Source organism: Micromonospora costi, assembly GCF_003626655.1.
GTDB classification, from domain to species: Bacteria; Actinomycetota; Actinomycetes; order Mycobacteriales; family Micromonosporaceae; genus Micromonospora; species Micromonospora costi.
Window position 1 is genome coordinate 1 of record NZ_RBAN01000013.1, and the last position, 55,691, is coordinate 55,691.

General features: G+C 72.8%; 52 protein-coding genes, 2 tRNA genes and 1 riboswitch (1 of these 55 running past the window's edge). Of the genes, 27 read left to right on the top strand and 27 right to left on the bottom strand.

What is annotated here, in order from left to right; all coding sequences use genetic code 11:
• Window positions 1-191 precede the first annotated feature (191 nt).
• From D7193_RS33830 to D7193_RS32575, 7 genes are all read left to right on the top strand, one after another.
• Entirely contained in the window at window positions 192-743 is a 552-nt protein-coding gene (locus D7193_RS33830; protein ID WP_174242803.1) for a hypothetical protein, read from the top strand.
• Window positions 744-1,389: 646 nt separating this feature from the next.
• A complete protein-coding gene (pdhA, locus tag D7193_RS32555; protein WP_120783522.1) occupies window positions 1,390-2,565 on the top strand; it encodes a pyruvate dehydrogenase (acetyl-transferring) E1 component subunit alpha in 1,176 nt (391 codons plus the stop codon).
• On the top strand, window positions 2,565-3,554 hold the full coding sequence (locus D7193_RS32560; RefSeq protein WP_120783523.1) for an alpha-ketoacid dehydrogenase subunit beta: 990 nt from the start codon (window positions 2,565-2,567) through the stop codon (window positions 3,552-3,554). The genes pdhA and D7193_RS32560 overlap by 1 nt, the downstream gene beginning before the upstream one ends.
• A 5-nt stretch (window positions 3,555-3,559) precedes the next feature.
• Window positions 3,560-5,041 (top strand): dihydrolipoamide acetyltransferase family protein, encoded by a 1,482-nt coding sequence (locus D7193_RS32565; RefSeq protein ID WP_120783565.1) that lies wholly within the window; start codon window positions 3,560-3,562, stop codon window positions 5,039-5,041.
• A 221-nt stretch (window positions 5,042-5,262) separates the two neighbouring features.
• Window positions 5,263-5,400, top strand: coding sequence for a hypothetical protein (locus tag D7193_RS33835; protein WP_174242804.1), 138 nt, complete (start codon window positions 5,263-5,265; stop codon window positions 5,398-5,400).
• Window positions 5,401-5,748: 348 nt separating this feature from the next.
• The gene (locus tag D7193_RS32570) at window positions 5,749-8,232 is read left to right on the top strand and encodes an LppU/SCO3897 family protein (protein ID WP_120783524.1); all 2,484 of its coding nucleotides are present in this window, start codon (window positions 5,749-5,751) and stop codon (window positions 8,230-8,232) included.
• 130 nt (window positions 8,233-8,362) lie between these two features.
• Window positions 8,363-10,195 (top strand): NHL domain-containing thioredoxin family protein, encoded by a 1,833-nt coding sequence (locus D7193_RS32575; RefSeq protein ID WP_120783525.1) that lies wholly within the window; start codon window positions 8,363-8,365, stop codon window positions 10,193-10,195.
• A gap of 90 nt (window positions 10,196-10,285) precedes the next feature.
• Here the strand turns inward: D7193_RS32575 and D7193_RS32580 are convergent, their stop codons facing one another.
• From D7193_RS32580 to D7193_RS32590, 3 genes are read right to left on the bottom strand one after another with little or no spacing between them, the layout of a single operon-like run.
• Window positions 10,286-11,038, bottom strand: coding sequence for a LamB/YcsF family protein (locus tag D7193_RS32580; RefSeq protein WP_120783526.1), 753 nt, complete (start codon window positions 11,036-11,038; stop codon window positions 10,286-10,288).
• Window positions 11,022-11,981, bottom strand: coding sequence for a 5-oxoprolinase subunit C family protein (locus D7193_RS32585; RefSeq protein WP_377456388.1), 960 nt, complete (start codon window positions 11,979-11,981; stop codon window positions 11,022-11,024). Before D7193_RS32585 ends, D7193_RS32580 begins: the two co-directional genes overlap by 17 nt.
• Entirely contained in the window at window positions 11,879-12,505 is a 627-nt protein-coding gene (locus tag D7193_RS32590) for a 5-oxoprolinase subunit B family protein (protein WP_120783528.1), read from the bottom strand. Before D7193_RS32590 ends, D7193_RS32585 begins: the two co-directional genes overlap by 103 nt.
• A gap of 99 nt (window positions 12,506-12,604) precedes the next feature.
• Between D7193_RS32590 and trhA the strand changes: the two genes are divergently transcribed.
• On the top strand, window positions 12,605-13,282 hold the full coding sequence (trhA, locus tag D7193_RS32595) for a PAQR family membrane homeostasis protein TrhA (protein ID WP_120783529.1): 678 nt from the start codon (window positions 12,605-12,607) through the stop codon (window positions 13,280-13,282).
• 90 nt (window positions 13,283-13,372) lie between these two features.
• Here the strand turns inward: trhA and D7193_RS32600 are convergent, their stop codons facing one another.
• On the bottom strand, window positions 13,373-13,660 hold the full coding sequence (locus D7193_RS32600) for a DUF6458 family protein (protein WP_120783530.1): 288 nt from the start codon (window positions 13,658-13,660) through the stop codon (window positions 13,373-13,375).
• 113 nt (window positions 13,661-13,773) lie between these two features.
• Between D7193_RS32600 and D7193_RS32605 the strand changes: the two genes are divergently transcribed.
• Entirely contained in the window at window positions 13,774-14,310 is a 537-nt protein-coding gene (locus tag D7193_RS32605; RefSeq protein WP_120783531.1) for a SixA phosphatase family protein, read from the top strand.
• Between the two features lie 41 nt (window positions 14,311-14,351).
• On the opposite strand, the gene D7193_RS32610 is transcribed toward D7193_RS32605, so the two are convergent.
• The 4 genes from D7193_RS32610 to D7193_RS32625 all read right to left on the bottom strand — a co-directional run bounded on the left by D7193_RS32610 (window position 14,352) and on the right by D7193_RS32625 (window position 18,687).
• Window positions 14,352-14,621, bottom strand: coding sequence for a DUF6458 family protein (locus D7193_RS32610; protein WP_043961115.1), 270 nt, complete (start codon window positions 14,619-14,621; stop codon window positions 14,352-14,354).
• Window positions 14,622-14,822: 201 nt separating this feature from the next.
• Window positions 14,823-16,679 (bottom strand): acyl-CoA dehydrogenase, encoded by a 1,857-nt coding sequence (locus D7193_RS32615; protein WP_120783532.1) that lies wholly within the window; start codon window positions 16,677-16,679, stop codon window positions 14,823-14,825.
• A 141-nt stretch (window positions 16,680-16,820) separates the two neighbouring features.
• The gene (locus D7193_RS32620; RefSeq protein WP_120783533.1) at window positions 16,821-17,948 is read right to left on the bottom strand and encodes a PP2C family protein-serine/threonine phosphatase; all 1,128 of its coding nucleotides are present in this window, start codon (window positions 17,946-17,948) and stop codon (window positions 16,821-16,823) included.
• Window positions 17,949-18,048: 100 nt separating this feature from the next.
• Window positions 18,049-18,687, bottom strand: a complete 639-nt coding sequence (locus D7193_RS32625) for a septal ring lytic transglycosylase RlpA family protein (RefSeq protein ID WP_120783534.1) — start codon at window positions 18,685-18,687, stop codon at window positions 18,049-18,051.
• A gap of 184 nt (window positions 18,688-18,871) precedes the next feature.
• Between D7193_RS32625 and D7193_RS32630 the strand changes: the two genes are divergently transcribed.
• A complete protein-coding gene (locus tag D7193_RS32630; RefSeq protein ID WP_120783535.1) occupies window positions 18,872-19,423 on the top strand; it encodes a phosphoribosyltransferase family protein in 552 nt (183 codons plus the stop codon).
• Window positions 19,424-19,448: 25 nt separating this feature from the next.
• On the opposite strand, the gene D7193_RS32635 is transcribed toward D7193_RS32630, so the two are convergent.
• On the bottom strand, window positions 19,449-19,979 hold the full coding sequence (locus tag D7193_RS32635; protein ID WP_120783536.1) for an alpha/beta hydrolase: 531 nt from the start codon (window positions 19,977-19,979) through the stop codon (window positions 19,449-19,451).
• Window positions 19,980-20,111: 132 nt separating this feature from the next.
• On the opposite strand from D7193_RS32635, the gene D7193_RS32640 reads away from it, so the two are divergent.
• Window positions 20,112-20,528, top strand: coding sequence for an ASCH domain-containing protein (locus tag D7193_RS32640; protein WP_120783537.1), 417 nt, complete (start codon window positions 20,112-20,114; stop codon window positions 20,526-20,528).
• 82 nt (window positions 20,529-20,610) lie between these two features.
• Here the strand turns inward: D7193_RS32640 and D7193_RS32645 are convergent, their stop codons facing one another.
• Window positions 20,611-21,489 carry an LLM class flavin-dependent oxidoreductase gene (locus D7193_RS32645; RefSeq protein WP_120783538.1) on the bottom strand — a complete coding sequence of 293 codons (879 nt, stop codon included), beginning with the start codon at window positions 21,487-21,489 and terminating at the stop codon, window positions 20,611-20,613.
• Between the two features lie 69 nt (window positions 21,490-21,558).
• Here D7193_RS32645 and D7193_RS32650 point away from each other — a divergent pair, with 69 nt between their 5' ends.
• From D7193_RS32650 to D7193_RS32660, 3 genes are read left to right on the top strand one after another with little or no spacing between them, the layout of a single operon-like run.
• On the top strand, window positions 21,559-21,888 hold the full coding sequence (locus D7193_RS32650) for a PadR family transcriptional regulator (protein WP_241563729.1): 330 nt from the start codon (window positions 21,559-21,561) through the stop codon (window positions 21,886-21,888).
• 26 nt (window positions 21,889-21,914) lie between these two features.
• Window positions 21,915-23,018, top strand: coding sequence for a hypothetical protein (locus D7193_RS32655; protein ID WP_120783540.1), 1,104 nt, complete (start codon window positions 21,915-21,917; stop codon window positions 23,016-23,018).
• A 46-nt stretch (window positions 23,019-23,064) separates the two neighbouring features.
• A complete protein-coding gene (locus D7193_RS32660) occupies window positions 23,065-23,556 on the top strand; it encodes a GNAT family N-acetyltransferase (protein WP_120783541.1) in 492 nt (163 codons plus the stop codon).
• A gap of 42 nt (window positions 23,557-23,598) precedes the next feature.
• On the opposite strand, the gene D7193_RS32665 is transcribed toward D7193_RS32660, so the two are convergent.
• Window positions 23,599-24,183: a GNAT family N-acetyltransferase gene (locus D7193_RS32665; RefSeq protein WP_120783542.1), complete on the bottom strand. Its 585-nt coding sequence runs from the start codon at window positions 24,181-24,183 to the stop codon at window positions 23,599-23,601.
• Between the two features lie 38 nt (window positions 24,184-24,221).
• Here D7193_RS32665 and D7193_RS32670 point away from each other — a divergent pair, with 38 nt between their 5' ends.
• Both D7193_RS32670 and D7193_RS32675 read left to right on the top strand, forming a co-directional pair.
• Window positions 24,222-24,608: a VOC family protein gene (locus tag D7193_RS32670; protein ID WP_158674901.1), complete on the top strand. Its 387-nt coding sequence runs from the start codon at window positions 24,222-24,224 to the stop codon at window positions 24,606-24,608.
• 749 nt (window positions 24,609-25,357) lie between these two features.
• Entirely contained in the window at window positions 25,358-25,834 is a 477-nt protein-coding gene (locus D7193_RS32675) for a hypothetical protein (protein ID WP_120783544.1), read from the top strand.
• 232 nt (window positions 25,835-26,066) lie between these two features.
• On the opposite strand, the gene D7193_RS32680 is transcribed toward D7193_RS32675, so the two are convergent.
• Window positions 26,067-26,140: transfer RNA gene (locus tag D7193_RS32680), tRNA-Gly, on the bottom strand.
• Between the two features lie 197 nt (window positions 26,141-26,337).
• Here D7193_RS32680 and D7193_RS32685 point away from each other — a divergent pair.
• Window positions 26,338-27,318 (top strand): zinc metalloprotease, encoded by a 981-nt coding sequence (locus D7193_RS32685; RefSeq protein WP_120783545.1) that lies wholly within the window; start codon window positions 26,338-26,340, stop codon window positions 27,316-27,318.
• Between the two features lie 74 nt (window positions 27,319-27,392).
• Here D7193_RS32685 and D7193_RS32690 read toward each other — a convergent pair whose 3' ends face one another.
• Window positions 27,393-27,956: a pyridoxamine 5'-phosphate oxidase family protein gene (locus D7193_RS32690; RefSeq protein ID WP_120783546.1), complete on the bottom strand. Its 564-nt coding sequence runs from the start codon at window positions 27,954-27,956 to the stop codon at window positions 27,393-27,395.
• A 78-nt stretch (window positions 27,957-28,034) separates the two neighbouring features.
• Between D7193_RS32690 and dcd the strand changes: the two genes are divergently transcribed.
• Complete coding sequence (dcd, locus tag D7193_RS32695; protein WP_120783547.1) at window positions 28,035-28,613, top strand: dCTP deaminase; 579 nt, start codon at window positions 28,035-28,037, stop codon at window positions 28,611-28,613.
• Window positions 28,614-28,673: 60 nt separating this feature from the next.
• On the opposite strand, the gene D7193_RS32700 is transcribed toward dcd, so the two are convergent.
• On the bottom strand, window positions 28,674-29,714 hold the full coding sequence (locus D7193_RS32700) for a C40 family peptidase (protein ID WP_120783548.1): 1,041 nt from the start codon (window positions 29,712-29,714) through the stop codon (window positions 28,674-28,676).
• Between the two features lie 12 nt (window positions 29,715-29,726).
• A riboswitch (cyclic di-AMP (ydaO/yuaA leader) is annotated at window positions 29,727-29,863 on the bottom strand.
• Between the two features lie 245 nt (window positions 29,864-30,108).
• On the opposite strand from D7193_RS32700, the gene D7193_RS32705 reads away from it, so the two are divergent.
• Window positions 30,109-32,142 (top strand): N-acetylmuramoyl-L-alanine amidase, encoded by a 2,034-nt coding sequence (locus D7193_RS32705; RefSeq protein ID WP_120783549.1) that lies wholly within the window; start codon window positions 30,109-30,111, stop codon window positions 32,140-32,142.
• Window positions 32,143-32,205: 63 nt separating this feature from the next.
• On the opposite strand, the gene D7193_RS32710 is transcribed toward D7193_RS32705, so the two are convergent.
• The 3 genes from D7193_RS32710 to D7193_RS32720 form a co-directional block, all read right to left on the bottom strand.
• Complete coding sequence (locus D7193_RS32710) at window positions 32,206-33,219, bottom strand: C40 family peptidase (protein ID WP_241563731.1); 1,014 nt, start codon at window positions 33,217-33,219, stop codon at window positions 32,206-32,208.
• A gap of 167 nt (window positions 33,220-33,386) precedes the next feature.
• Window positions 33,387-34,388 carry a hemolysin family protein gene (locus D7193_RS32715; protein WP_120783550.1) on the bottom strand — a complete coding sequence of 334 codons (1,002 nt, stop codon included), beginning with the start codon at window positions 34,386-34,388 and terminating at the stop codon, window positions 33,387-33,389.
• Window positions 34,381-35,694, bottom strand: coding sequence for a hemolysin family protein (locus D7193_RS32720; RefSeq protein WP_120783567.1), 1,314 nt, complete (start codon window positions 35,692-35,694; stop codon window positions 34,381-34,383). Before D7193_RS32720 ends, D7193_RS32715 begins: the two co-directional genes overlap by 8 nt.
• Window positions 35,695-35,835: 141 nt before the next feature.
• Here D7193_RS32720 and D7193_RS32725 point away from each other — a divergent pair, with 141 nt between their 5' ends.
• Window positions 35,836-36,516 (top strand): GOLPH3/VPS74 family protein, encoded by a 681-nt coding sequence (locus D7193_RS32725; protein WP_120783568.1) that lies wholly within the window; start codon window positions 35,836-35,838, stop codon window positions 36,514-36,516.
• A gap of 99 nt (window positions 36,517-36,615) precedes the next feature.
• Here the strand turns inward: D7193_RS32725 and D7193_RS32730 are convergent, their stop codons facing one another.
• Together D7193_RS32730 and D7193_RS32735 are read right to left on the bottom strand one after the other, a co-directional pair.
• On the bottom strand, window positions 36,616-38,814 hold the full coding sequence (locus tag D7193_RS32730) for a (Fe-S)-binding protein (protein ID WP_120783569.1): 2,199 nt from the start codon (window positions 38,812-38,814) through the stop codon (window positions 36,616-36,618).
• A gap of 298 nt (window positions 38,815-39,112) precedes the next feature.
• Window positions 39,113-39,376 (bottom strand): cell division protein CrgA, encoded by a 264-nt coding sequence (locus tag D7193_RS32735; protein ID WP_120783551.1) that lies wholly within the window; start codon window positions 39,374-39,376, stop codon window positions 39,113-39,115.
• 230 nt (window positions 39,377-39,606) lie between these two features.
• Here D7193_RS32735 and D7193_RS32740 point away from each other — a divergent pair, with 230 nt between their 5' ends.
• From D7193_RS32740 to D7193_RS32755, 4 genes are read left to right on the top strand one after another with little or no spacing between them, the layout of a single operon-like run.
• Complete coding sequence (locus tag D7193_RS32740; protein WP_120783552.1) at window positions 39,607-40,416, top strand: DUF881 domain-containing protein; 810 nt, start codon at window positions 39,607-39,609, stop codon at window positions 40,414-40,416.
• Window positions 40,409-42,199: a class E sortase gene (locus D7193_RS34685; RefSeq protein WP_174242805.1), complete on the top strand. Its 1,791-nt coding sequence runs from the start codon at window positions 40,409-40,411 to the stop codon at window positions 42,197-42,199. The genes D7193_RS32740 and D7193_RS34685 overlap by 8 nt, the downstream gene beginning before the upstream one ends.
• A 3-nt stretch (window positions 42,200-42,202) precedes the next feature.
• A complete protein-coding gene (locus tag D7193_RS32750; protein WP_120783553.1) occupies window positions 42,203-42,487 on the top strand; it encodes a hypothetical protein in 285 nt (94 codons plus the stop codon).
• Between the two features lie 4 nt (window positions 42,488-42,491).
• Window positions 42,492-43,142: an aminodeoxychorismate/anthranilate synthase component II gene (locus D7193_RS32755; RefSeq protein ID WP_120783554.1), complete on the top strand. Its 651-nt coding sequence runs from the start codon at window positions 42,492-42,494 to the stop codon at window positions 43,140-43,142.
• Between the two features lie 145 nt (window positions 43,143-43,287).
• Here the strand turns inward: D7193_RS32755 and pknB are convergent, their stop codons facing one another.
• The 7 genes from pknB to D7193_RS32790 are packed head-to-tail and all read right to left on the bottom strand — an operon-like array spanning window position 43,288 to window position 52,340.
• The gene (gene pknB, locus D7193_RS32760) at window positions 43,288-45,102 is read right to left on the bottom strand and encodes a Stk1 family PASTA domain-containing Ser/Thr kinase (RefSeq protein ID WP_120783555.1); all 1,815 of its coding nucleotides are present in this window, start codon (window positions 45,100-45,102) and stop codon (window positions 43,288-43,290) included.
• Window positions 45,099-46,547: a serine/threonine-protein kinase gene (locus D7193_RS32765; RefSeq protein ID WP_120783556.1), complete on the bottom strand. Its 1,449-nt coding sequence runs from the start codon at window positions 46,545-46,547 to the stop codon at window positions 45,099-45,101. Before D7193_RS32765 ends, pknB begins: the two co-directional genes overlap by 4 nt.
• A gap of 1 nt (window position 46,548) precedes the next feature.
• Window positions 46,549-48,054 carry a peptidoglycan D,D-transpeptidase FtsI family protein gene (locus D7193_RS32770; protein WP_120783557.1) on the bottom strand — a complete coding sequence of 502 codons (1,506 nt, stop codon included), beginning with the start codon at window positions 48,052-48,054 and terminating at the stop codon, window positions 46,549-46,551.
• Window positions 48,051-49,544, bottom strand: coding sequence for an FtsW/RodA/SpoVE family cell cycle protein (locus tag D7193_RS32775; protein ID WP_120783558.1), 1,494 nt, complete (start codon window positions 49,542-49,544; stop codon window positions 48,051-48,053). Before D7193_RS32775 ends, D7193_RS32770 begins: the two co-directional genes overlap by 4 nt.
• 28 nt (window positions 49,545-49,572) lie before the next feature.
• Window positions 49,573-51,060, bottom strand: coding sequence for a PP2C family protein-serine/threonine phosphatase (locus D7193_RS32780; protein WP_120783559.1), 1,488 nt, complete (start codon window positions 51,058-51,060; stop codon window positions 49,573-49,575).
• Complete coding sequence (locus tag D7193_RS32785; protein WP_120783560.1) at window positions 51,057-51,545, bottom strand: FHA domain-containing protein FhaB/FipA; 489 nt, start codon at window positions 51,543-51,545, stop codon at window positions 51,057-51,059. Before D7193_RS32785 ends, D7193_RS32780 begins: the two co-directional genes overlap by 4 nt.
• A 6-nt stretch (window positions 51,546-51,551) precedes the next feature.
• On the bottom strand, window positions 51,552-52,340 hold the full coding sequence (locus tag D7193_RS32790; RefSeq protein ID WP_120783561.1) for an FhaA domain-containing protein: 789 nt from the start codon (window positions 52,338-52,340) through the stop codon (window positions 51,552-51,554).
• A 205-nt stretch (window positions 52,341-52,545) separates the two neighbouring features.
• Here D7193_RS32790 and D7193_RS32795 point away from each other — a divergent pair.
• From D7193_RS32795 to D7193_RS32805, 3 genes are all read left to right on the top strand, one after another.
• Window positions 52,546-52,631: transfer RNA gene (locus D7193_RS32795), tRNA-Leu, on the top strand.
• 65 nt (window positions 52,632-52,696) lie between these two features.
• The gene (locus D7193_RS32800) at window positions 52,697-53,812 is read left to right on the top strand and encodes an NAD-dependent epimerase/dehydratase family protein (RefSeq protein ID WP_174242806.1); all 1,116 of its coding nucleotides are present in this window, start codon (window positions 52,697-52,699) and stop codon (window positions 53,810-53,812) included.
• Window positions 53,809-54,615: a WecB/TagA/CpsF family glycosyltransferase gene (locus D7193_RS32805; RefSeq protein WP_120783571.1), complete on the top strand. Its 807-nt coding sequence runs from the start codon at window positions 53,809-53,811 to the stop codon at window positions 54,613-54,615. The genes D7193_RS32800 and D7193_RS32805 overlap by 4 nt, the downstream gene beginning before the upstream one ends.
• A gap of 75 nt (window positions 54,616-54,690) precedes the next feature.
• On the opposite strand, the gene D7193_RS32810 is transcribed toward D7193_RS32805, so the two are convergent.
• Window positions 54,691-55,691, bottom strand: the 3' portion of a protein-coding gene (locus tag D7193_RS32810) for a S8 family peptidase (protein WP_120783563.1). Its footprint extends 874 nt past the window's final position; only the last 1,001 of its 1,875 coding nucleotides appear in the window; the start codon falls outside the window, past its right edge; its stop codon occupies window positions 54,691-54,693.

Consider the following 55,691-nt stretch of genomic DNA (forward strand, 5'->3'; position numbering starts at 1 on the left):
GTGCATGTGGCTTGTGTCATACTGATTATATGTGTTGTGAGAGAGGAAGGAGGGCGACGTGGGGGGGGGGGGGGGGGGGGGGGGGGTGGGGGGCGTGCCGGGGGGGGGGGGGGGGGGGGGGGGGGGGGGGGGGGCGGGGCTAGGCCGGGGGTGTGCTGGTGGGCTCCGACGCGCCGCCGGGGGTTGGGTCGGTGTCGCCGGCGGTCGGGGTGGGTGTGGGCTCGGTGTCCGGCACCGAGATCGTGCCGGACGGTGACGGGGTGGTTGTGGGCCCGCCGGTTGGGGACGCGGTCGGTGTCGGCGACACGCTCGGTGTCGGCGTCGGGCTCGGTGTGGGCGACACGCTGGGCGTCGGGGAGGTCGTGGGCGGGTGCGGGGTGGTCCGGGTGGGGTGCGGCACCGGGGCCGCCGGCCGGTGGGTCGGCCCGGAGCCCGTGACGCTGTGGGCGGCGTCCGGTGCGTCGGGACGCCGAGCCGTGTCGGGCCGATTCGGTCGGCGCAGCGGGAAGTCGGACGACCACTCGCTCACCGCCGACGGGCTGCCGGAGGGCCGGGCGGGCGGGAGGGCCGGCTGGCTGGTCGTCGGGATGGGGACCACCACCGGGCCGACCGAGGGCGTCGGGATGAACGGGACGCCGCTGTCCGGCAGGGCCGTGCTGCCCACCGTCGCGGAGCCCGCGCTGATGGCCGCGAGGATCGGCATGGACGCCGTGCCGGCCAGCAGCGCCACGGTGAAGAGATAACCCCGCGTGGGCGTCGTGGAGCCGGGGGCGCGGTGGGCGCCCACCACCCGGCGGTAGCCGCCGTTGCCGGTGCGGTGCCGACCGAGCAGCGGCGCACCCGGACCATCGGCTGGCTCGGACACCCGCGACTCCCTCTTCGTCGATCGTGGACGGTCCGCGACGCCGGGCGTCGCGGGGATGCGGCAAACCGCCCTTTCTCGGCGATCCGCAGCAGCCAGCCTGACAGCAGTGACGCTCCGTTGGCCAGACCCTTACCGCGTGTCGACATGCCCATCTGCCCGAACGGTGACGAACCATCACCGGATCGTCGGCGGGCGCGCCACGCGACGATGTTGACAAATGCCGCGAAGCCATCGGGCCCTCGATGAGCAGGCCGGGCGTACTGTGGGCCCACTCACCTCCTCTGCGAATATGGAGCACGACGGCAACGCAGCCGCGACCTCCGCGCACCCCCGCGGCAGGCGCGACGGACGCCGGCGCTCCCGAACCGGGTTCGGCCCACCTGAATCCGGCTCACGCCGCGCGGCAACCCCCACCGGGGCTAGGCGCGGCCGCCAGTAACTTGTCCGGCACCGCCGGGCAGGCACAGGATTTGCGCGGCCGGGTGACCCCCCGGTGCCGACGCAGACACGACAGGGAGAGACGGATGGCAAAGGGCGACCCCGGGGTCTCCACCCGCAGCAGGCGGGCCGCACCCCGCTCGAGGAAGGGCGCGGCCGGCGACCCGGACCTGGTACAGCTGCTCACCCCCGAGGGTGAGCGCATCGAGAGCGTCACCGGGCCGGACGGCACCGTGTACCGCGTCGACTTCACCGACGAGGAGTACCGCGGCCTCTACCGCGACCTGGTGCTCGTACGGAAGCTGGACGCCGAGGCCACCGCCCTCCAGCGGCAGGGCGAGCTGGGCCTCTGGGCCAGCCTGCTGGGCCAGGAGGCGGCGCAGGTCGGCTCCGGACGCGCGCTGCGTACGCAGGACATGGTGTTCCCGACCTACCGGGAGCACGGCGTCCTCTACTGCCGGGGCATCGACCCGATCATGCCGCTCGGGCTGTTCCGTGGCGTCGACCAGGGCGGCTGGGACCCGAACGAGTTCAAGTTCAACATGTACACGATCGTCATCGGGGCGCAGACCCTGCACGCGACGGGGTACGCCATGGGCGTCGCCATGGACGGCAAGACCGGAGGCGACGAGGGCGAGGCGGTCATCGCGTACTTCGGTGACGGCGCCACCAGCCAGGGCGACGTCAACGAGGCGTTCGTCTGGGCCAGCGTCTTCAACGCGCCGCTGGTCTTCTTCTGCCAGAACAACCAGTACGCGATCTCCGAGCCGCTGGAGCGGCAGACCCGCGTGCCGCTGTACCGGCGGGCGGACGGCTTCGGCTTCCCTGGCGTCCGGGTCGACGGCAACGACGTGCTGGCCACGTACGCGGTGACCCACACGGCGCTGGACAACGCCCGGCACGGGCAGGGCCCGAGCCTCATCGAGGCGTACACCTACCGGATGGGCGCACACACCACCTCCGACGACCCGACCCGCTACCGCATCGCGAGCGAGGTGGAGGCGTGGCAGGCCAAGGACCCGATCGCCCGGGTGAAGGCCTTCCTGGAGAAGCAGCAGATCGCCGACGCCGACTTCTTCGCCGAGGTCGACGAGCAGGCCAAGCGCGAGTCGGTGCACCTGCGCGAGCGGGTGCTGGCCATGCCGAACCCCGACCCGAACACCCTCTTCGACCACGTCTATCCCCACGGCTCGCCCCTGCTCGACGAGCAGCGCGAGCAGTTCAGCAGGTACCTGGAGTCGTTCGAGGGGAGCGCACACTGATGGCCACGGAGACGCTCACCATCGGCAAGGCCCTCAACACCGGCCTGCGCCGCGCCCTCGAGAACGACCCCAAGGTCGTCATCATGGGCGAGGACGTCGGCAAGCTCGGCGGTGTCTTCCGGATCACCGACGGGCTCCAGAAGGACTTCGGCGACCAGCGGGTGATCGACACCCCGCTGGCCGAGTCCGGCATCATCGGCACCGCGATCGGCCTGGCCATCCGCGGCTACCGGCCGGTCTGCGAGATCCAGTTCGACGGCTTCGTCTACCCGGCGTACGACCAGATCGTGTCGCAGGTGGCGAAGATGCACTACCGCTCGCGCGGCAAGCTGCGGATCCCCATGGTGATCCGGATCCCGTTCGGCGGTGGCATCGGCGCGGTCGAGCACCACTCGGAGTCGCCCGAGGCGTACTTCTCGCACACCGCCGGTCTCAAGGTCGTCTCCTGCGCGAACCCGCAGGACGCGTACGTGATGATCCAGCAGGCGATCGCGTCGGACGACCCGATCATCTTCCTGGAGCCCAAGCGGCGCTACTGGGAGAAGGGCCCGGTCGAGTTGGACGCGCCGCTGGCCGACGCGTACCCGCTGCACGCGTCCCGGGTCGTCCGGCCCGGCACCGACGTGACGCTGCTGGCGTACGGGCCGATGGTGCGGACCTGCCTGGACGCGGCGAGCGCCGCGGCCGAGGACGGCCGCGAGCTGGAGGTCATCGACCTGCGCACGATCTCCCCGCTGGACCTCGGCGTGGCGTACGAGTCGGTGCGGCGCACCGGCCGGGCCGTGGTCGTGCACGAGGCGCCGTCCAACGTGGGCCTGGGCGCCGAGATCGCCGCCCGGATCACCGAGGAGTGCTTCTACTCGCTGGAGTCCCCGGTGCTGCGGGTGACCGGCTTCGACACCCCCTACCCGGCCGCCCGGGTGGAGGAGGAGTACCTGCCTGACCTCGACCGGGTGCTCGACGCCGTCGACCGCACCTTCGGCTGGTGAGCGGCATGTCCCGGATCAAGGAATTCAACCTGCCCGACCTGGGCGAGGGCCTGACCGAGGGCGAGATCCTCTCCTGGCTCGTGAAGGTCGGCGACGTCATCGAGCTGAACCAGCCCATCGTCGAGGTGGAGACGGCCAAGGCGGCCGTGGAGATCCCGGCGAAGTGGGCCGGCCGGGTGCAGACGATCTTCCACCCGGAGGGCACCACGGTCGAGGTCGGCACCCCGATCATCGCGATCGACACGGACCCGGACGCGGGGCCGCTGGACACGCCGCCGTCCCCGGGTCAGCCGGCCGGCGACGCGCCCACCCCGTCGGCGGCCGCGCTGGCCGCCGTCGAGGTCGCGCCGGCCGAGGGCATGGTCGAGCCCGGCCTGATCGGTGGCGCGGCCCCGGGTGGCCGGACGGCGGTGCTCGTCGGCTACGGCCCGCGTACCACCGCGGCCAAGCGCCGGCCGCGCAAGGGGGCCGTCCCGGCGCAGGCCACCGCGGCTCCCGCGCAGGCTCCGGCGGCTCCGGCGCAGGCCCCCACGGCTCCGGTGCCGGTCGCGCCGCCGGCGCCCGCCGTCGCGCCGGGCACCAACGGTCACGGCGGTACGGCCGGCGTGCTGGCCAAGCCGCCGGTGCGCAAGCTCGCCAAGGACCTGGGTGTCGACCTCGGCACGCTGACCGGTTCGGGCCCGCTCGGCTCGATCACCCGGGAGGACGTGCAGCGGGCCGCGGCCGGGTCGGCGGTCGAGCCGGCCGCGCTCGCCTCGCCGGTCACGGCCGCCGCGAGCTTCGGCGCGGACCGCGAGCAGCGCATCCCCGTCAAGGGGGTACGCAAGCTCACCGCCGAGAACATGTCCCGCTCGGCGTTCACCGCCCCGCACGTGACGGAGTTCCTGACCGTCGACGTCACGCGGGCCATGAAGGCGTTGGACCGGCTCCGCGACCGGCGCGAGTGGCGCGACGTCCGGGTCTCGCCGCTGCTGCTGGTCGCCAAGGCGGTCCTGCTCGCGGTGAAGCGGCACCCGATGGTCAACTCGACCTGGGCGGGCGACGAGATCGTCGTCAAGGAGTACGTCAACCTGGGCATCGCGGCGGCCACCGAGCGCGGGCTCATCGTGCCGAACATCAAGGACGCCGGCCGGCTGTCGCTCCGCGAGCTGGCGGACGCGCTGACCGACCTGGTGCAGACGGCGAAGGCCGGCCGCACCTCGCCGGCCGACATGTCCGGCGGCACCCTGACCATCACCAACGTCGGCGTGTTCGGTGTCGACACCGGCACGCCGATCCTGCCCCCGGGCGAGTCGGCGATCCTGGCCTTCGGCGCGGTCCGGGAGATGCCCTGGGTGCACAAGGGCAAGGTCCGGCCGCGGCAGGTCACCACGCTCGGCCTCTCCTTCGACCACCGGATCATCGACGGTGAACTCGGGTCGAAGTTCCTCCGCGACGTCGGCGACTTCCTCACCGACCCGGAGGCGGCACTGCTCGCCTGGACCTGACCGGTCCACCGCACCAGCGACGGCCGGTGTGCCAGGGGTTAACCCCCGGCGCACCGGCCGTGTCCGTTGGGCGACAGAAACGTCGGCCGCGAACCCCTGTCGCCTTTGATTGTTAGGCCGGTGTCGTAGCTCACCTAATAATCGATGGAAGTTGGAGGCGTCTTGCGGTTGAATAGAGACATCAAGGGGCCGACAACCGAATAGCCAGGAGGAGACCCACGATGAGCATGATCGACCGGATCAGGACCCGCCGCGACGCCAACCGCCGCGCCCGCGCCATCGAGCACGCGCTGCGCTCGGCGAACTCGCCGGCCGTCCGCGAGGAGATCCTCGCGATCGCCCAGCGTCACATGAGCTGACGCACCACGACGTTCCTCATCTCCTCCAGATCGATGACCCGCCCGGGTGCTCCGGGCGGGTCATCGGCGTTTCACGCCCATTGGCACCGGGATTCCACCTAGCCGCAGCGCCCGGTACGGTGGGCTTCGGTCGTCGCCCCGCGATCGATCCGGACGGGCCGAGCCGATAGAAGCGGTTCGACATCGCCCGGCCACGGGGAGTGACGACCGGTGCTCCCCGGAGGCCGTAGACGGTCACCGGATACGGTGCGGGGAGCCCGGCACGGCCGGTACGCCGGCAACGCCGGCAGCCCTGCCGAGTGGACCGATCGGCACCGGCGGCCGACATGTGATGGAGGAGGCGCACCGATGACGTCCGAGGGCCCGCACCACCCCGGCCACGAGCCGGACGAGGTGTCGCCGGGCGCCGGCGGACCGGCGCCGTACGGCGACCGTCCGGCGCAGCCGGGCAACGGCTACGGCGCCGCCGGCCCCGACCTGGGCTGGGCGCCCCCGCCGCAGGCAGGATCCCCCAACCCGTCCGCCCCGGCCTGGGCGGCGCAGCAGGACCAGCCCCCCGCGTGGGGCGCGGCGCAGCCACCGCACGCCGCGGAGCAGGCGCAGCCCGCCGCATGGGGCACGCAGGCCGCACCGCAGCCCGCCTGGGGCGCCGCCGAGCAGCCCGGCGCGACGCGACCCGGCGCGGCCGAGCAGCCCGGCTGGGCGCAGGCCCAACCGGGCGCGGCCGAGCAGCCGGCCTGGGCGCAGGCCCAGCCCGCCGCGCGCGGCGCGGCACAGGTGCCGGCGCCCGCGGCGGCACAGTCGTGGCACCAGGACGACCCGGCCCGCTCCGGCGGGTGGGGGCAGCAGGAGGCCGGCGGCACGCCGCCACAGGACGAGCAGGCCGCCCCGGGCTGGCCGCAGCAGGGCCAGGCGAACGGCGGCTGGGCCGCGGGCGCGCACCCGGAGGAGCCGGCGAACGGCGGCTGGGCCAACGGCGCCGGTCAGGAGGGCGGTGCCGCCTGGGGTGGCGCCCCGCAGCAGAACGACCAGCCGGCCTGGGCGCCGGCCGAGCCGGCGGCACCGGCGTGGGCGCAGGCCGAGCCGGGCGCCCGCGGTGCCGCGCAGGTGCCGGCGGCGGACGACCCGGCGCGCTCCGGCGGCTGGGCCGCCCCGCAACAGGACGCGGGCGGCGGCTGGCCGGCCGGTGCCGGTCACCAGCCGAACGAGGCGGCGCAGCCGACCGCATGGGGTCCCGCCGCTGCCACGCCCGACGACCGGCCGCGGCAGCCCGACTGGGTTCTCGGCCAGGACCAGGAGCGGTCCCCCGACGACACCGGCTCGGCCGGCTGGGGCGACCCCGCCGCCGATCCCAACCGCTCGGGCGGCTGGGCGTCCGAGCCGGGCACCGCGCCGGCACGGGCCAGCGCCTCGGTGCCGGGCGCGGACAACCCGCCCCAGTGGAACGCCGGCGACCGGCCCGCCGTCCCGGACGTGGAACCGTGGGGGGCCGGCGAGGCGTGGGGCGCCGGCGGGGACTCCGCCCCGGCGGCGCGCGCTGCCGAGGAGACCCCGATCTACCAGCCCGGCCCCGCGCCGGGCATCTCACCGGCCAACGCCGTGCCGCTGCCCCCGCAGGAGCAGCGGGTGCCGGGCGCCAGCCTGGCCGCCGCCCCGCCGGCCGACTACGTGCCGCCGGCCGAGTTCCCGCCGCCGGCCACGTACGGCGCGGCTGCCGGCCAGCCCGGTGAGCGGGCCGACTGGTCGCCCGCCGACGCGGGCGGCCCGGCGTACGAGGCGGAGCAGGGCGGCTGGGGGCAGCAGCCCGCGGCCCGCTCCGACGAGCCGTCCTCGCCGGCCGGCCCGGTGGTGCCCGCACCGCGCACCTCGCCCGAGTCGGGCGGACCGCTCGCGGACGCGACCGGCCGGGCCACGGCGAGCGCCGCCGTGCCACTGGCCAGCCGGGTCATGCCCCCGGCCGACCAGGCCGCGCCGCCCACGGGCTCGCCCGCGCCGCAGCCCCGGGTGTACGGCCGCCCCGCCCGCCCCGAGACGGCCGACGAGCCCGAGCGGTCCGAGCCGGACGGGTACGGCGCCGAGCGCCGGCCCGAGCCGGGGCCGGAGTCGCCCTTCGACGACCGCATGCAGCAGCCGCCGAGCGGCTACGCCGAGCACGCCCCGGCCACCTCGGGTCCGCCGGCCCCTCCGGCGTTCCCTCCGGGCATGCCGTCCTTCGCCGACGCCCCGCACAGCAACCGCCCGGTCAACGGGGTGCGCCCGCACCCCGGCGCCGAGCGCCCGAACGACCCGTTCGGGCCGCCACCCGGCGAGCCCGGGATGGCCGGCGTGCCGGCGGGTTACGGCCCGCCCCCGGTGCCCGAGCCCGCACACACCAGCGCCTTCCCGCCCGCCTTCCCGCCGCCGCCCCAGCAGCAGCCCACGCCGTCCTGGGCGCAGAACGAGCCGGTGGGCGACCAGAACCGGTTCGACGCGTTCAAGCCGGACGAGGAGCCGAAGACCGAGGCGCCGACGCCGAAGGTCCGCAACGGGCGGGTGCTGGCCGCGGTGCTGACCGCCGCCGTGCTGATCCTGGCCGTGCCACTCGGCCTGCTCTTCCTGCTCGGCAAGGTCGGCGGGAGCCAGGAGCCGTCCTTCGACCCGGCCGTGGGCACCTGCGTGAAGAAGGCGGGCGAGGGCGCCGCGCCGGCCGAGTGCGGCGAGGCGGGCGCGTTCACCGTGGTCTCGAAGGTCGACCACAAGGACAAGTGCTCCGACCCGGCCCAGCCGCACGTGGTGCTGCCGGGCGACGGGCCGAACCGGGTGCTCTGCCTGAAGCCGGCAGCCACCCAGTAACCGCACGGACACGCCGGCGGGGCCACGCACGACCGTGGCCCCGCCGGCGTTTTTCCGTGATCCACAGGTGTGATCCACCCCGCCCTGGGTACCGCCGGGCGCCGCCCCCGCGGTCCGGCAGACTGGGCACATGAGCGCACGAGTACGGGCTCCCGAGCTGCGCGGCCGGGGCTGGTTGAACACCGGTGGCCGCGACCTCACCCTCGCCGACCTCCGCGGCAAGATCGTAATCGCCGATTTCTGGACCTTCTGCTGCATCAACTGCCTCCACGTGCTCGACGAGCTGCGCCCGCTCGAGGAGAAGTACGGTGACGTGCTCGTCGTGATCGGTGTCCACTCGCCGAAGTTCGAGCACGAGAAGGACCCGGAGGCCCTGGCCGCCGCGGTCGAGCGGTACGGCGTGCACCACCCGGTGCTCGACGACCCGGAGATGGACATGTGGCAGCAGTACGCGGCCCGCGCCTGGCCCACCCTGTCGGTGATCGACCCCGAGGGGTACGTGGTGGCCACCATGGCCGGCGAGGGGCACGCCGAAGGGCTGGCCCGGCTGATCGACGAGCTGATCGCCACGCACGAGGCGAAGGGCACCCTGCACCGGGGCGGCGGCCCGTACGTCCCGCCCGCCGAGCCGGAGACGACCCTGCGCTTCCCCGGCAAGGCCGTGGTGCTGGACAGCGGCAACCTGCTGGTCTCCGACTCGGCGCGGCACTCGCTGGCCGAACTCGCCCCGGACGGTGAGACGCTGGTCCGCCGGATCGGCTCGGGTGAGCGGGGGCGGGCCGACGGCCCGGCGGGGGCGGCGACGTTCTCCGAGCCGCAGGGCCTCTGCCTGCTGCCGCCGGCCGTGGCCGAGGTGGCCGGTTACGACCTGGTCGTCGCGGACACCGTCAACCACCTGCTGCGCGGCGTACGGCTGGCGACCGGCGAGGTGGTCACGGTGGCCGGGAGCGGGCGGCAGTGGCGCTCGACGGTCGACGACCACGCGCACGACGCGCTCTCCGTCGACCTCTCCTCCCCGTGGGACCTGGCCTGGTACGACGACAAGATCGTCATCGCGATGGCCGGTATCCACCAGCTCTGGTGGTTCGACCCGATCAAGCGGACCGCCGGCATGTACGCGGGCACCACCGTCGAGGCGCTCCGGGACGGCCCGCTGGCCGAGGCGTGGATGGCCCAGCCGTCCGGCCTCTCCGTGTCCACCGACGGTGCCCGGCTCTGGGTGGCCGACAGCGAGACCAGCGCCATCCGGTACGTCGAGAACGGGGTGATGGGCACGGCGGTCGGGCAGGGCCTGTTCGACTTCGGCCACGTCGACGGGCCGGCCGCTTCGGCGCTGCTCCAGCACCCGCTCGGCGTGTGCGCGCTGCCCGACGGCTCGGTGCTGATCGCGGACACGTACAACGGGGCGGTCCGCCGCTTCGACCCGGTGACCGACCAGGTCTCGACCGTGGCCGACGGGCTGGCCGAGCCGAGCGACGTGGTGCTCACCGGCGAGGGCGAGGTGCTGGTGGTGGAGTCCGCCGCGCACCGGCTCACCCGGCTGGCACCGGGTGCGCTGTCGGCGGCCGGCGCGAGCACCGTGGACGGCCCGCGGCACCGCGCCGAGCGGAAGCCGACGGATGTGACGGCCGGCGAGGTGACCCTGGACATCGTCTTCACCCCGGCGCCCGGGCAGAAGCTGGACGAGACGTACGGGCCGTCCACCCGGCTGGTCGTCTCGGCGTCGCCGCCCGAGCTGCTCCTGGAGGGCGCCGGCACGACCACCGAGCTGTCCCGCCAGCTCGTGGTCAACGGCGAGGTGACCGGTGGCGTGCTCCAGGTGACCGCCCAGGCGGCGACCTGCGACGTGGACGTCGAGCACGCGGCCTGCCACCTCACGCGCCAGGACTGGGGGGTGCCGGTCCGCGTCGTGGACGGCGGCGCGGCCCGCCTGCCGCTGGTGCTGCGCGGCCTGGACGCCTGACGCCACGCCGGCGGGCCCCCGTCGTCGTCGGCTGGCGGGTGCCGACCCGGATGCGCGACGGTCCCGGTGCGGGTGGGCACCGGGACCGGCTCACGCGGTGAACGCGGCGAGCGGCACGCCGGCGTCGATCAGCGCGGCGCGGACCATCTCCGCCGAGGCGACCGCGCCGGGGCTGTCCCCGTGCAGGCAGACCGACTCGACGGGGCAGGGGATCACGCTGCCGTCGACCGCCACCACGGTCCGCTCGGTGGCCATCCGCACCGCCCGCTCGGCGACCTGCTCGGGGTCGGTGACGAGCGCACCCGGCGCGGTGCGGGGCACCAGGGTCCCGCTGGGCTGGTAGCCGCGGTCGGGGAAGCCCTCGGCCACCGCCCGCAGTCCGGCGCCGACCGCGAGCTGGGCGAGCACCGAGCCGGGCGCGCAGAGCAGCGGCAGCCGGTGGTCGTACTCGTTGACGGCCGCGACCAGGGCGGCCGCCTGCGACTCGTCGTGCGCGGCCGCGTGGTAGAGGGCGCCGTGCGGTTTCAGGTAGCGGACCCGCGTGCCGGCCACCTGGCAGAACGCGTCCAGCGCGCCGAGCTGGTAGATGACCTCGTCACGCAGCTCCGCGAAGTCGTACGCGATGTGCCGCCGGCCGAAGCCGGCCAGGTCCCGGTAGCCGACCTGCGCGCCCACCGCGACCCCTCGGCGCGCCGCCTCCGCGCACACCCGTCGCATGGTGGACGCGTCGCCGCCGTGGAAGCCGCAGGCCACGTTCGCGGACGTGACGAGGCCCAGCAGCGCCTCGTCGTCGCCGAGCCGCCAGATGCCGAATCCCTCACCCAGGTCAGCGTTGAGGTCCATGGAATCTGACGGTAGTGCCTGGCCGGGCCTGGGCGAGCGCTGTCACGTCGTCCACCACCCCGATGACCGGGTAGCCGCCGGTCGTGGGGTGGTCGGCGAGGAACACCAGCGGTTGGCCGTCCGCCGGCACCTGCACCGCGCCGAGAACGATGCCCTCGCTGGGCAGCTCGCGGGCCATCGCGCGGGGCAGGGGCGCGCCGGCCAGTCGCGCGCCGACCCGGTTGCTCACCGGGCTCACGGTGTACGCGGTGCCGAGCAGCCGGTCGAGCGCGACGGGAGTGAACCAGTCGTCCCGGGGACCGAGCCGGACGCGTAGGCGCAGCTCGTCGGGGTGCGCCGGCGCGACGGTGACGTCCACCGGCGGTGGCGGCCCGGCCGGGGTGCCGAGGGGCAGCCGGTCGCCGTCGCGCAACGGTGGTGGGCCGAGCCCGGAGAGGGTGTCGGTGGCCCGGCTGCCGAGCACGGGCGGCACGTCGATCCCGCCGCAGACGGCCAGCCAGCTCCGGACGCCCCGACGGGCGGGAGCGATCCGCAGCACGGCTCCCGCGGGCGCCGAGAGCGGGCGGCCGGTGTCGCCCGGCCGTTCCCCGATCCGCACCTCGACGTCGGCGCCGGTGACCGCGACCGTGGCCGCCCGGGACAGCCGCAACGCGCAGCCGGTCAGGGTGATCTCCAGCCCGGCCGCGTCCTCGGGGTTGCCGACCAGCCGGTTGGCCAGCCGCAGGGCGGCCGGATCGAGCGCGCCGGAGCGGGGCACCCCGAGGTGCGCGTAGCCGGGGCGGCCCAGGTCCTGCACGGTGGTGAGCGCCCCGGCGCGGAGCACGTGCAGGTCGCCGTTCCTCACGCCGGCGCCAGCCGGACGCGGGTGCCCGGGGTGAGCCGGGCCGGCGGGTCGGCGGCCACATCGAAGAGGACCAGCCCGGTCCGGCCGACGAGCAGCCACCCGCCCGGGGAGGCGGTCGGGTAGATCCCGGCGTACGGGCCGGCCAGCGCCACCGAGCCGGCCGGCACGCGCGCGCGGGGTGTGGGAAGCCGGGGCAGCGCGAGCGCGGCGGGGAGGCCGGTGAGGTAGGGGAATCCGGGGGCGAAGCCGCAGAACGCCACCCGGAACTCGGTGCCGGCCAGCCGCTCGACCACGGCCGGCACGCTGGCGCCCCAGTGCTCCGCGACGGCCGGCAGGTCCGCGCCGTCGTACGTGACGGGCACCTCGACGACGCCGGCCGTGCCGCGGACCGGCGCCGGGCGCGGCGTCCAGCCGGCGATCGACCGGGCGGTGGCCGCCGGGTCCGGTACGCCGTCGAGCAGCACGGTGGCCGCGGCCGGGACTATCTCGATGGCGTCCAGCTCGCCCCGGTCGCGGCGGCGGGCCAGCTCCGCCCGCCACGCCTCGACCCGGCCGGGTACGTCCGGCTCGTCCTCGCCGCAGTCGAGCAGCAGGGCGTACGCCCCGACGCGTCGGATCCGCATCAGGCCATCTTGGCGGAAGTGGCGCCGCGCCGGGTGGCGTCGCGCCGCGTGACGAGTCGCACTACCCCCAAGTAACCTACGCTGCCGTAACCTATTGGCGTGACCACCTCCGCACCGCTCCGGCTCAAGCCGGTCGACATCGGCAAGCCGCGGATGCGCGGCTGGCTGCACACGTACGCGTTCTTCGTGGCCGTGGTCTGCGGCATCGTGCTCTGCGCGATCGCCGCCACCCGTCCCGGCTGGGCCCCGCTGGTCAGCTGCGTCGTCTACAGCCTGACCGTGTGCGGGCTCTTCGGCACCAGCGCCCTCTACCACCGTCGCGTGTGGTCGGAGCGGGGCTACCAGGTCATGCGCCGGATGGACCACTCGATGATCTTCGTGTTCATCGCCGGCACGTACACGCCGTTCTGCGTCCTGCTGCTGAACCCGCGGCCGGCGACCGTGATGCTCGCGCTGGTCTGGGGCGGGGCGCTCGCCGGGGTCGCCCTCAAGCTGATCTGGCCGCACGCGCCCCGCTGGGTCTCCGCCCCGCTCTACCTGGCGCTCGGGTGGGTGGCCGTGGCGATGCTGCCGCAGATCCTGCACGAGGGCGGGGTCACCGCGTTGGTGCTGCTGCTCGCCGGCGGCGCCGTCTACAGCGTCGGCGCGGTCTTCTACGCGCTGCGCCGGCCGAACCCGTGGCCCACCGTCTTCGGTCACCACGAGTTCTTCCACGCCTGCACGCTGGTCGCCGCGATCTGCCACCACGTGGCCATCTACTTCGCGCTCTTCGCCTGACGGGCCACGGCGCCGGGACCGGCCCGCCAGCGACGCGGGCACGACGAGGGCCCCGCGACGTCGCGGGGCCCTCGGCAGCGGTGGTGGGGTTCAGACGGTGGGGCCCGGCCGGCGAACCTCGCGGTACTCCTGCACGACGCGGTCCTGGGCGGGGACCACACGGTCGGTCACCACGCGGTCCTCGCGCACGGGAGTCGTGGTCACCACGGCGCGCCGGCGGTTGTTCCAGAAGTAGAGGGTGACGAGCAGACCGGCGACGCCGGCGAGCATCAGCACCCACCCGACGACGGCCAGGTTCAGCCAACCGAGGTCGGCCTCCACGGCGAATGCGAAGATCGCGCCCAGCGCGATCAGGAAAATGCTGCCACCAATGCCCATCGTCGCCTCCTCGGCTCTCAGCTGGCGTTACGTCCCGCCGCGGCCATCGGTGAGGTTGCGGCATCCATCGACTTACCCCGGCACCGTGATCGCCAATCGGGCAAGCTGGTGGCATGACGGACGCGTACGCCGGGGGACGCACACTGGTGTTGTTGCGGCACTCGAAGGCCGAGCAGTCGGAGGACGCACCGGACGCGGACCGGCCCCTGACCACCCGGGGGCGGGCCGACGCGGAGGCCGCGGGCGCCTGGCTCGCCAAACACGGCCTGCTGCCGGACGTGGTGCTCTGCTCGACCGCCCGACGGACGCGGGAGACGTGGCACGGCGTGGCGATGGGGATGACCGGCTCGCCACCCGAGGGCGGTTCGGCGGGTCCCCGCCCCGATGTCCGGTACGAGGCGGACGCCTACGAGGCGCACCCGGAGGACCTGTTGGCCCTGGTCCGGCGGGTGGATCCGGCCGCCCGTACGGTGCTGCTGATCGCGCACAACCCGGGCATCTCGCTGCTGTCCGCCCTGTTGGACCCGCAGCGGGCCGACCCGGACGGTCTGCGTACGACCGATCTGGCGGTGCACCGGAGCGCGCCGCCGTGGGCGGACCTCGACCGGGGTGGCGCGGAGCTGACCGACCGCTACACGGCACGAAGCTGAGCCACCCACCGATTCGGTGGGTGGCTCAGCGGTGTCCGGCCTCAGGAGGGTGGCGCGGTCGGCGGCGGCGGGTCGGGAGGCGGCGGCATCATCGCGGTCGGATGGGACAGCCGGTTCTCCTCCACGATCAGCGTGCGGGCCCGCTTGCGCCGGTCCTGCCAGAACCACAGCGTGGTGAGCAGGACGGCCAGCCCGGCCAGGATGAACACCCAGCCGACCGCGCGCAGGTCGACCCACCAGACGTTGGCTCTGATGGCAAAGGTGAGGATCGCGCCGATCGCGATCAGGAAGATGCCACTTCCAATGCCCATGTCCGCTGGACTCCCCCGTGCGATGGGTTCGGGCGTGTTCCGACGTGGTCCCGCAGCGGTTACCCGCCACGACGCCGGGCTACCCGGCCCACCCGCCCAATCCCCCCGCGATCTTGCACTTTCGGCCCTCGTTATGGGCCTTTTATCCCCGTATGCCGGGGCAGGAGGTGCAAGATCGCGGGAGTGGGGGACGGGGAACGGTCAGAAGGACTCTTCCGGGAGGTCCATGACGTCCAGGTCGGTGTTCTCGATGATCCGGCGATCGGCGCCGATGCGGGGCAGCACCTCGCGGGCGAAGAACCGGGCGGCGGCCACCTTGCCGGTGTAGAACGCCTTGTCCGAGGCCGAAACCTCGCCGTTCAGCGCCCGCAGCGCCACGTCGGCCTGCTTCTGCAGCAGCCAGCCGACGACCAGGTCGCCGACTGCCAGCAGGAACCGCCGGCTGCTCAGGCCCACCTTGTAGAGGGCCCGCGCGTCACCACCCTGCGCCTCGCCCAGCCAGCCGGTCATCACACCGAGGATGTTCTGGATCTCGGCGAGCGCCTTGCCGAGCGCCTGCCGCTCCTCCTTGAGCTGACCGTTGCCGCCCTCCGAGGTGATGAACTCCTGGATCTCACCGGCGACCGCCATGAGGGCCTTGCCGTTGTCCCGAACGATCTTCCGGAAGACGAGGTCGAGGCTCTGGATGGCCGTGGTGCCCTCGTACAGGGTGTCGATCTTCGAGTCGCGGACGTACTGCTCCAGGGGGTAGTCCTGGAGGAAGCCGGAACCACCGAAGGTCTGCAGCGCCTCGTGGCCGAGCAGCTCGTACGCCCGCTCGGAGCCGACGCCCTTGACCAGCGGCAGCAGCAGGTCGTTGACCCGCTTGGCGAGCTTGGTGGCCTTCTCGTCACCGGCCGCCTCGGCGATGGCGACCTTGTCCTGCCAGGACGCCGTGTAGAGCACCAGCGCGCGCAGACCCTCGGCGTACGACTTCTGGAGCAGCAGCGAGCGCCGCACGTCCGGGTGGTGGGTGATGGTCACCCGCGGTGCGGTCTTGTCGGCCTGCTGGACGAGGTCGGCGCCCTGGACGCGGTTCTTGGCGTACTCGAGCGCGTTCAGGTAGCCGGTGGAGAGGGTGGCGATCGCCTTGGTGCCGACCATCATCCGGGCGTACTCGATGATCATGAACATCTGCCGGATGCCATCGTGCCTGTCGCCCAGCAGCCAGCCCTTGGCCGGCACGCCGTGCTCACCGAAGGTCATCTCGCAGGTGTTCGAGACCTTGATGCCCATCTTGTGCTCGACGTTGGTGGCGAAGACGCCGTTGCGCTCGCCCAGCTCGCCGGTCTCCTCGTCGAAGTGGTACTTCGGCACCACGAAGAGCGAGAGGCCCTTCGTGCCGGGGCCGCCGACACCCTCGACGCCGACCGGACGGGCCAGCACATAGTGGACGATGTTGTCGGTCAGGTCGTGCTCGCCCGAGGTGATGAAGCGCTTCACACCCTCGATGTGCCACGAGCCGTCCGGCTGCGGGATCGCGCGGGTGCGCCCGGCGCCGACGTCCGAGCCGGCGTCCGGCTCGGTGAGCACCATCGTCGAGCCCCACTGCTTCTCGATGAACAGCTTGGCCCACTTCTTCTGCCGCTCGGTGCCCTCGACGTGCAGGACGTGCGCGAAGGACGGGCCGGAGGCGTACATCCAGACCGGGGCGTTCGAGCCGAGCACCAGCTCGGCGAGCGCCCACCAGAGGGCCCGGGGAGCGTTGGTGCCGTCCAGCTCCGGCGGGAGGTCGAGCCGCCAGAACTCCGACTCCATGAACGCCCGGTACGACTTCTTGAACGCCTCGGGCAGGGGCGCGGTGTGGGTGGCCGGGTCGAAGACCGGCGGGTTACGGTCGCTGTCCGAGTAGCTGGCGGCCAGGTCCTCGCGGGCGAGGCGGTCCACCTCGGCGAGGATGCTGCGTGCGGTGTCGATGTCGAGCTCCGCGTACGGCTCCTGGCCGAACGCCCGGTCCGCACCGAAGACCTCGAAGAGGTTGAACTCGAGGTCCCGCAGGTTGCTCTTGTAGTGGGTCATGCTCACTGGCCCCGCTTCCGGACACGTGTTACCGATCAGTAACCCCGACTCTATTACCGGTCGGTAGCCAGCGACAAGATGATCCGGGAAGTGACGGCGATCTCACACTTTCCGTTCACCTCCCGGCCGCGTTCGGCGCGGTCAGCTCTCGGTCGCGCCGACCTCCCAGCTCGGCACGGCCGTCGCCGCCCCGGTACGCGGACCCGCGTACTCCATGAGGACCAGGGCGATGTCGTCGTCGAGGCGGCCGTGCACCCACTCGACCAGCGCGGTCTCCAGCGAGGCCAGCCCGTCGGCGACCGTGCCGTGGCCGAGCAGCCGCCAGGCCCGGTCGGCCGTCGGGAAGAACTCGCCGTCCCGGCGCGCCTCGCCGAGCCCGTCGGTGAAGAGCAGCAGCCGGTCGCCGGGCTCCAGCCGCTCGACGCGGGGCCGGACCACGGGCATGAAGCCGAGAGGGGGTGCCGGCGCCGGCGGTTCGAGCGGGATCACCGCACCCCGGCGCAGCAGCAGCGGCGGCGGGTGTCCACAGTTGACGATGGTGAGCGTCCCGCCCCGCTCCTCCACGAGCGCCGCGGTCACGAAGTCCTCGTCGCCCACGCTGCGAGCCACCGCCCGGTCCAGGTCGGCGACGACGGCCCGCAGGTCGGCCCGCTCGAAGGCGACGTGCCGGTAGGTGCCGAGGACGATGCTCGCGAGCCGGACGGCCTCCAGGCCCTTGCCCCGCACGTCGCCGATGATCATCCGGACGCCGTACGGCGTGTCGATGGCCTCGTACAGGTCGCCGCCGATCTCGGCCGTCGCGGTCGAGGAGATGTACCGCCCGGCGACCGAGAGCGTGCCCACCTGGGGGCCGAGCGGGCGCAGCACCGCCTGCTGCGCCACCGCCGCGAGCTTGGACAGCTCGGCGATCTGCTCGGCCTGCCGCTGCCGCACCGACGCCACCGCCGCCGCGATGCCGGTGGCCAGCGCGATACCGGCCACGTTCACGCCGTTGACCAGCGAGACCGACTGGTCGCAGACGGCGAACGCCGCACCGATCGCAGTGGCCACGACGCCGACGCCGAGGACCACCCGCCAGGACGCCAGCGCGGCGGCCAGGAACGGCGCGGCCACCATCAGGGCGATGTAGTGGGCGGGCCGCCCGTCCGCCAACTCGACCGACGAGACGATCACGAGCAGGGCGAGAGCCGCGCCGAGACCGGCGCGGGATCCGGGGCTCAGCGGGCCGCGGCCCGACTGGAAGGGATGCGTGCGTACGAAGGACAGCATGCCTGATGGACGTGAACGGGTGAATGAACCTGGCCCGTCGTCCGATGAGGTTCTGCCCGGCCGGTTCGCGACGCGGACCGGATCGCCGTGCGGCATCCGTTCAGCCGAGCACCTCGTACCGTACGGTCAGCGCGCCCACGTCCAGTGAGGCGATGCTGGCGAACGCGGCCCGGGACAGGTCGAGGCAGCGGCCGTCGATGAACGGGCCCCGATCGTTGATGCGTACCGTGACGGACTTGCCGTTCTCGGGGTTGGTCACCCGGACCTTCGTGTCGAACGGCAAGGTCTTGTGCGCCGCCGTGAGCGCGTCCGGGTTGAAGTTCTCCCCGTTCGCGGTCAGCTGGCCGTCAGAGTAGAACGAGGCGCCGCACGAGCCGCTGTCCACGACGGTCGACTTCGGGGTCGTCCTGGTGGCCGACGGCTTCGGGGCGGCGGTCCGCGCCTTGGCCCGCGACGCGGCCTGCGGGGAGCGCGTGGCGCTCGGGCTGGACGTCGGGCTGGGGCTCGCGCTCGGGCTGGCGCTCAGGCTCGGCGTGGTGGCCGGCGTGCTCGGCGCGAGCGTGCTCGCGGCGGTGGTGGGCGTGAGGTCGATGGCGACGGGCGCGGAATCCGCCGTACCGGAGGTCAGGTGCACGGCACCGACGGTGCCGCCGACGGCCAGCGCGACGCCGACCGCCGCGGTCGCCGCGATGCCGGCCGGCGAGAGGTTCCTGCGGGTACGGGAGTGCCTACCAGCCACCAGCCCTGTCCTTTCGTCGCTGAACAAGCCGGGTGGGACCGTAACGAGAGAGGTACTTCCGAAGTCAACGTGATCATTGTGGTACGTCCGCATTTGCTCGCATACGTGTAGCCGATCATCCGATCCTTGATCAGCCGGCCGGCCCGGTTGCCCGCGGCGTGCCCCGTGGGCCCAGGATGGGTGGATGCCCGCTGAGCTGAGGGAACGTCTGGTCGAGCTGCTCCGGTGGATCGACCCCGGGCCGGCCGCGACCCACCTGGTCAGCGACATCTCCGGCTGGTGGCGGGACCCGGAGGTGCTGGCCGCGCTCGGCCCGGCCCTCGTGGAGCCGTTCCGCGCGGCGCGACCCACCGTGGTGGTCGCGCCGGCGGTCACCGGCCTGCTCGTCGGCCCGCTGGCCGCCACGGCGCTCGGCGTGGGGTTCGTACCCGCGCACAAGCCCGGCGACGGACGGCTGCCCGCCGGCCCGCTCACCTGGGCGCAGAGCCCACCCGACTTTCGGGGACGCCGCGTCGACCTGGCCGTACGGGAACGACACCTCGGCCCCGGCGACCGGGTGCTGGTCGTGGACGACTGGGTGGCGACCGGCGCCCAGGTGCGTGCCCTCTACGACATCTGCGCGGCACGCGGCGCCGAACCGGTCGGCACGGCGGCCGTGGCCGTCGACTGCCCTCCCGAGGTCGCCGCCAACCTGCGGATCCGCGGCCTGCTGACGGGGACCGACCTGCACGGTTGACCGCGAGGACGGTCGAGGGGCGGCGCTAGCCAGCGCAGATGATCTGCGCGAACTCCTCGATGCCGGTGCACACCCGGCCCAGCGCCTCCGCGGACCGGGCCAGCGGGCCCGTCAGCATCAGCGAATGGTCGGCCTCCTGGATCTCCACGAGGTGCGGGGTGAGCCGGCGGGCCGCCGAGCCGTCCCAGGACGGATCCGCCGTGCCGCCGACCAGCAGGAACGGCGCCGCGGGCCGGCCGAGCGCGTGGACCACCTCCGGCAGGCGCAGCAGCGGCGTGAGCCAGACGGCCGGCAGGGCGCGGTCGGCCGCCACGCGTGCCGCGAACGTGCCGAGCGACTTCCCGACGAGCAGGTCGGTCGGGTCGTCCAGGGCCGGGGAGACCTGGTCGGCCACCCAGGCAGCGGTGCTCTCCGGGCTGAGCCCGGACGGCACCTCCCAGGTGATCTCGTGGACGCCGAATCCGGCGCGGCGCAGCGCCTCGCCCGCGTACGCGAAGAGCGGGGCCCGGGTGTCGTAGCCCTGGCCCGGGATGAGCACCGCACGCCGGTCTGCCATGGTCGCCTCCTGCCTCGCCGTGTGCCCCGGGTCACCGTAACCCGGCCCGTACCGCGGTCGGGGGCGCCTGCGACCGGCGCCCGCGGCGAAAAGCGGCGGCGTCGCGCTTGCCGCTCGCCTAGCCTCGGCAGGATGTGGCCTCGGATCGGTGGACTGCGCACGCTCGCCCTCGGCACCCCCGGTGAGCTGCGGAGCACCCTGAACTCCCTGGTGCTGGCTGGCGTGAAGACCGCGACCGCCGGGCTGCGCGGCGAGTACGCCACGGAGGGCGAGGAGCTGGAACACGTCGGCGAGCGGCTGGTCCTCGTGGACGACGACGACCACCTGGTGGGCGTCGTGGAGGTCACGGGCGTCGAGGTGGTCCGCTTCGCGGACGTGACCTGGGACTTCGCCCGCTCGGAGGGCGAGGGGGACCGGTCGATCGACGACTGGCGCACCGGCCACGCCGCCTACTGGGCGCGCGTGGGCACCCCGGTCAGCGACGAGACCGAGGTCGTCTGCCTGCGTTTCCGCCTGCTGCCCACCGACGACGGTGTGATCGGCACCTGAGGCGGCCCGGTGCCACGTGAAGGCTCGGCGCGGCCTCAGGCGTGGGGCGCGGGCGGAGGGCGCGGGCGTTCGGCGCCCGCCGTCAGCGACGCAGCTCGGGGAGCAGCCGGGTGGCCACGTCCGCGAGGACGTCCTCGTCCCCCGCGTACCAGCTGCTGGCGCGGGGCCAGTGGGTGACCACGTCGGTGAAGCCGAGGTCGGCGGCCCGGCCGACCTGGTCGGCGAAGAACTGGGCGCTGTTCAGCGAGAAGTCCGGGGCCGAGTCCAGGGAGAGGTAGCGGTCCAGCGTGGCCGGGTCACGGCCGGTCACGGCCAGCGTCCGGTCCAGTCGGGTCGTGAGCTCGGCGACGCCGGCCCACCAGCTCTCCAGGTCGTCGCCGCCGGTGCCGGTCGTGACCCAGCCCTGACCGAAGCGGCTCACGAGCCGCATCGAGCGGGGCCCGTTCGCGGCCACCACGAACGGCACCCGGGGCGTCTGCACGCAGCCGGGGTTGCTCCGGGCGTCGACCGAGGCATACCACTCGCCGCGCCAGGTCGTGCCGTCCTGGCGCAGCACCAGGTCGAGCAGCTCGGTGAACTCCGTGAACCGATCCACCCGCTGGCGGGGCGGCAGCGTCTCGCCGCCGAGGACCGTCGCGTCGAACCCGATGCCGCCGGCCCCGATGCCGAGCAGCACACGGCCCGCGGAGACGTCGTCCAGTGCGGTGATCTGCCGGGCGAACGCGGCCGGGTGGCGGAAGTTGGGCGACGCGACGAGCGTGCCGAGCTTGATCCGCGAGGTGACGGTCGCCGCCGCGGTGAGCGTGGTCATCGAGTCGAACCAGGGGCCGTCGACCAGGTCGCGCCAGCCGAGGTGGTCGTACGTCCAGGCGTGGTCGAAGCCCCACTCCTCCGCCAGCCGCCAGCGCCGCTGCGACTCGGCCCAGCGCTGGTCGGGGAGGATCACGATGCCAATCCGCATGATCGCAGCCTAGCCGTACGCCCCGACAGGGCCTTGACCATGTATCGATCATCGACATATGGTCCGGGTGTGGCACCGATGCGCGAGCCGACGTTCCTGATCCTCACCGCGCTCGCGGGCGGGCCACGGCACGGCTACGGCATCATCCGCGAGGTCACCACGCTCTCCGAGGGTCGCGTGACCCTGCTGCCCGGCACCCTCTACACCGCGCTGGACCGATTGACCGCGCAGGGCCACGTCGCCCACGACCGGGACGAGACCGTCGACGGGCGGCTGCGCCGCTACTACCGGCTCACACCCGACGGGCGACGGGCACTCGAAGTCGAAACGGTCCGACTCCGCCAGCTCGCCACCGCCGCCGAGACCCGACTGGGCGCCCTCCGCCCGCGTACCGCCTGACCCCGCGCCCAGACGAAGGGACGGCCATGCCGCCGACCGGCGACCCCCTCGCCCGCCGCTACCGGCGGCTGCTGCTCGGCTACCCCCGCGCCTGGCGGCGTGCCCGGTCCGAGGAGATGGTGGCCGTGCTGCTCGACGCAGCCGCGCCGGGGCGTACCCGTCCGACGGTCCGCGAAGCGGTCAACCTGCTCCGGCACGGGCTGCGCGCCCGGCTCGGCCGGCCGGACAGTCGCAGCGTGGTCGCCTGGGCCGCGCTCGCCGCCGTCATCTGCGGCCTGTTCAGCGCCGCGCTCGCCACCTGGGTCGCCTGGCAGACCGCCCGGCCGCTGCCCGGCCGCGCGGAGACGGCCGCGCTCGTCGCCGAGGTCCTGCCCGGGTACGACCTCGGCAACGTCCAGCCCGGGTCCGCGCTCTTCACCTTCTACACCCAACCGTTGCGTCCGCGGAATCTGGACTCGCTGCTGCTCGGCGACGGCGGCGAGTACCAGCAGGGCGCCACCGTGGCCGGCGCGACGGGCCGCCCACCGGCCTCCCAACAGGAGATGCTCGCGCTCGCGCAACGCCGGCTCGGGGAGACCGGCTGGCGGGTGTACGCACCGCACGTCGTCCCCGAGGTGACCTGCACCGCCAACGGCTGCACCCCGACCGGCGGCCCGAGCGACGTGAGCCTCGCTGCCCGCCGCGGTGACACCGGTCTCCAACTGTGGCTGCCCGGCAAGCCGTCGATCGACAACACGTACCTCACGGTGAGCCTGTCGCGCCCCGCCCCACCCGCCGCGCTGCCCGCCGGGATCGCCGCCGGTCTGCTCGGCGCCGTCGCCGGCTGGTTCGTGTTCGGGTGGGCCAGCCGGCGTACGACACGCCCGCACCCCGCCGCCAACGGCGTCATCGTCCTCTACGCGTTCACCATGCTGCTCTGGTGCGCGCCGGTCGTGCTGGCCGCGCCGTCGTTGCTCCGGCACCACCGCGACGAGCCGCACCCGGTGTGGCACCCGCTGTGGGAGTGGCTCGGCCAGCCCGGCCTCTCGCTCTTCTTCGTGGTCGGGGCGCTCTGTGCGCTGAGCGGGCTCGTGCTCGCCACCGCGCCCCGGCGCGACACCGACCCCCTACGCAGCACGGCCGTCGGCTGACGAGAATCCGGTGGGCCGGGCGGGGAGCGGACACTATGGTGGCGCGATGCCCGAACTCCAGCGACTCGCTGCCCACCACGCCGCCGCGTTGCTCGACTTCGAGCGGCAGAACCGGGCGTTCTTCGCGCGGTCCGTGCCGGACCGGGGCGACGACTACTTCACCGGGTTCGCCGCACGGCACGCCGAACTGCTCGCGGAACAGGCCGCCGGCCTGCTCCACTTCCACGTCCTGGTCGACGACGACGGCTCGGTGCTGGGGCGGTTCAACCTCGTCGACGTCCACGACGGCGTCGCGGACCTGGGCTTCCGGATCGCCGAGCACGCGACCGGCCGGGGCGTGGCCACCGACGCCGTCAACCGGGTCTGCGCGCTGGCCCGCGATGCATACGGGCTGCGCCGGCTCTTCGCGTCCGCGGCGCTGCGCAACACCGGCTCGCTGGGCGTGCTCCGGCGTACCGGGTTCGTGCCGGTCGGCGAGGTCGTGCTCAGCGGTCAACCGGGCCTCAGGCACGTCCGCGAGCTGACGGACGGCGCCTGACTCCCGCAGCCGCCGTCCGTCCACCTCCGGGCTGGGAACCCGTCACCCGTCCTCGCGGATGCGGGCGTGCAGATGCATGTCGTGCCGGCCGTCCGAGTGGACGGCGTCGCTGCGTTTCGTGCCCTCCAGGACGAACCCGGCCTTGACCGCCACCCGGCAGGACGCGTGGTTACGGGTCGAATGATCCAGGTACAGCCGGTGGAAGCCTGCCTCCCCGAACGCCCACACGCTCAGGGCCGCCAGCGCCCGGGGGGCCACGCCGGCGCCGCGGGCGGCCGGCAGCACCCAGTACGAGCACCCGGCCACACCGTCGTCGAGGTTCATGCTGCCCATGGCGATGCGTCCCAGCACCGCACCACCGCCGGTCACGGCCCAGCTGGCCCCCGTCTCCTGCTCCCAGGCCCGGCGGTACTGGTCGAACCACTCATGGACCTGCTCCTCTGACCCGGGCTGCCGGGTGTGCCAGTGCTGGATGTCGGGGTCCCGGTACGCGGCGAGGAAGATGGCCGCGTCGGACGGCTCCCACGGCCGCAGGAGCAGGCCACCCTCGGCGGAGAGCAACGGCTGGGGACGGGCGGCGAGGGCACCGGCGGGAATGGCGGGTGCCGTCGACAGCGAATATCTCACGGGCCCATCCTTCCCAAGATTTCCCTAGGATGGAACGCATGTTCGACACGGCACTGGTCAACCTCTACACGAAGGACATCGAAGCGGGCATCCGCTTCTACCGTGACCTGCTCGGGTTCACCGAGACGTTCCGGACCCCCACCGAGGGCGTGCCGGAGCACATCGAACTCCGGCTCGGCGGGTTCACCGTCGGGCTCGGCACCGTCGAGGCCGCGAGAAGGGTCCACGGCGTGGAGGCCGAGCCGGGCCGGCCCACCATGGCCCTGGTCGTCTGGGCACATGACGTGGACGAGGCCTACGACAGGCTGGTCGCGGCCGGCGTACCCGCCGTCCAACCGCCGCACGACACCGGCAACAACAACCGGAACGCGCTGCTGCGCGACCCGGACGGCAACCTCGTGGAGATCGTCTCCAAGGTCGGATAGCCAAACGTGCCTGGTCCCCGCGCCTCAGCCGCACCGGTGGGAATCGCTGTCGAGCTGGCGGCTGCCCCTGCATGGCCATCAACCCCAGCCAGCGCTGCTCCCACTCGGGCTGCGTCCGCACCACGAACAGCCCTGCCACGTGAGCGCCGGCGTCGTCATCAATTGCCAGCGCACGGAACCCGACGGGCTCCCCGCCCTCGTCCCCCGCGCAGCCCGCTATCGAGATGACCATCACCATGGCCGCGCCCAGCAGTCGTCGCATGCCCCCGCCCCAGATCGCCAGACGTGATTGTCTGGCAGGGGGTCGCCTACGCGCATCAACCGCCCGGCCGAGAGATGGGCGGCTCGGACCTGCGGCGTACACCGCAGCCGGCGCCGCATGGCTACTTGGTGCCCGATGAGGCCAGGTCGTGTCCGTGCAACTACTTCATGCCCAGTGGGCTCCGTGGTCCGACCGGTCGGGTCCGGGTCTACACACTGTCGAGCTGCCCCAGATCTGGGACACCCAACCCAAGACCCCGCCCCACCTACCCCGCGCCCCGCCCCGCCTCCCTCCCCGCCCCGCCTCCCTCCCCCGCCGATCATGCAGTTGTGGTGGTGGATAAAAGGGCTATACAGCAACTAATCGCCAACCATAACTGCATGATCGACGGGTAGGGGCCGCCCTGGCGGCGCTCGCCGTAACCGCCGGGATATCTGCACTGACCACTGACAGTTGGTGTCAGCGGAGCGGCCTTAGCCTCCTGCGCATGGACAACAGCACTGGCTTCGCCTTCTTGACCGGTACGTATGACGTCGTCAACCGTTGGCGCAAGGACTTCCTTGACCCCTCCGAGGGCGACGACCGCTGGGAGGAGTTCCCGGGCATCACCCGCGCCTCGACGCACTTCGACGGTGGAGCCAGCTTCGACGAGATCGAGTTCCCGACGAAGGGCTTCGCCGGACTGACCCTGCGGCTGTACGACCCGGCCGCCGACACCTGGTCCCTGTACTGGGCGAGCAAGCGCACCGGCACGCTCTTCCCGCCCGTGGCCGGCCGCTTCCAGCCGGACGGCACCGGCGTCTTCCACGGCGACGACGAGCACGACGGCCGCAAGGTGAAGGTCCGATTCGTGTGGTCGCAGATCACTGAGAGCACCGCCCACTGGGAGCAGGCGTTCTCCCTGGACGAGGGGCGGACCTGGGTCACCAACTGGCACATGCACATGACCCGCCGGACCATCTGACCGAACCGAACGGGCCGGCCGAGGAACGGGTTCCGACTCCCGGACGGAGGCGGCCCACTTGCGGGACGGCTCGGCAAGATCGCGCTCGATCCTGGAAGTAGTGGCCTCCCGTTACCACGGAGGCCACTACTTCCGTGTTCGAGCGTGATCTTGCGGGTCGTCCACGGGGTCGATGTGCTCGAGCACATCGAAGGCCCTGGCGGGACTCGCGTCCTGGCCAGGGCCTTTCGGTTGGAGCGGGTGACGGGAATCGAACCCGCACTGTCAGCTTGGGAAGCTGATGTTCTGCCATTGAACTACACCCGCAGGCGGGACCACTGTACCTGAGTCACCAGCCCGGTGCACCCAGGTACCCCCCGCGGCCCGCCGGCATCCCCGCAGAAAGGTTCACTCCCGGCAACCTATGGACGTTCTCAAATCTTTCGATCGGTTGTAACGTCTGCCCCACCTTACGGCCACGGCGTGACACACCCCCTGTCGCGCCGCAGAAAGAGGTGGCGCCCATGGGACTCCGTCCCAACCTGCTGACCCGGCGTACCGCCGGTGTCGCGTCGACGACCCTCGCGCTGCTGCTCAGCACCGCCGCGGTGGGCGTCGTGCCGGCCGCGTCGGCCTTCTCCGCAGCCCCCGGTGGCACCTGCGTCGAGCCGGCCGACGTCCACGCGGACGCCCGGATCAAGGCCGGCGCCGCCGCCAAGCACGAACCCAACGAGCTGACCGCCGCCCAGGTGAAGGAGCGCGAGGCCGACCTCACGGCCGCGCTCCGCGAGCGCGCCAACCGGCGGACGGGCGCGGTCGCCCCGCTGGCGACCGTCACCATCCCGGTCGTCGTGCACGTGATCCAGGAGAACACCACGCGGGCCGGCGGCAACATCCCGGACTCGATGATCACCAACCAGATCACCGTGCTGAACCAGGCCTACAGCGGCGCCACCGGTGGCGCGGCCACGGCCTTCGCCTTCCAGCTCACGAGGATCAACCGGGTGACCAACCCGGCGTGGTACCCGATCGTCGAAGGGTCCTCGGCGGAGCGGTCGATGAAGACGTCGCTGCGTGAGGGCGGCAAGAACACCCTCAACGTCTACCTGGGTGAGCTGAGCGACGACCTGCTCGGCTGGGCGACGTTCCCGCAGCGCCGGCTGAGCAGCATGGACGGCGTGGTCGTGCTGACCGAGTCGCTGCCGGGTGGCACCGCCACCAACTACAACCAGGGCGACACCGCCACCCACGAGGTCGGCCACTGGCTGAACCTCTACCACACCTTCCAGGGCGGCTGCTCGACCACGGGTGACAGCGTCAGTGACACCCCGGCCGAGGCGTCGCCGGCGTCCGGCTGCCCGACCGGCCGCGACACCTGCGCGGCGGCCGGTCTGGACCCCATCACCAACTTCATGGACTACAGCTACGACTCGTGCATGCACCAGTTCACCCCGGGACAGGCGAGCCGCATGCTGACCGCGTGGAACGCCTACCGGGCGGCGTAGCGGTCACCCGTACCACCGGTGCCGGCCCCATGGCGAGGTGGGCCGGCACCGGTGTCTTTTCTCCCCAGGACGGGTCAGGCGGCCGAGCGGTGGGTGTCGCGGCGACCACGGCGGGCGGGTCGTGCCTGCGGGACGACCGGGACCGGGCCGGCGGGCCGGTCGGCGGCCCGCGGGTCGAGCCAGACCTGGACGGCGGGCCGCCCGTGCCCCTCGCCGGGCCCGCCGGCGCTGCCCGAGTCGCGCCGGGCCAGCATCGCCACGTCGACCGTGAACTCGAACAGCCGCCAGTCGACCTGTGACGCGGCCCCGGCGCTGGCCGCCAGCCGGGCAACCCGCGCCTGGTCGGTGACCGGGTGGGCGTGGCCGGCGACGTAGGCCTCGTCGTCGCTCTCCTCCGGCGGGAACGAGTGCAGCGCGTAGCGCCCGTCCCGTTCCAGGTCGCGCCGCTTCGGCGAGTCGATGATGAAGCAGAAGAGGCCCTCGTCGGTGATCACCGGCGAGACCGGATGCACCCGGGGGCCGCCGTCGGCGCGGACCGTGGCCAGGTAGCCGAAGCCCGGACCGTACTGCTGCATGAGAACGCGGATCCCGTCGGCGAGTCGAGGCTCGTCAGCGGCGAATTCGGACCAGGAAGCCATGCAGGCATTCTATCGAACAAATGTACGAGAAGCGACGGCGACGCGCAGGTCACGCGGCGACCTCGCTATGGTTGTCCGATGCTGCTCTCCGACCGCGATCTGGTCACCGAGATCAAGGCCGGCTCGCTCGGGCTGGAGCCGTTCGAGCCCACCCTGGTGCAACCGTCGAGCATCGACGTCCGTCTCGACCGGCTCTTCCGCGTGTTCAACAACCACCTCTACACGCACATCGATCCGGCGCAGCAACAGGACGACCTGACCTCGGTGGTCGAGGTGCCCGACGGCGAGCCGTTCGTGCTGCACCCGGGGGAGTTCGTACTCGCCTCGACACTCGAGGTGATCTCGCTGGGCGACCAACTCGCCGGCCGTCTGGAGGGCAAGTCCAGCCTCGGCCGGCTCGGGCTGCTCACCCACTCGACGGCCGGCTTCATCGACCCGGGCTTCTCCGGGCACGTGACGCTGGAGCTGTCGAACGTGGCCAACCTGCCCATCACGCTCTGGCCGGGCATGAAGATCGGCCAGCTGTGCATCTTCCGGCTGTCCTCGCCGGCCGAGCACCCGTACGGCTCGGCCGTCTACGGCTCGCGCTACCAGGGCCAGCGCGGCCCGACCCCGAGCCGGTCCTGGCAGAACTGGCGCACCTGGCCGACCCGCTGATCCCCGTACGACGAAGGGGCCCGCTCCGTGCGTGGAGCGGGCCCCTTGTCGTCGTACGCGTCAGCCGGGTCGGCCGTAGCTGTTGATCGGGCCGTCGTCGACCTTCTTCATCTTCACCGGCACGCCGGCCTGGGAGGCGTGCACCACCCAGCCGTTGCCCACGTACATGCCCACGTGGTGCAGGTCGCTGTAGTAGAAGACGAGGTCGCCGGGGCGGAGGTCGGACCGGCTCACCGACTTCGTGACCCGGCGCTGCTGCGCGGCGTTGTGCGGCAGCGACACGCCGGCCTTGGCCCAGGCCGCGAGCATGAGGCCGGAGCAGTCGTACGAGTCGGGGCCGTCGGCGCCCCACACGTAGGGCTTGCCGATCTGGGCGCAGGCGAACTTGACCGCCACCCCCGCGCCGCCGCCCGGGTAGGTGGCCGGGCACGGGGCGGGACGCAGCGACCCACCACCGCCGTTGCCGTAGACCTTGATGCGCAGCTTCTGCAACCGGTCGATCTCGGCGTTGATCTGCTTCTTCTTCGCGGCCAGCTGCGCCTCGGTGACGGTCAGCCGCTCGACGAGCTCGTCCAGCGGCGCCTTCTGCCGCGCCAGCTCGTCGCGCAGCTCGACCACCTGCTGGATGTCCTGCTGCTGGTTGTGGGCGAAGCGGTCCAGCATCTCCAGCTGGCCGACCACCTCGCTCGGGCTCTGGCTGCCGAGCACGGCGTTGATGGTGGAGACGTTCTCACCCTTGTACGCCCGCACGGCGAGCGCGCTGACCTTGGTCATGGCCTCGTCGACGCGCACCTGCAGCGGCTTGATGCGGGCGGCCAGCGCGTCGGCCTCCCGGCGCTTCGCGGCCAGGTCCTGACGGGTGGCGTTGTGCTTCTCGATGATCGGTTCGAGCTTGTTCCAGTCCTCGTCGATCTGGCGCTCGATCTCGGCGACCGACGGGTCGGCGTGCGCCGCGGTCGCGCCGCCGGTCAGGACGACGGCGACGCCGATGAGGGCGGCGAGGGCGGTGGTGAAGCGGGACCAGCGTGGACGCGGCGCACCCGTCGTCGGGCCGGCGGGTGCCGACCGTCCGGACGGAGGCCGCGGGGCATGGTGGGCCACCGGGCTCCGTACTCCTTCTTCCCTGACCGCCTACCGGGTTAGCTGACGGGTTCGGGCGGGAAGGGAGGCGCCCTACCGCAGTGGCTGCGGATTCACCCCGGGAACCTGGGTCCCCGGCTCGCTCGGAAGCGACTCGGCGGTGTCGGACCGTTACCGCCCGGGTGGGCGGACCTGCTGCCGGCCCGACGATTGACCAGAGTAGAGAGGGCCGTTATCCATCCGCAACCCATCCGGGCCGTGACACTCCGTACCGAAGCGCGCGAGGCGCGCCGTCCGAAGGTTTTCTTCCATACAGGATGAGAGTTGGAAAGGTATTGACCTCACGGCACCGGCGGAGTGAAGGTGACCACATCCTCACCCGTCCAATCCGGGGGTTTCGATGCTTCGATCACCCATGCCGAGGAGCAGACGTACGCTGCTCGCCGCCGCCGCCGTCGTCGCCGCCACCGCGGCCGTCCCGCTGACCGGCGGGCCCGCGGGCGCCGCGCCGCTCACCGGTCCCGCTGGCGCGCCCACCGCCGACCGCCAGCAGCAGTACGCCCGCGCCGCAGCCGAGTACGGCGTGCCGGAGAGCGTCCTGCTCGGCGTCTCCTACCTGGAGTCCAGGTGGGACACCCACGCCGGCACACCCAGCACGAGCGGCGGCTACGGCCCACTGCACCTCACCGACGCGACCCACGTGGCGGCCCTGCCCGGCGGCCTCCACGTGGGCGAGGGCGAGGATCCGCGCGGCGACGAGTCCCGGCCGCTGGCCGTCACCGCGCCGGCCCCGACCGCCGCCCCGACGAGCGGCCCGTCGGCCGCCGCGCTCCAGACCCTCCAGGCCGCCGCCACGCTCACCGGCGTCGGTGCGGACGCGCTCCGCTCCGACCCGGCCGCCAACATCCGCGGCGGCGCGGCGCTGCTGGCCGCGTACCAGAAGGAACTGCGCGCTCCGGTCGGCACGGAGACCGACCCGGGCGCCTGGTACGGCGCGGTGGCCCGCTACTCGGGCGCGGACACCGAGGCCACCGCGGCGGCCTTCGCCGACGAGGTGTACGACCAGATCCGGGCCGGTGCCAGCCGGCGCACCGACGACGGTCACCAGGTCACCCTCGCGGCGCGCGCCGTCACCACCCGGACGGACACGCTGCACCGCCTCGGGCTGCGGCGGGGCGAGCGGCCGGACGGGCTGGAGTGCCCGGTCGGGCTGGGCTGCGAGTGGATCCCGGCCCCGTACGAGAAGTACGGCCCGGGGGCCGGTGACTACGGCAACCACGACCTGGGCAACCGGCCCGCGCAGCAGAAGCTCGAGTACATCGTCATCCACGACACCGAGGGGTACTACGGCCCCAGCGTCGACCTCGTGAAGCAGGCCGACTACCTGGGCTGGCACTACACGCTGCGCTCGGTGGACGGCCACGTGGCCCAGCACATCAAGGCCAAGGACGTCGGCTGGCAGGCCGGCAACTGGTACGTCAACGCGAAGTCCATCGGCATCGAGCATGAGGGCTTCGCGGGCCACGGCACCTGGTACACGGAGGCGATGTACCGGTCCTCGGCCAAGCTGGTCCGGTACCTGGCCCACCGGTTCGCCATCCCGCTGGACCGGCAGCACATCATCGGCCACGACAACGTGCCCGGCACGGTGGCCTCGACCGTGGGCGGCATGCACTGGGATCCGGGCCCGTACTGGGACTGGTCGCACTACTTCGACCTGCTCAAGGCCCCGTTCCGGACCACCGGTACGAAGCGCACCGGCCTCGTCACCATCGACCCGGACTTCGCCGCCAACCGGCCGGCCTTCTTCGGCTGCAACCAGCAGCCGCCGGGCGTGCCGGACACGCCGCCGCCGGCCGAGCCCTGCCCGCTGCGCGGCTCCTCCGCGGTGGTCCTGCACACCGCGCCGAGCCACGACGCGCCGCTGGTCAACGACCGCGGCCTGCGCCCGGACGGCACCCCCGACACCATGTACATCTCCGACCACGGCGCCCGCGCCTCGACCGGCCAGACGTACGCGGTGGCCGAGGCGCGCGGCGACTGGACGGCGATCTGGTACCTCGGCCAGAAGGCGTGGTTCCACAACCCCGCCTCGGCGCCGACAGCGAAGTGGGCCACCGGTTTCGTGGTCACCCCCAAGCCGGGCAAGGCCACGATCCCGGTCTACGGCCGCGCGTACCCGGAGCAGGCCGCGTACCCGGCCGGCGTGGCCTACCAGACCATCTCGCCGCTCCAGTACACGTTCCCGGCCGGGCAGCGCTACGCGGTGGGCGGCGTCCTGCCGGGCGAGTACTACAAGGCGACCACCTTCGACGGCTCGTCACCGGGCGACTGGACGGTCATCCGTGGTGACCTGCGGTACGTGCAGGTCCAGTTCGGTCACCGGATCATGTACGTGAACCTCGACGACGTGCTGCTGCTCCCGTCGCCGGTGGGTGCGCCCCGGTAACCGCACGCGCAAAGGCGAGGGCCCCCGGTCGACCGACCGGGGGCCCTCGTCGTACGCGTTGGATCAGCTGGGCCGGCGGAAACCGGCGACCGGCATGTAGTTGATGCTCGCCACCTGGACCGGTTTACCGGCCCGTGGCGCGTGCACCATCTGGTCGTTGCCGAGGTAGAGGCCCACATGGTGCAGGTCGCTGAAGAAGAAGACCAGGTCACCGGGGCGCGCCTCGGAGCGCGGGATGGCCTTACCCTCGTTCCACTGGGCGCCCGTGAAGTGGGTGAGGCTGATGCCGGCCGCCTTGTACGCGTACTGCGTGAGGCCGGAGCAGTCGAACGAGTTCGGGCCGGTGGCGCCCCACACGTACGGATCGCCCACCTGGGCGCACGCGGTCTTGATGGCGGTCCGGGCCGCCTCGCTGACCACCCCGTTGACGGTCGGGCACGCCGCCGTCTTGACCGTGGTCACCGGCAGCGACTTCTCGAGCCGCTTGATCTCGGCGTCGATCTTCTTCTTCTTGGCCGCCAGGTCGTTCTGCTGCTTGGTCTGGGTGACGATCAGCGCGTCGAGCTTCTGCTTCTCCGCGTCGTACTTGGCGCGGACCTTGAGCACACCCTCGACCTCCTTGCGCTCCTGCCTCGCGAGCCGGTCCAGGATGGTGAGCTGCTCGGTGAGGGTGTCCGGCTTGGCGCTGACCAGCAGCGCGCCGATCTCCTGGGACGGGCCGTCCATGTAGTAGCGGGAGGCGAGATCGCCGACCCGGGTCATCGCCAGCTCGCTCTGGAGGGCCAACGGCTCGATCTTCTTCTGCAGGTCGGCCGACTTCTTGCGGTTGACCTTCAGCTGCGCCCGCACCTTGTTGTACTGCTCGATCGTGGGTTCCAACTGCTCCCACTGCTTGTCGATCTGCGCCTCGATCTCGTCGACCGAGGGCGCGGCATGCGCCGGCGCGGCGAGCATGCCGGCACCGACGGCCGCGGCGGCGACCAGGGTGAGCAGGCGGTGGGCGACCCGGCGCAGGCCACCCGGACGAGCGGAACGTCCCGGTGCGGAACGATGAGGGGGCATGGTTGCCACCGGCACCGACTCCTTCGCAACCGACCGCCGGGCGCCTCGCAGAGGGGAAGGGGCGAGACAGACGACCCACAGCGGTCGGTGCCCCACGATAGGGAAGCGCCGGATCGGAATCAAGGCGAGGCCGCGCGCCGTCACGCTGACGCGACCGCTTGCGTACCAACGGTGTTCGTCGTTCACCCAACTATCGCGGTCAATACATCGTCGAGCGTCACCACGCCCAGCGGCCGGCGGCCGTCGCTCACCAGCACCATGTGCCGCCGCTCGCGGCGCATCGCGAGCAGCAGGTCGGCGAGCGTACGCTCCGGCGGCACCACCGCCAGGGGCCGGTACACCCCGGCCGGCACCGGTGCCCGCCGGTCCGGCCCCGCGTACCCGAGCACGTCCTTCACGTGCACGAAGCCCAGCACGCGCCGGGTGGCCCGCTGTACGACCGGGAAACGGGACCGGCCCGTCCGGGTGGCCAGCACCTCCAGCGACGCGGGAGACACGTCCTCGGCCACGGTGACGACCGTCGACCACGGCTGCAGCGCGTCGGCCGCGGTACGGCGGTGCAGCGCGAGCGCCCCGGTGATCCGGGCGTGCTCCTCGGCGTCGAGCAGCCCCTCCGTCCGGGCCTGCGAGACCAGCCCGGCCAGTTCCTCGGCGGTGAACACCGTCTTGACCGCCTCGGTCGCCTCGATCCGCCAGAACCGCAGCACCTGACGGGCGGCCCACTTCATGGCCAGCAGCAGCGGCTTGGTGGCCAGGCAGAAGGCCAGCATCGCCGGCCCCAGCCAGAGCGCGGACGGCTCGGGGCCGGCGAGCGTGATGTTCTTCGGCACCATCTCGCCGACCACGGTGTGCAGGAAGACCACCACCCCGAGCGCGAGCACGAACGCCACGGGGTGCACCGCCCGCTCCGGTAGCCCGGCCGCGTGGAACGGCGCCTCCAGCAGGTGTGCCAGCGCGGGCTCGGCGATCGCGCCCAGCCCGAGGGAGCAGATCGTGATACCGAGCTGCGCCCCCGCGATCATCAGCGGGATCTGGCTCATCGCCGACAGCGCCCAGCGGGCCCGTTTCGACCCGGCAGCGAGCGGTTCGAGCACCGTACGACGGGACGCGATGAGCGCGAACTCGCTGCCCACGAAGAACCCGTTGCCGAGCAGGAGCAGCACCGCCAGCAGCAGCTCAGCCATCGGCGTCCGGTTCCTCCGGGCGGACCACCCGGACCTGCTCGACGCGGTGCCGGTCCACCTCGACCACGGTGAACTCCCAGCCGCCCGCCTCGACGGTCTCCCCGACGATCGGTATCCGCCCCAGCCGGGCCATGAGGAAGCCGCCCAGCGTCTCGTACGGGCCCTCCGGCAGCCGGAACCCGGTCCGCTCGGCCAACTCGTCGGAACGGAGCACACCGTCGACGAGGACGGTCCGCTCGCCACCGGGCACGGTCAGCTCGACCGGGCTGGCGTCCGCCACGGCGGCCGGGTCGAACTCGTCGGCGATCTCGCCGACCAACTCCTCCACCAGATCCTCGACGGTCACCACGCCGTCGGTGCCGCCGTACTCGTCGACCACGATGGCCAGGTCGGCGTCGGCTCCGCGGAGCGCCCCGAGCACCCCGTCGAGGTCGAGGCTCTCCGGCACGTACACCGGCTCGCGTGCCACCGCGCCGACCGTGGTGACCGCCCGCCGGTCCGGCGGTACGCCGAGCGCGTCCAGCACCCCGGCCACGCCGGTGACCACGTCGAGCGTCTCCTCGTAGACCGGGAACCGGGTCCGCCCGGTCTCGCGCGACAGCGCCAGCAGCTCGGCCACGCTGGCGGACGCCCGCAGCGCGACCACGTCGACCCGCGGGGTCATCGCCTCGGCGGCCCGCTTGTCCCCGAAGCGGATGGTGCGGCGCAGCAGCATCGCGGTGTCCGGAGGCAGCGCACCGGCGCGGGCCGAGATCGCGGCCAGCAGGCCCAGTTCCTCCGGTGAGCGGGCGCTCGCCAGCTCCTCCTGCGGTTCGATACCGAGGGCCCGGACCAGGCCGTTCGCCGAGCCGTTGAGCGCGCGGATGAGCCAGCCGAACGCCCGCGAGAAGCCACGCATCGGGCCCGCGGTGACCAACGCGGCCGGCATGGGACGGGCCAGCGCGAGGTTCTTCGGCACCAGCTCGCCGAAGAGCATCGAGATCAGGGTGGCCAGCGCCAGCGCGAGCAGCGGGGTCAGGCGGTCGGCCGCGGGGCCGGCGAACGGCCGCAGCAGCGGGGTGAAGACGCGCGCCAGCGCCGGCTCGGCGAGGTACCCGGTGAGCAGCGCGGTGATGGTGATGCCGAGCTGCGCGCCGGAGAGCTGGAAGGAGAGTCCGCGCAGTGCCCGGCGGACCGCGGCGGCTCGCGCGTCGCCGTCGCCGGCCCGCCGGTCGATCTCCACCCGGTCCACCGTGACCAGCGCGAACTCCGCCGCGACGAAGAACGCGTTGCCCGCGGTCAACGCGGCGAAGCCGCCCAGTGGCAGCAGCGTGGTGAATAAAAGACCGTCGATGATGGCCTCACCTCGGGCGCGATTGTTCCACGGGGGGACCACCCGCACGAGCCCGTCGCCGCCGGCCCGTTCGTACGCCTCGATGCGGTGGCCCGGCGGCGTTACGGTCGGGTCATGGCGGACCTCACCCTCGCACACGAACTGGCCCTGCTCGGCCACGACGACGCGGGCGTCAACCGGCTTGGCAGCCCGCACCTCGGCTACGGCCTGGCCGGCGCGCTGCTGCTCGACCTCGCGCTCGCCGGGCGGTTGGCGGTCACCGACGGCCGCGTGTCCGTCACCGGCGCCGAGCCGCTCGGCGTACCGCTGCTGGACGACGCGCTGACCCGCATCGCGTCCGACGAGAAGCGCCGCAAGCCGAAGGACTGGGTGGGCCGGCTCGCCAAGGGCCTGCCGGAGCGGGTGCTGGACGGGCTGGTCGACGCCGGTGTGCTGCGCCGCGAGTCCGACAGGGTGCTCTGGGTCTTCCCGCGTACCCGCTACCCCTCCCCGACCGGCGCCGAGCCGGCCGTGGAGGCGGACGCCCGGCGGCGGATGCTCGCCGCCATGGCGGCGCAGGGCCCGGTGGAGCCGCGGACGGCCGCCCTCATCAGCCTGAGCCGCGCCGTCGGCCTCGACCGCAAGCTGTTCCGGGACCTGCCGAAGGACCAGGTCAAGCGACGGCTCGCGGAGATCTCCGAGGGCAGCTGGGCGTCCGACGCGACACGACGGGCGATCATGGAGACGCAGGCGGCGGTGATGGCGGCCACCAGCGCCGCCACCACGGCGGCCATCGTCACCACGGCAGGCTCCTGACCCACCCGACGCCGACGGCGGTGGCACCGGGGTGCCACCGCCGTCGGATGTGCTGTCGTCGGGCGTACGGCGGGCCGCTCACGGTCGCGCCGACGAGGATCAGCCGGCGACCGGCTCGGCCTCCTTGTCGCCCTGGGCCTGCTCCGGCCGGACGGACCGGAGCAGCACGCTCGCCACGTCGATCACCTCGACCTGCTCGCCGGCACCCTTGCCGTTCACCCCGTCGCTGAGCATCGTCGAGCAGAACGGGCAGCCCACCGCGACCGTCTTCGCCCCGGTCGCCATGGCCTCCTCGACCCGCTCCACGTTGATCCGCTTGCCGATCTTCTCCTCCATCCACATCCGGGCGCCGCCGGCGCCGCAGCAGAAGGAGCGCTCGCTGTTGCGGGGCATCTCGGTGAGCTCGCCGGCGATCGCCGTACCGAGCACCTCACGCGGCGGCGCGAAGACCCGGTTGTGCCGGCCCAGGTAGCAGGGGTCGTGGTAGGTGACCCCACCGTCGACCGGCTGCACCGGCGTGAGCTTGCCGGTGGCGACCAGGTGCGCCAGCAGCTGGGTGTGGTGCACGACCTCGAACTCGCCGCCGAGCTGCCCGTACTCGTTGCCCAGCGTGTTGAAGCAGTGCGGGCAGGTGGCGACGATCTTGCGCTTGCTCTTCTCCCGCCCCTCGAACGCCTCGTTCAGCGTCTCCACGTTCTGCTGGGCGAGCATCTGGAAGACGAACTCGTTGCCGATCCGGCGGGCCGGGTCACCCGAGCAGGTCTCACCCTCGCCCAGGATCGCGAACGACACCCCGGCCTCGTGCAGGAGCGTGGCGACCGCGCGGGTGGTCTTCTTCGCCCGGTCCTCGAACGCGCCGGCGCAGCCGACCCAGAAGAGGTACTCGAAGTCGTCCACCTCGCCGACCCGGGGTACCTCGAAGTCGAGGCCCTTGGTCCAGTCCTCGCGGGTGTTCTGCGGCGCGCCCCACGGGTTGCCCTTGTTCTCCAGGTTGCGCAGCATGACGCCGGCCTCGGACGGGAAGCTCGACTCGATGAGCACCTGGTAGCGGCGCATGTCGACGATGTGGTCCACGTGCTCGATGTCCACCGGGCACTGCTCGACACAGGCGCCGCAGGTGGTGCAGGACCAGAGCACGTCCGGGTCGATGACCCCGCCCTCCTCGGCCGTACCGATGAGCGGCTTGTCCGCCTCGGCGAGGGCGAGCACGTCGACGTGGGCGAGCTGCGCGGCGGTCGCCTTCTCCTCGCCGGTCAGGTCCTTGCCGCCGCCGGCCAGCAGGTAGGGCGCCTTCGCGTACGCGTGGTCGCGCAGGCTCAGCACGAGCAGCTTCGGGGAGAGGGGCTTGCCGGTGTTCCAGGCCGGGCACTGCGACTGGCAGCGGCCGCACTCGGTGCAGGTGCTGAAGTCGAGCAGGCCCTTCCAGGTGAACTGCTCCACCTGGGCGACGCCGAACTGGTCCTTCTCCGGGTCGGCCTCCTCGAAGTCGAGGGGCTTGCCGTCGCTCATCATGGGCCGCAGCGCGCCCAGGCCGGAGCCGGCCGCCTTCGCGGGCTCGCGCTTGAAGAAGATGTTCGGGAACGCCAGGAAGCGGTGCCAGGCGACGCCCATGGTGACGTTCAGCGAGATCACGATGAGCCAGGTCATCGAGATGGCGATCTTGATGAGGGCCGCGACGCTGACACCGGCCGTCCAGGCGGGGAGCGCGGCGCCGACCGCGTGGCTCAGCGGGGTGGCCCACACCGGGTACTCGAAGTGGTCGGTGGCGACCTTGAAGCCGCGGATCACGAAGCCGAAGATCAGGACCAGCAGCACGACCCACTCGACGAAGTAGCCCTGCCACATGGTCGAGCCGGTGAACCGGGAGCGGCCGCCCGGCCGGGTGGGCCGGTTGCGCAGGCGGATCGCCATCAGCACGAGGATGCCGGCCAGGCCCAGGATCCCGATCCACTCGGTGGCCAGACCGAAGATCGTCCAATGCCCGATGATCGGCAGCCCACCGCCGGGGGTGACCACCTCGAAGTACGCCTCGAGCACCAGCAGCGACAGCACGATGAAACCGACCATCACGAACCAGTGCGCCGCGCCCACCACGCTCCACTTGAGCATGCGGGTGTGACCGGCGGTCTCCACCAGCATCTTCCTGGTGCGGGCGCCCTTGTCGGTGAACCGCTCCGGCGCGGGCTGCCCGAGCCGGATGACGGCCGTCATCTTCATGACCGCGCGTACCGCAAGCCACACCGCCACGGCGGTGATGGCGGCCGCGAGGATCGTGGTGACGATCTGGACGCTGCCCATCGCGTTGGCCTCCCCGGTCTGCTGCCTGTCCAACGGCTCGGCGACCGGGGCCGGGTCAGGGCACGATCGGCGAGCCGCCGCTGCCGCACCCTCGACCGGACCGGTCGATGACCGGGCTCCGCTCGGTCATGCAGTGCAGCCTACGCGCAAGGTTACCCAGCGGTAACGTGAGTCTTCTCGCACGGGCCACGCCGCCCCTGCGCACACCATAGGGTGCCCCGCCCGGCCGTGCCGGGCAGGGGCGGCGTCGAGTGACGTGGATCGGCCCCGTGGCCGGGGCGGCCCGCCGGGCGCCGGGTCAGCGCCAGCGGGAGAGAAGGATCAGGGAGGCGACCATCGCGCCGAAGCCCACCGCGAGGTTCCAGTAGCCCCACGACATGACCGGGTAGGCCTGCTCGGACAGGTAGTAGACCACCAGCCAGGCGATGCCGACGACGATGAGCGCGACCGCCGTGATCGGCAGCCAGACCGGGCTAGGCTTGCGCGTCGCCGCCGTCGCCGTCGGGCGCACGTCCGTCGGGGGGGTGTACACCTTCTTCTTACGGACCTGAGACTTGGGCACGACGCTCTCCAGAGGGGGTTATTACGACCTCGTCCGGCCTGACAACCGGGCGCGGGGGCGACGGTCCATGGCCAATAATGTTCGACAGCTAGCGTAGTCCGGAAGGCCCGCCCAATCCACGAATGGGGTCAGGCGGGTGCGCGGAGTGACCGGAAAGGGTGGAGTGTTCCAGGTCACCACGCCGCTCCGGCGGTCGCGAGCCGACGCGGAACGACGGGAAGGAACGCTCGGTGGAGTACACATCCGGCGCGGCCTCCTGGCAGAAGGTGCTCCGGCGCGCCGTCGCCGGGCTGCTGCCACGGCGCCCGCGGCAACGACGGCCGGGCTGGTCGGTCGGGGTGCCGCTGATCGCCGCCGCGGCCGGGCTGCTCTTCACCACCACCGCGACGACCGCCGGCGGCACCGCGCTGCGTGAGGACCGGCGCCCCCAGCTCAACCAGTTGATCGAGGAACGCCGGCAGCAGGTCGCCGCCAGTGAGCAGCGGGCCGCCGCGCTGCGGCAGGACGTCGAGGAACGGACCGACGCGCTCGCCGAGCAGGACGGCCCGATCAAGACGCAGCAGGAGCGGGCCGCCGGCACCCGCCAGGCCGCCGGTTTCACCGCCCTGACCGGCATCGGCATGACAGTCGAGCTCAATGACGCGCCGCGCCGCAGTGACCAGCGCCTGCCCGAAGGGGTGAGCAACGACGACCTGGTGGTGCACCAGCAGGACGTCCAGGCGGTGGTGAATGCCCTGTGGGCCGGCGGGGCCGAGGCAATGTCAATCATGAACGTCCGCGTGCTAGCCACCAGCGCGGTACGCTGCGTCGGTAACACCCTGCTGCTGCACGGCCGGGTGTACTCCCCACCATTCAAGATCGTAGCGATCGGCGATCCGACTGCCATGCAGCAGGCACTCGCCGAGTCCCAGGGAGTCCGGTTGTTCAAGGACGCGGTCGACCATTACCAGCTCGGTTACCGGGAGAACGTATCGACGGTGACCGTGCCGGCGTTCGAGGATTCGACCGCCCTGCGCTCGGCGACGGTGCCCGGTGACTGAGGAGGACCGGCCCGACGGCCGGCACCGGGATCCCAGCGACGACCAGACCGCGTTCCTGCCCAAGGTCGACCGCGGCGAGCAGGCCCCGCGCCGCTCGCGGGGTGCCTGGCCCGACCCGGTCCTGCCATCGCGCGCGCCGGTCGACCGGCCGCCCGCGCCGCAACCGCCCGCACCGCTGTCGCCCGCGCCTCCGCCGCCGTGGCCCGGCGCCGCCCCGACCCGTCCCGGGCCCGACCTGCCGTTCCGGTCCGCTCCCGCGGCCGACCACGCCTCGCCACCGTCGGCGGCCGACGGGCCTGTCCACCCCGGGTACGGAGCGCCGGTGTCCCCGGCGAGCGCGCCCACGTCGCCGGCGGCCGACCCCCGAGGATTCGGCCGCCCGACGTCGCCCGCCGGTCCTCCGGCGCCGTCCGCGTACCCCGGCGACAGCGCCGTCGGAGACCCCCGCGACCCGCGGCACGCCTCTCCGGCCGGCGGCCCCGCCCCTACCGACGCCCCGGCCGCCCAGCGCTACCCGGCGGACGCCTCCGGCGGCCAGCGATACGCGGCGGACGTTCCCGGCGGCCAGCGCTACCCGGGGGACATCCCCGTGCGCCCGGCCGCTCCGGATGCGCTCCCGACCCGCGCCGCCGCCGGGTCCGACCCCGGTCGGCCGGGCGGTGGCCTGCCCCGGGCCGCCTCGCCGGAGCAGCCCCCCACCGCCGGCGCGGTCGCCGGTGGCCCACCCGGCAACCCCGGATCCGGTGCCACCGAGGGGCCGACGGCGTTCATCCCGCCGGTCGCGTCCCGCGCCGACCGGACTTCGGCCGCACCGGCCCCCTCCGGTCAACCGGGCGGGCCGGTCCCGCCGTCCGCCGATCCCGGCGCCACCGCGCTGATCCCGACGATTTCCGCCGGCGGCGCGCCGCCCCGGCACCCGGCGCTCGATTCCACGGCATTGATGGGCGCGGTGCCCAAGCCGCCGGAGACCGACGACCCGGCCGATCCCGTACCCGGCGAGCCGCCGCGCCCGCGGCGGGGCGAGCGGGTGGTCCAGCTCCGACCGGAGCAGACCGGCGAGGGCTACAAGAGCGTCTACTCGGAGCTGACCCGGCCGTCGCTCGCCTCGCGCATCCGCGCCGGGCTGCGCGTCAGCGGCGAGGTCCTGATCACCTTCGGCCTCGTGGTGCTGCTCTTCGCCGGCTACGAGGTCTGGGGCAAGTCGGCGATCGTCGACGCCCACCAGAACGACCTCAGCCAGCAGTTGGCCCAGGCGTGGGGGCCGACCGGTGATCCCACCGTCTCCGCCTCGACCTCGGCCAGCCCGTCAGCCAAGCCGAGCCCACCGGTGCACGGCAAGCCGATCGCGGGTCTCTACATCCCGAAGCTGGACAAGAACTGGGTCGTCGTCGAGGGCGTCACCCAGGCCGACATCCGGTACGCCCCGGGGCACTACCCGAAGAGCGCCATGCCGGGCCAGGTCGGCAACTTCGCCGTCGCCGGGCACCGGAACCGCGCCACGTTCTGGCGGCTGGACGAGCTCGACAACGGCGACGCGATCGTCGTCGAGGGCAAGACCGAGTGGTACGTCTACAAGGTCTCGCAGACCCGCATCGTGAAGCCCACCCAGGTCGAGGTGGTGGCGCCCGTGCCGGGCAAGCCGGGTGAGAAGGCGACCCGGCGGATGCTCACGCTCACCACGTGCAACCCGAAGTTCGACAACTACCAGCGGCTGATCATCCACGCCGAGCTGGACCGGACCCAGCCGAAGTCCGAGGGCCGTCCGGCGGAGCTGGGAGTCTGACGGATGTACGCGTGGATCTGGCGCAAGCTCCCGTTCGGCCTGGTCGGGAAGCTCACGGGGTCGGTGCTGCTGCTCGCCGCCACGGTGGCCCTGCTCTGGTACGTGGTCTTCCCGTGGGCGGAGCCGCTGCTCCCCTTCGACGACGTGCAGGTGACCCAGGACGCCGACGTGACCGGTGACCCGGCGGGCGACGCGATCCCTGGTGACGACGCCCCGGCGGGCGACGAGCACGACCTGCCGTACGAGACTGACCGGAACAACACCCCGCCCCCCTCTCCGAGCCGGTGAGTCCATGCGCGTCCTGGTGATCGACAACTACGACTCGTTCGTGTTCAACCTCGTGCAGTACCTCGGCCAGCTCGGCGTGGAGTGCGAGGTCCGCCGCAACGACGAGATCGACGTCGCCGAGGTGGGGAAGGTCGGCGCGGCCGGGATCCTCCTGTCGCCGGGGCCGGGCAGCCCGGACCGGGCCGGCATCTGCCTCGACGTGATCCGCCAGTACGCCGGGGAGCTGCCGATCTTCGGTGTGTGCCTCGGTCACCAGGCCATCGGCGAGGCCTTCGGCGCGACCGTGGCGCGCGCCCCCGAACTGCTGCACGGCAAGACGTCCGAGGTCCGGCACCAGTCGGTCGGTGTCCTGGCCGGCCTCCCCGACCCGTTCACCGCGACCCGCTACCACTCGCTGGCCGTGGTCCCCGAGACGCTGCCGGAGGAGCTGGAGGTCACCGGCTGGACCGGCTCGGGGGTCGTGATGGCGATGCGGCACCGCAGCCTGCCGATCGAGGGCGTGCAGTTCCACCCGGAGTCGGTACTCACCGAGGGCGGTCACCTCATGCTGGCCAACTGGCTCGCGGCGTGCGGGCATCCAGAGGCGCTGGAGCGTGCCCCGGCGCTGGCTGCCGAGGTCGACGCCCGCCGCCGAGCCGCCTTCGCCGCCGCCTAACCCGGCCCCCCGGCCGTCCCGCCTCCCCCGCCGGCTCCCCGGTGATCATGAAGTTATTGCCCGCCACATCGGCGTGTCGGGACAATAACTTCATGATCACCGCGCGGTGACGGGGGCCGGAGCGGGGCCGGCGGGAGACCCGGGGTCAGTCGTTCCAGGGGTAGTTGGACGGGGGCGGGAACACCGGGAGGCCACCGCCGGTGCCCGGCGTGGTCGGCGTCGCCGTTGGTGTGGGGGTGGGCGACGTGCTGGTGGGCGGCGCCGACGGCTCGGGGATGCCCACCTCGATGACCACCGTCTTGCCCCGCTCCAGGTTCTCACCCGCGCCCGGGCTCTGCCGCTGGACACGACCGGCCTGGTCAGCGGGCACCTCGTCGCCGTCCCGGACCTCGACCCGGTAGCCGGCGTCCTCCAGCTCCTCCTGCGCGTCCTCCGCGGTCGAGCCGATGACCCGCGGCACCTTACCCACGTTGCCCTTGGAGACGGTGAGCGTCACCTCGCTGCCCTCCGGCACCTGCGTGCCGGCGGCGGGCGCCACCTTGAGGACGGTGTCCTTCTCCTTCGCGCTGTTCTCCTCGACGCGCTTGACCGTGAGACCCAGCCCGTCCAGCTCCCGCTTGGCGCTCTCGTACGTCCCGCCGACCAGGCCGCTCGGGATCTGCTTCATGCTGGGGCCGCCGCAGATCTGGACCGTCACCGTCCGGCTCGGCTCCAGCTGGGTGTTCGGCGCCGGGTCCTGGTTGACGACCGTGCCCTTCTTGCAGGTCGTGTTCTGCACCTGCTCGCCGACCTGCGGCGCGAAGCCGGCGTTCTGGATCTCCTGGAACGCCTGCGCCTGCGTCTTGCCGGTGAGCGCGGGCACCGTCCCCAGTTCCTCGCCCTGCCGGTCCCACAGGAGCGCGGCGACCAGGGCGATCACCGCGAGCACGCCGACCGCGGCGAACGTGGCGATCAGCCAGGACGACGCCCGGCGGCGGCGCGGGTCGCCTACCCGGGCCGGGATCTGGCCGGTGGGCGGCGCGGCTCCGCCGCCGGCCGGGTACGCCGGGACCGCGGCGGCCGGCGCCATCGGCATCGTCTCGTGTTCGCGCATCACCGGCGTGGCGAGCACCGGCCGGCCGGCGGCGGCGCGGAGCAGGTCGGCCCGCATCTCGGCGGCGCTCTGGTAGCGGTTGAGCGGGTTCTTCGACAGCGCCTTGAGCACGATCGCGTCGACCGCGGGGTTCACGTCCGGGTTGATGTCGCTCGGCGTCGGCGGCGCCTCCCGTACGTGCTGGTAGGCGACGCTGACCGGGCTGTCCCCGACGAACGGCGGGTGGCCGCAGAGCAGCTCGAAGAGGACGCAGCCGGCCGCGTAGACGTCGGACCGGGCGTCGACGGCCTCGCCCCGCGCCTGCTCGGGCGAGAGGTACTGCGCCGTGCCGATCACCGCGCTGGTCTGCGTCATGGTGGTGGCACCGCTGGCCAGGGCCCGGGCGATGCCGAAGTCCATGACCTTGACCTGGCCGGTCTGGGTCAGCATCACGTTGCCGGGCTTGATGTCCCGGTGGATGATGCCGTGCCGGTGGCTGAACTCCAGGGCCGCGCACACGTCGGCGCAGATCTCCAGCGCCCGGCGGGGCTGGAGCCGCCCCTCGGCGCCGAGCACCTCCTTGAGGGTCCGCCCGTTGACGAACTCCATCACGATGAACGGCAGTGTCTCGCCGGTCGGCGCGGTCTCCTCACCGGTGTCGTAGACGGCCACGATCGCCGGGTGGTTCAGCGAGGCGGCGTTCTGCGCCTCCCGCCGGAACCGCATCTGGAAGGTGGCGTCGCGGGCGAGGTCCGTACGGAGCATCTTGATCGCGACGTCCCGACCGAGCCGGAGGTCGCGACCGCGGTGCACCTCAGCCATGCCGCCGTAGCCGAGCAGCTCGCCGACCTGGTACCTGCCACCCAGCAGGCGGGCCTGCGCTGTCATCGCGTCTGTCGTCCTTCGCTCGTCGTCGTCTCGCCGCTCGCCGGCCGGAGCCGCTCCTTGCGACGGTACGACGTCACGGTCAGATCGTCGCGTCCGTCGGCCGCGAGCGCGCCGGACGTCACGGTCGGCGGCCTGAACGCGCCGGGATCGCCGGCCTGCGCGCTCTTCCGCAGCTTGTAGGAAATCACGCCGGAGCAGAGCAGGACCAGTACGGCCAGGAGGACGGCCACGAGGACCATCCCGGGCCGGGACCGGCCGGCCTCGGGCGCCGGCATCGCCGGGCCGGGCTGCCGCACGTACGCCGGCGCCGGCTCCTGCCGGGCCTGGGCCGGCGGCACCGACGCGGCGCCCCGCGGGTAGCCGGCCTGGGCCAGGGGTGGCCGGGGCTGCGCCACGGCGGCCGGTGCGACCACGGTGGGCCGCGCGGGCTGCACGGGCGCGGCGGCGCCGGGGCGGGGTGCCGTGGCGGCCGGACGCGGCGGCGGTGCGGCGGTCGGCGGCCGTTGCGCGACGGCCGGTGGGCGTGCCTGCTGCGGCGGTGGCACCTGGGCACGCCCCGGCGCGGGGGCCGGGGAGGCGGGCACGCCGGAGATCGGCCGGGACTGACCGCCGGTGCGGGCCTGCTGGGACAGCGCGGCCTTGGCCTGGCGGGCCACCCCGGACAGGGCCGCGGCGCTCGGCCAGCGAGCCGTCGGATCCTTGGCCAGGGCGCGCTCGACGATCACCCGTACCTGCGGCGGGATGTCGGCCGGCAGCGACCGAGGCGTCTCCTGGACGTGCTTCATGGCTATTTCGAGCGGATTGTCCCCCTCGAACGGGCGCCGGCCGGCGAGGCACTGGTACGCGACCACGCCCAGCGCGTAGACGTCGGAGGCGGGCGTGGCGACCTGGCCCATCGCCTGCTCGGGCGAGATGTACGAGGCCGTGCCGAGCACCGAGCCGGCCGCCGTGAGCTGCCCGACCAGGTCGGAGCGGGCGATGCCGAAGTCGGTGAGCACCAGCGTGCCGTTCGGCCGGACCAGCAGGTTGCCGGGCTTCACGTCGCGGTGCACGATGCCCTTCTCGTGGGCGGCGTGCAGCGCGTCGGCGGCCTGGGCGACCAGGGCCATCGTCCGGGCCGGGGTCAGCCGGCCGACCCGGCTCAGGGTGGCCGACAGCGGGTCGCCCTCGACGTACTCCATCACGAGGAAGGCGATCTGCTGGTCGTTGCCGAAGTCGTAGACGTCCACGACCCCGGGGTGGTTGATGGTCGCCATGGTGCGGGCCTCGCCGCGGAACCGCTCGGCGAAGCCCGGCTCGTCGAGCAGCGCCGGGAGCAGGCTCTTCACGGCGACCGTACGGCCCAGCACCTGGTCGGTGCCGCGCCACACGTCGCCCATGCCACCGCTGGCGATCCGCTCGTCGAGGCGGTAGCGGTTGCCGAGCTGGACCCCGGGGCTGAGCATGTCAGCGGCCCCCGGGATCGTTGATGGCCGCTCGCATGATCAGGCCGGCGATCCGCGCGGCCTCGGCGCTGCCGCCCGGGCCGGCCTGCTCCAGTTCCACACAGACCGCCGAGACCGGCGTGCCGTTCTTGTCCAGCGCGAAGCCGATGAACCAGCCGTGGTCGGGCCGGTCCGGCGCCGACTGGGCCGTGCCGGTCTTGCCGCCGACCGTGTACCCGTTGATGGCGGCCTTCCGGCCCGTACCGTTCTCGACGACGCTGACCATCATGTCGCGCAGGTCGCCGGCGACCTGGTCGCTCACCGGGCGGCGCAGCTCGCGCGGCTTCGCGGCGTCGTAGACCGTGGTCCGGTCCGGCCCGAGGAGCTGCTTGATCAGGTACGGCCGCATCTGGCTGCCGCCGTTGGCCACCGAGGCGGCGATCAGCGCGCCCTGCAACGGGGTCATCCGGACGTCACGCTGGCCGATCGAGGACTGGGCCAGCGCGGCGGGGTCGGTGGCCCCGTCCGGCGCCGTCATGTCGCCCGTCCGGCTGGCCGCCACGGTCAGGCCGTCCTCGCCGAGCTGGCCGACGGTCAGGTCGTCCTGTTCGAAGCCGAACTGCCGGGCCTTCTCCTTGATCGCGTCGGCGCCGAGCCGCACACCGAGCTGCGCGAAACCGGTGTTGCACGACTCGGTGACGGCCTCCATGAGGGTGACCTGCGACTCGGGGCAGATCGACGCGGCCGCGTTGCGGATCGGGGTGCCCGAGGTCGGCGGGGTGTAGCTGGAGCCGGCCTTGATCTCCGTCTCCTTGCCGATCCCGTTCTCCAGCGCCGCGGCGGCCACCACGATCTTGAAGGTGGAGCCGGGCGGCAGGGTCTCCGAGAGGGCCCGGTTCTTCAGCGGGCCGTCCGGGTCCTGCTCCAGCTGGTTGTACGCCGCCGAGGCCTTCTTCGGGTCGTGGCTGGCGAGCGGGTTCGGGTCGAAGCTGGGCATGGAGACCAGCGCCTGCACCGCGCCGGTGCGCGGGTCGATGGCGATCGCCGCGCCCCGCTTCACACCGAGGTCGTTGTCGCGCAGCTCGTCGTACGCGACGTTCTGGGCCTTCTTGGAGAGCGTGAGCAGGACGTTGCCACCGCTGGTCTGGTCGCCGGTGAACATGTCCTTGATCCGGTCACCGATCAGCTGGTCGCTGGTGCCCGCCAGGAAGTCGTTCTCGATCCGCTCGATGCCGGTGTCGGCCAGGTTCACCGGCTTGTAGCCGAGCACGTGCGCGTACTCCGCGCCGCCCGGGTACGTGCGCAGGAACTTCAGCTCGCCGTCGGTCTCCTTGCTGGTGGCGAGCGCCGTGCCGCCGGCCTCGATGTTGCCGCGCTTGCGCTCGTACTCGGCGACCTGGACCCGGCCGTTGTAGTCGCTGTTGCGGTACTCGTCGGCCTTGTAGGCCTGGATCCAGTTCAGGTTCGCGAAGAGGAGCCCGAAGAGGATCATGACGACGATGCCGGCGCGGCGCAGGGGCGCGTTCACGGCCTGATCACCTCCGTGGGGGCACCGTGCAGCTGCTCCGGCGGGCCGCCGGCCGGTCGGGCCACCTTGCCGCCCCCGCCGGTGACGGGCCGGCGGGCCCCGTCGGAGACGCGCAGCAGCACCGCGATGAGCAGCCAGTTGGCCATCAGCGAGGAGCCACCGGCGGAGAGGAACGGGGTGGTCTGGCCGGTGAGCGGGATGAGCTTGCTGATCCCGCCCACGATCACGAACACCTGGAGGCCGAGGGTGAACGCCAGGCCGCCGGCCAGCAGCTTGCCGAACGAGTCGCGGACGGCCAACGCGGCGCGCAGGCCCCGCTCGACGATCAGCAGGTAGACGACGAGCAGCGCGGAGAGGCCGAACAGCCCGATCTCCTCGCCGATGCCCGCGAAGATGAAGTCGTTCTGCACCTCGGGCAGGAGGCCCGGCTGGCCGCCGCCCGGGCCGGCGCCGAACAGGCCGCCGGTGCCGAGCGCGAGCAGGCCCTGGACGAGCTGGTAGCCCTTGTCGTGCGGGTCGGCGAACGGGTCCAGCCAGATTTCCGCCCGCAGGTAGAAGTTGGCGAACGGCCCGCCGACCAGGTCGCCGAGGATGTACGCGAGGTACGCACCGCCGAAGAAGAGCACCAGACCGATGAGCAGCCAACTGACCCGTTCGGTGGCGATGTAGAGCGTCACCACGAACATGCCGAAGTACAGCAGCGAGGTGCCGAGGTCCTTCTCGAAGATGAGGACCAGGAGGCTGATGAGCCAGACCACGACCACCGGGCCGAGGTCCCGCCCCCGCGGGAAGTCGATGCCCAGGAAGCGGCGGCTCGCCAGTGACAGCACCTCGCGCTTGCGCACCAGGTAGTAGGCGAAGAAGACCAGCAGGGCCAGCTTCGCGAACTCACCGGGCTGGATCGAGAAGGCGTCGCCGAACTTGATCCACAGCTTGGCGCCGTTGATCTCGGAGAACCGGCCCGGCAGCACCGCCGGGATCATCACCAGCACGATGCCGGCGAGGCCCAGGGTGTACGCGTACCGGGAGACCGAACGGTGGTCGCGCATCAGCACGAGGAGGGCGGCCGCGAGGATCACCGACACGAGCGTCCAGGCGAGCTGGCGCCCGCCGGTGCCCGCGAAGATGGCCAGGGTCTCCCGGTCCGCAGGGAGGGCGTCGTTGAGGTCGATCCGGCGCAGGAAGCCCACACCCAGGCCGTTGAGCAGCGCGACCGCCGGCAGCAGGGCCGGATCGGCGTACGGGGCCAGGAACCGGATGACCAGGTGCAGGCCGAGGAAGACCGCACCCAGGGCGGCGGCGGGCACCCAGAAGTCCGGGGTGACCGTGTCGAGCAGGTTCGCCTCGACGGTCGCCCCGTACGCGGCCACCAGCACCATGGCCAGCGCCAGCAGGGACAGCTCGGCGTTACGCCGGGACCGGGCCAGGCGTACGCCGGGCTGCTCGCCCGTGGTGGCGGGCGAGGCTGCCGGTGTGGCCGCTGCGGTCACGGAAGGGTCCTCGGGGTCGGGCCGACGCTCACTCGGGCGACCGGCAGGTGGCCGGGTCGAGCACCGGCGTGGCCGAGTCGGAGGGCGGGGCGTCGGGCGTGCCGGTCGGCTCGGTGCCGGCCGGGCTGTTGCTGGGGCTGGCGCTGGGCGTGGCGGCGACGCTCGGGGCGCGGCTGCCGCCAGCGGGCGCGCCGGCAGCGGCGGTGCCACTCGGGGTGGGCGACGTCGCGACCGCCGTCGGGGACAGTGCCGGGCTCGGCGAGCCGGACGGCACGAGCGGGGTCGACGGGCAGATCGGCTTCAGGTTGGGGTTGGTCGGGCTGTCGCTGGTCAGCTCCGCCAGCCGGCGCTCGGCGTCCGGCTCGCTCTTGGCGGGGATGCCCTGCTTGACCTGCTCCTGGGCGGCCAGGGTCAGGTCGTTCAGCTCGGCCGGGCTGGTGGAGTGCACGGTGGAGAGGTCCAGACCGGCGATCTGGCCCTGTATCCCGCGGAACACGGCCACCTGGCCGTCCTCGGTGGCGCCGACGTAGTACTGCCGCTGGGTGTAGCTCCAGCCGGCGAAGAGCCCGCCGCCGAGGATCACCAGCAGCGCCAGGCCCATGGCCGCGGCCCGTACCGGCCGGTGCCGGCGCGGCTCCGGCTCGTCGTCGTCGGACGCGGCGGGCTCGTCCGGGGCCGCGGACCGGGGCGCGGAGAGCGCGGAGGCCCGGGCGGCCGGCGTCGAGCTGTCGGCCGAGGTGGCCATGCCGCGGTCCCGGGCGGCGGCGCCACCCACGATCGGCGTGGCCTCGACGATGTCCTGGTCGGTGGCGTCGGCGATGATCACGGTGATGTTGTCCGGACCGCCGCCGCGCAGCGCGAGCTGCACCAGCCGTTCGACGCACTGCTGCGGGTCGGTGTACTCCCGCATGGTCTCCGCGATGGTGTCCGCGCTGACCACGCCGGAGAGCCCGTCGCTGCAGATCAGGTAACGGTCACCGGGCAGCACCTGGCGTACCGAGTACTCCGGGTCGATGTCCCGGCCGTCGAGGGCGCGGGTCAGCAGCGACCGCTGCGGGTGGCTGCTCGCCTCTTCGGCGCTGATCCGGCCTTCGTCGACGAGCATCTGGACGTACGTGTCGTCCTTGGTGATCTGCGCGAACTCACCGTTGCGCAGGAGATAGGCCCGCGAGTCACCGATGTGCACCATCCCGAGCTTGGAGCCGGAGAAGAGGGTCGCGGTGAGCGTGGTGCCCATCCCCTCCAGCTGCGGGTTGGCGTCCACCGTTTCGCGGAGCTGCTGGTTGGCGGTGCCCACGGCGGAACGCAACGCATCGACGAGGGCGTCCCCCGGGACGTCCTCGTCGAGCGGCGCCATGGCACCGATGACGATGTTGCTGGCGACGTCACCGGCGGCCATGCCGCCCATGCCGTCGGCGACGGCGAGTAGCCGCGGCCCGGCGTAGACGGAATCCTGATTACCGTCTCGGATCAGACCGCGGTCGCTGTGGGCCGCATAGCGCAGGGTCAGAGTCATGGCCGTAACTCGAGGGAAGTGCGGCCGATCCGGATCGGCACGCCGAGGGGGACGGGGGTTGGTCCGGTGACCTTAGCGCGATCCAGATAGGTGCCGTTAGTCGAGCCGAGGTCCTCGACGAACCACTGCCCGTCGCGCGGCACGAGCCGGGCGTGTCGCGCCGAGGCGTAGTCGTCGGTGATCACCAGGGTGGAGTCCTCCGCGCGACCGATGGTGATCTGCGCGTCACCCAGGGTGATCCGGGTGCCGGCCAGTTGACCGGCCGTCACCACCAGTTGGTGCGCGGCCCTGCCCCGCTTCACCTTGGCGGGCCTCGCCGCCTGTTGCCCCGTCGAGGCGCCGACCGCCCGGGGCGCGGCCACCAGCCGGCCCGAACGGGCACCCGCGAAGAGGTCCCGGCGGATGACGCCGACCACCGTGAACACGAAGATCCACAGCAGGATCAGGAACCCGAACCGGGCGACGGTGATGACGAGTTCCGGCAACGCTGATCAGCCGTCCACGCGGAAGGTCAGGGTCGTGGTGCCGAGCTGGATCATGTCGCCGGGGTTGAGGGCGACGGCGGAGACCCGCTGGCCGTTGACCATCGTGCCGTTGGTGGAGCCGAGGTCGGTCAGCACCACCTGGCCGCCGTCGAAGTCCAGCCGCGCGTGGCGGCGGGAGATCCCGACGTCGGGCAGGCGCAGGTTGGCCTGGTCGCCGCGGCCGATGACCGTCGAGCCCATCTGCAAGGGGTAGGTGCGCCCGTCGCCGGAGACCAGCCGGACGTTGCGGCTGCCGCCGTGGCCGGGCGGGGGACCGTAGCCGCCGCCCTGGTCGTACGCCGGGTAGGCGGGCGGGCCGGCGTCGTAGCCGGGCGCCGGCGCCGGGGCGACGTCGCCACCGGTGTAGACCTCGGCGGTGACCCGGAACATGCCCGTGTCCAGCCCTTCACCGCGCTCGATCTCGACGATCACGTCGCCGTAGACCGTCCACGCCTGCTCGCCGATGAACTCCGCCTGCGACTGCGCCAGCTCCTGCGCGAGCGCGGCGGCGTACGGCGCCAGCCGACTGTGGTCGTACGGCGAGAGATCGATCACGTAGCGGTTGGGCACCAACGTGCGCCCACCGGCCAGGATGGCCTTGTGCGCCTCGGCCTCCCGCTGCATGGCGTTGAGGATCTCCACGGGGTGGACCACCCCTTTGAAGACCTTGGCGAAGGCCCCTTCGACCAGGCCTTCCAGACGCTTCTCGAAGCGTTGCAGCACGCTCACCGGCTCCTCCTCGGGTCCCGAGGACATGATGGTATCCGGCCGGCGCGCGCGCAGCTCACACGCCGCTCGGCCGCCTGCTCCCGGCCCGTTCGGACGGGCACCTCATGCCGTGCTACTCTTTCGTCCGCCACGAACGGTAACCGGTCGTGGTGAAGACCGGGACAGCGTAATATGTGCCGGGCCCCGCCGGAGACGGCGAGGTCGGCGGATTACAGTGATCCGGTCGTGCCACGGGGAAGTGGCGGAATGGCAGACGCGCACGGTTCAGGTCCGTGTGCCCGAAAGGGCGTGGGGGTTCAACTCCCCCCTTCCCCACCATAAGCCGAGGGCTCCGCAGGTCGCGGGGCCCTCGCGACGTATCGGGGCGTGCCGCGCGTCACGCTATGCTCCGATGGTTTGTGCCTCCTAAGGACCAGGAGTGGCGTGTGAGTGTCGCGTTGGTGACCGGGTCGGGCGGTCTGATCGGTTCCGAGGCGGTCCGGCACTTCGCCGGCCTCGGCCTCGACGTGGTCGGCATCGACAACGACATGCGGCAGCGGTTCTTCGGCGCCGAGGCGTCGACCGCCTGGAACGTCCAGCGGTTGGCCGGCGAGCTGGGCGCGGCGTACACGCACCACGCCATCGACATCCGTGACCGGGACGCGCTGGCCGGAGTGTTCCGGCACTACGGCGCCGACATCGCCGTCGTCATCCACACCGCGGCGCAGCCGTCGCACGACTGGGCGGTCCGCGACCCGTACACCGACTTCGACGTCAACGCCGGCGGCACGCTGAACGTCCTGCAGAACGTCCGCGAGCACTGCATCGAGGCGCCCGTCGTCCACTGCTCGACCAACAAGGTCTACGGCGACCGGCCGAACAGCCTGCCCTTCGTGGAGCTGGAGACCCGCTGGGAGATCGAGCCCGGGCACCCCTACGAGCAGGGCATCCGGGAGGACATGTCGATCGACTCCTCCCTGCACTCGATCTTCGGGGCCTCCAAGGTCGCCGCGGACGTGATGGTCCAGGAATACGGCCGCTACTTCGGCATGCGGACGGCCTGCTTCCGCGGTGGCACACTGACCGGGCCGGCGCACTCGGCCACCGAGCTGCACGGCTTCCTTGGCTACGTGATGCGGGCCAACATGGAGCGCCGCACGTACCGCATCTACGGCTACCAGGGCAAGCAGGTGCGGGATGCGATCCACAGCTCGGACGTGGTCGCCGCGTTCGAGGCCTTCTTCCGCAACCCGCGCCCGGCCGCGGTCTACAACCTGGGCGGCGGGCGGCACTCCAACACCTCCATGCGGGAGGCGTTCGCCGAGGCCGAGCGGATCACCGGCCAGGAGATGATCTCGGAGTACGTCGAGGAGAACCGGGTCGGCGACCACAAGTGGTGGATCGGCTCGAATGAGGCGTTCCAGGCCGACTACCCCGAGTGGAAGCAGGTCTACGACGTACCCATGATCATGCGGGAGATCTACGAGGCCAACGTGGACAAGTGGGTGCCCTCGGCATGACGGCGCAGCGGAAGCGGAACGTGCTGGGCGTCCTCGTGGACGCCACGGACTACGCCACGGCGACGGAGCAGGTGGTGGCGGCCGCCCAGGAGCGCCGCCCGCTGGCACTGACCGCGCTGGCCGTGCACGGCGTGATGACCGGGGTGCTCGACCCCGCGCACAACGCCCGGCTCAACTCCTTCGACGTGGTCACCCCGGACGGGCAGCCGGTGCGGTGGGCGCTCAACCTGCTGCACCACGCCGGCCTCACCGACCGGGTCTACGGCCCGACGCTGACCCTGCACGTGCTCTCCCGGTTCGCCGACGAGGGCCTGCCGGTCTACCTGTACGGCTCCACCGAGGAGACCCTGTCCCGGCTGATCCCGGCGCTGGAGCGGATGTTCCCCGCGCTCAAGATCGCCGGAGTGGAGCCGTCGAAGTTCCGCGCCGTGCAGCCGGGCGAGGACCAGGAGATCGCCGACCGGATCCGGGCCAGCGGCGCCCGGCTCGTGCTGGTCGGGCTCGGCTGCCCGCGCCAGGAGGTCTTCACGTACGCCATGCGGCCGCTGCTGGACATGCCCCTCATGGCGGTCGGAGCGGCCTTCGACTACCACGCCGGCCTGCTGCGCAAGCCTCCCTCGTGGATGCAGCGCGCCGGCCTGGAGTGGTTCTGGCGGCTGGGCCTGGAGCCGAAGCGACTCTGGCGCCGGTACGTGATCCTCAACCCCGCGTACCTCTCCCGCCTGATGGCGCAGAAGGTCGGCCTGTGGAAGGCGACCCCGCCCGCGCCGGCCACGGAACGACCCGCCAGCTTCGCGGTCTGACCCGACGGAGGCACCCCCGCCCCAAGCACGGGGCGGGGCCCCTCCCGACCGGGAAGGGCCCCGCGTGGCCGCTGGTCAGAGGGTCAGGCTCCAGGTGTTGAGGTAGCCGGAGTCACCGGCGTAGACGTCACGCACCCGCAGCTGCCAGGTGCCGTTCGCCGCCTCGCTGGAGAGGTTGGCGGTGTAGGTCGTGTTCACGTTGTCGGCGCCGTCGAAGTAGCTGCTGTTCTTCAGCCGGTACGACGAGCCGTCCGGGGCGACGAGGTCGATCACCAGGTCACCGCGGTAGGTGTGCACGATGTTCACGGCGATCTGCGAGCTGGCCGAGGCGTTGCGGCCACACCCGGAGATCACGATCGAGCTGGCCACCGTGGCGCCGGTGTCCGGGATCGTGACGTCGGTGCCGTTCGTGCCGGAGCAGCCGCCACCCGTGCCCGTCACCGTCAGCGTGTAGGTGGCCGTACGGCTGCCCGCCGCGCCGGTGCCGGTGATCGTGACCGGGTACGTGCCGGCCGGCGTGCTCGCCGTGGTGGTGATCGTGAGGGTGGACGAGCCGCCCGAGGTCACCGTCGACGGGCTGAACGAGGCGGTCGCGCCGCTCGGCAGGCCACTCGCCGAGAGGCTGACCGACTGGGCGGAACCGCTGGTCGTGGCCGTGCCCACCGTCGCGGTCACCGAGCCGCCCGGCGCCGTGGAGCCGGAGGTCGGCGACACCGAGACCGAGAAGTCGTTGGTCGGCGGGGGCGTGCTGCCGTTCACCACGTACAGCAGGCGGTTCGGGGTGCCGGTGCCCACGTTGCTCACCACGTTCGGGGTGGCGTCGTTGACCAGGCTGTCGCGCACCTGCTGCGGCGTCCACGTCGGGTTGGCCGAGAGCACGAGGGCCGCGGCGCCGGCGACGTGCGGCGAGGCCATCGAGGTGCCGCTGATCGTGTTCGTGGCGGTGTTGCTCGTGTACCAGGCCGACGTGATGTTCACGCCCGGCGCCAGGATGTCGACGCAGGTGCCGTAGTTGGAGAAGCTGGCCGCGGCGTCGTTGTTCTGGGTGGCCCCCACGGTGATCGCCGGGGCGACCC

What these genes read in the sequence shown, in the direction of transcription:
- D7193_RS32630 (WP_120783535.1), top strand. Translation starts at nt 18,872, where the DNA reads ATGCCCGCTGAGCTGAGGGAACGTCTGGTCGAGCTGCTCCGGTGGATC.
- D7193_RS32715 (WP_120783550.1), bottom strand. Translation starts at nt 34,388, where the DNA reads ATGGCTGAGCTGCTGCTGGCGGTGCTGCTCCTGCTCGGCAACGGGTTC.
- D7193_RS32575 (WP_120783525.1), top strand. Translation starts at nt 8,363, where the DNA reads ATGAGCGCACGAGTACGGGCTCCCGAGCTGCGCGGCCGGGGCTGGTTG.
- D7193_RS32655 (WP_120783540.1), top strand. Translation starts at nt 21,915, where the DNA reads ATGCCGCCGACCGGCGACCCCCTCGCCCGCCGCTACCGGCGGCTGCTG.
- D7193_RS32765 (WP_120783556.1), bottom strand. Translation starts at nt 46,547, where the DNA reads ATGCTCAGCCCCGGGGTCCAGCTCGGCAACCGCTACCGCCTCGACGAG.
- D7193_RS32590 (WP_120783528.1), bottom strand. Translation starts at nt 12,505, where the DNA reads ATGCGGATCCGACGCGTCGGGGCGTACGCCCTGCTGCTCGACTGCGGC.
- D7193_RS32580 (WP_120783526.1), bottom strand. Translation starts at nt 11,038, where the DNA reads ATGGACCTCAACGCTGACCTGGGTGAGGGATTCGGCATCTGGCGGCTC.
- D7193_RS32670 (WP_158674901.1), top strand. Translation starts at nt 24,222, where the DNA reads ATGTTCGACACGGCACTGGTCAACCTCTACACGAAGGACATCGAAGCG.
- D7193_RS32730 (WP_120783569.1), bottom strand. Translation starts at nt 38,814, where the DNA reads ATGGGCAGCGTCCAGATCGTCACCACGATCCTCGCGGCCGCCATCACC.
- D7193_RS32685 (WP_120783545.1), top strand. Translation starts at nt 26,338, where the DNA reads ATGGGACTCCGTCCCAACCTGCTGACCCGGCGTACCGCCGGTGTCGCG.
- D7193_RS32755 (WP_120783554.1), top strand. Translation starts at nt 42,492, where the DNA reads ATGCGCGTCCTGGTGATCGACAACTACGACTCGTTCGTGTTCAACCTC.
- D7193_RS32805 (WP_120783571.1), top strand. Translation starts at nt 53,809, where the DNA reads ATGACGGCGCAGCGGAAGCGGAACGTGCTGGGCGTCCTCGTGGACGCC.
- D7193_RS32565 (WP_120783565.1), top strand. Translation starts at nt 3,560, where the DNA reads ATGTCCCGGATCAAGGAATTCAACCTGCCCGACCTGGGCGAGGGCCTG.
- D7193_RS32705 (WP_120783549.1), top strand. Translation starts at nt 30,109, where the DNA reads ATGCCGAGGAGCAGACGTACGCTGCTCGCCGCCGCCGCCGTCGTCGCC.
- pknB (WP_120783555.1), bottom strand. Translation starts at nt 45,102, where the DNA reads ATGACAGCGCAGGCCCGCCTGCTGGGTGGCAGGTACCAGGTCGGCGAG.
- D7193_RS32605 (WP_120783531.1), top strand. Translation starts at nt 13,774, where the DNA reads ATGACGGACGCGTACGCCGGGGGACGCACACTGGTGTTGTTGCGGCAC.
- D7193_RS32790 (WP_120783561.1), bottom strand. Translation starts at nt 52,340, where the DNA reads ATGTCCTCGGGACCCGAGGAGGAGCCGGTGAGCGTGCTGCAACGCTTC.
- D7193_RS32560 (WP_120783523.1), top strand. Translation starts at nt 2,565, where the DNA reads ATGGCCACGGAGACGCTCACCATCGGCAAGGCCCTCAACACCGGCCTG.
- D7193_RS32725 (WP_120783568.1), top strand. Translation starts at nt 35,836, where the DNA reads ATGGCGGACCTCACCCTCGCACACGAACTGGCCCTGCTCGGCCACGAC.
- D7193_RS32780 (WP_120783559.1), bottom strand. Translation starts at nt 51,060, where the DNA reads ATGACTCTGACCCTGCGCTATGCGGCCCACAGCGACCGCGGTCTGATC.
- D7193_RS32645 (WP_120783538.1), bottom strand. Translation starts at nt 21,489, where the DNA reads ATGCGGATTGGCATCGTGATCCTCCCCGACCAGCGCTGGGCCGAGTCG.
- D7193_RS32610 (WP_043961115.1), bottom strand. Translation starts at nt 14,621, where the DNA reads ATGGGCATTGGAAGTGGCATCTTCCTGATCGCGATCGGCGCGATCCTC.
- D7193_RS32600 (WP_120783530.1), bottom strand. Translation starts at nt 13,660, where the DNA reads ATGGGCATTGGTGGCAGCATTTTCCTGATCGCGCTGGGCGCGATCTTC.
- D7193_RS32635 (WP_120783536.1), bottom strand. Translation starts at nt 19,979, where the DNA reads ATGGCAGACCGGCGTGCGGTGCTCATCCCGGGCCAGGGCTACGACACC.
- D7193_RS32660 (WP_120783541.1), top strand. Translation starts at nt 23,065, where the DNA reads ATGCCCGAACTCCAGCGACTCGCTGCCCACCACGCCGCCGCGTTGCTC.
- D7193_RS32675 (WP_120783544.1), top strand. Translation starts at nt 25,358, where the DNA reads ATGGACAACAGCACTGGCTTCGCCTTCTTGACCGGTACGTATGACGTC.
- pdhA (WP_120783522.1), top strand. Translation starts at nt 1,390, where the DNA reads ATGGCAAAGGGCGACCCCGGGGTCTCCACCCGCAGCAGGCGGGCCGCA.
- D7193_RS32750 (WP_120783553.1), top strand. Translation starts at nt 42,203, where the DNA reads ATGTACGCGTGGATCTGGCGCAAGCTCCCGTTCGGCCTGGTCGGGAAG.
- D7193_RS33835 (WP_174242804.1), top strand. Translation starts at nt 5,263, where the DNA reads ATGAGCATGATCGACCGGATCAGGACCCGCCGCGACGCCAACCGCCGC.
- dcd (WP_120783547.1), top strand. Translation starts at nt 28,035, where the DNA reads ATGCTGCTCTCCGACCGCGATCTGGTCACCGAGATCAAGGCCGGCTCG.
- D7193_RS32640 (WP_120783537.1), top strand. Translation starts at nt 20,112, where the DNA reads ATGTGGCCTCGGATCGGTGGACTGCGCACGCTCGCCCTCGGCACCCCC.
- D7193_RS32570 (WP_120783524.1), top strand. Translation starts at nt 5,749, where the DNA reads ATGACGTCCGAGGGCCCGCACCACCCCGGCCACGAGCCGGACGAGGTG.
- D7193_RS32690 (WP_120783546.1), bottom strand. Translation starts at nt 27,956, where the DNA reads ATGGCTTCCTGGTCCGAATTCGCCGCTGACGAGCCTCGACTCGCCGAC.
- D7193_RS32615 (WP_120783532.1), bottom strand. Translation starts at nt 16,679, where the DNA reads ATGACCCACTACAAGAGCAACCTGCGGGACCTCGAGTTCAACCTCTTC.
- D7193_RS32800 (WP_174242806.1), top strand. Translation starts at nt 52,697, where the DNA reads ATGCTCCGATGGTTTGTGCCTCCTAAGGACCAGGAGTGGCGTGTGAGT.
- D7193_RS32620 (WP_120783533.1), bottom strand. Translation starts at nt 17,948, where the DNA reads ATGCTGTCCTTCGTACGCACGCATCCCTTCCAGTCGGGCCGCGGCCCG.